This window comes from Halomonas citrativorans, assembly GCF_900163645.1.
GTDB classification, from domain to species: Bacteria; Pseudomonadota; Gammaproteobacteria; order Pseudomonadales; family Halomonadaceae; genus Vreelandella; species Vreelandella citrativorans.
Genome location: NZ_FUKM01000059.1, coordinates 1 through 56973, shown reverse-complemented (window position 1 = coordinate 56973; position 56973 = coordinate 1). Strand labels below are relative to the sequence as shown.

53 protein-coding genes (1 of these 53 only partly in view) are annotated in these 56973 nt (G+C 53.6%); 33 read left to right on the top strand and 20 right to left on the bottom strand.

All coding sequences use genetic code 11. The features are described 5' to 3' along the window. The 3 genes in view from rimK to CZ787_RS17440 are tightly spaced (at most 40 nt apart) and all read right to left on the bottom strand, a layout consistent with a single transcriptional unit that may run on beyond the window. A protein-coding gene (rimK, locus tag CZ787_RS17450; protein WP_087111618.1) for a 30S ribosomal protein S6--L-glutamate ligase crosses the window boundary here: on the bottom strand, positions 1-427 show its 5' end (the start). Its footprint begins 482 nt before the window's first position; 427 of the gene's 909 nt are visible here — the first part of the coding sequence; it begins with the start codon at positions 425-427; the stop codon falls past the left edge of the window. A gap of 40 nt (positions 428-467) precedes the next feature. Further along, entirely contained in the window at positions 468-908 is a 441-nt protein-coding gene (locus tag CZ787_RS17445; RefSeq protein WP_087111616.1) for an ATP-dependent zinc protease, read from the bottom strand. Between the two features lie 37 nt (positions 909-945). Beyond that, entirely contained in the window at positions 946-1980 is a 1035-nt protein-coding gene (locus tag CZ787_RS17440; protein WP_087111614.1) for a DUF3549 family protein, read from the bottom strand. A gap of 286 nt (positions 1981-2266) precedes the next feature. On the opposite strand from CZ787_RS17440, the gene CZ787_RS17435 reads away from it, so the two are divergent. After that, on the top strand, positions 2267-2599 hold the full coding sequence (locus CZ787_RS17435) for a YqcC family protein (protein ID WP_087111680.1): 333 nt from the start codon (positions 2267-2269) through the stop codon (positions 2597-2599). 66 nt (positions 2600-2665) lie between these two features. Here the strand turns inward: CZ787_RS17435 and CZ787_RS17430 are convergent, their stop codons facing one another. From CZ787_RS17430 to CZ787_RS17405, 6 genes are all read right to left on the bottom strand, one after another. Further along, the gene (locus CZ787_RS17430; protein WP_087111612.1) at positions 2666-3292 is read right to left on the bottom strand and encodes an OmpW/AlkL family protein; all 627 of its coding nucleotides are present in this window, start codon (positions 3290-3292) and stop codon (positions 2666-2668) included. 156 nt (positions 3293-3448) lie between these two features. Next, the gene (gene putP, locus CZ787_RS17425; protein ID WP_087111610.1) at positions 3449-4939 is read right to left on the bottom strand and encodes a sodium/proline symporter PutP; all 1491 of its coding nucleotides are present in this window, start codon (positions 4937-4939) and stop codon (positions 3449-3451) included. 294 nt (positions 4940-5233) lie between these two features. Further along, positions 5234-8425, bottom strand: coding sequence for a bifunctional proline dehydrogenase/L-glutamate gamma-semialdehyde dehydrogenase PutA (putA, locus tag CZ787_RS17420; RefSeq protein ID WP_087111608.1), 3192 nt, complete (start codon positions 8423-8425; stop codon positions 5234-5236). Between the two features lie 150 nt (positions 8426-8575). Continuing rightward, on the bottom strand, positions 8576-9409 hold the full coding sequence (locus CZ787_RS17415; protein ID WP_087111605.1) for an AraC family transcriptional regulator: 834 nt from the start codon (positions 9407-9409) through the stop codon (positions 8576-8578). Between the two features lie 31 nt (positions 9410-9440). Further along, the gene (locus tag CZ787_RS17410; protein WP_087111603.1) at positions 9441-9800 is read right to left on the bottom strand and encodes a hypothetical protein; all 360 of its coding nucleotides are present in this window, start codon (positions 9798-9800) and stop codon (positions 9441-9443) included. Positions 9801-10040: 240 nt separating this feature from the next. Next, the gene (locus tag CZ787_RS17405; RefSeq protein ID WP_087111601.1) at positions 10041-10448 is read right to left on the bottom strand and encodes a CBS domain-containing protein; all 408 of its coding nucleotides are present in this window, start codon (positions 10446-10448) and stop codon (positions 10041-10043) included. A 218-nt stretch (positions 10449-10666) separates the two neighbouring features. Here CZ787_RS17405 and CZ787_RS17400 point away from each other — a divergent pair, with 218 nt between their 5' ends. The 8 genes from CZ787_RS17400 to CZ787_RS17365 all read left to right on the top strand — a co-directional run bounded on the left by CZ787_RS17400 (position 10667) and on the right by CZ787_RS17365 (position 16934). Then, positions 10667-11251, top strand: a complete 585-nt coding sequence (locus CZ787_RS17400) for a YqaE/Pmp3 family membrane protein (protein ID WP_087111678.1) — start codon at positions 10667-10669, stop codon at positions 11249-11251. Between the two features lie 89 nt (positions 11252-11340). Continuing rightward, on the top strand, positions 11341-12210 hold the full coding sequence (locus CZ787_RS17395; protein ID WP_087111599.1) for a carboxylate/amino acid/amine transporter: 870 nt from the start codon (positions 11341-11343) through the stop codon (positions 12208-12210). An 85-nt stretch (positions 12211-12295) separates the two neighbouring features. Continuing rightward, positions 12296-13228, top strand: a complete 933-nt coding sequence (locus tag CZ787_RS17390; RefSeq protein WP_087111597.1) for an NAD(+) kinase — start codon at positions 12296-12298, stop codon at positions 13226-13228. 2 nt (positions 13229-13230) lie between these two features. Beyond that, positions 13231-14217 carry a metallophosphoesterase gene (locus tag CZ787_RS17385; RefSeq protein ID WP_087111595.1) on the top strand — a complete coding sequence of 329 codons (987 nt, stop codon included), beginning with the start codon at positions 13231-13233 and terminating at the stop codon, positions 14215-14217. Between the two features lie 232 nt (positions 14218-14449). Continuing rightward, positions 14450-15301, top strand: coding sequence for a rhomboid family intramembrane serine protease (locus CZ787_RS17380; protein WP_087111593.1), 852 nt, complete (start codon positions 14450-14452; stop codon positions 15299-15301). 10 nt (positions 15302-15311) lie between these two features. Further along, positions 15312-15596 carry a YeaC family protein gene (locus CZ787_RS17375; protein ID WP_087111591.1) on the top strand — a complete coding sequence of 95 codons (285 nt, stop codon included), beginning with the start codon at positions 15312-15314 and terminating at the stop codon, positions 15594-15596. Then, a complete protein-coding gene (locus CZ787_RS17370; protein WP_254908651.1) occupies positions 15580-16425 on the top strand; it encodes a DUF2797 domain-containing protein in 846 nt (281 codons plus the stop codon). Before CZ787_RS17375 ends, CZ787_RS17370 begins: the two co-directional genes overlap by 17 nt. Before the next feature lie 83 nt (positions 16426-16508). Then, positions 16509-16934, top strand: a complete 426-nt coding sequence (locus tag CZ787_RS17365) for a CopD family protein (RefSeq protein WP_087111587.1) — start codon at positions 16509-16511, stop codon at positions 16932-16934. Positions 16935-16955: 21 nt separating this feature from the next. Here the strand turns inward: CZ787_RS17365 and CZ787_RS17360 are convergent, their stop codons facing one another. Next, positions 16956-17417 carry a DUF2231 domain-containing protein gene (locus tag CZ787_RS17360; RefSeq protein ID WP_087111585.1) on the bottom strand — a complete coding sequence of 154 codons (462 nt, stop codon included), beginning with the start codon at positions 17415-17417 and terminating at the stop codon, positions 16956-16958. A gap of 35 nt (positions 17418-17452) precedes the next feature. On the opposite strand from CZ787_RS17360, the gene coxB reads away from it, so the two are divergent. The 4 genes from coxB to CZ787_RS17340 are packed head-to-tail and all read left to right on the top strand — an operon-like array spanning position 17453 to position 23603. Next, positions 17453-18523: a cytochrome c oxidase subunit II gene (gene coxB, locus CZ787_RS17355; protein ID WP_087111583.1), complete on the top strand. Its 1071-nt coding sequence runs from the start codon at positions 17453-17455 to the stop codon at positions 18521-18523. Beyond that, a complete protein-coding gene (gene ctaD / locus CZ787_RS17350) occupies positions 18520-21048 on the top strand; it encodes a cytochrome c oxidase subunit I (protein WP_087111581.1) in 2529 nt (842 codons plus the stop codon). Before coxB ends, ctaD begins: the two co-directional genes overlap by 4 nt. Positions 21049-21051: 3 nt before the next feature. Then, the gene (locus CZ787_RS17345; protein WP_087111579.1) at positions 21052-21408 is read left to right on the top strand and encodes a hypothetical protein; all 357 of its coding nucleotides are present in this window, start codon (positions 21052-21054) and stop codon (positions 21406-21408) included. A gap of 17 nt (positions 21409-21425) precedes the next feature. Beyond that, positions 21426-23603, top strand: coding sequence for a heavy metal translocating P-type ATPase (locus tag CZ787_RS17340; RefSeq protein ID WP_254908650.1), 2178 nt, complete (start codon positions 21426-21428; stop codon positions 23601-23603). 20 nt (positions 23604-23623) lie between these two features. Here CZ787_RS17340 and CZ787_RS17335 read toward each other — a convergent pair whose 3' ends face one another. Then, positions 23624-23935 carry a winged helix-turn-helix domain-containing protein gene (locus tag CZ787_RS17335; protein WP_087111577.1) on the bottom strand — a complete coding sequence of 104 codons (312 nt, stop codon included), beginning with the start codon at positions 23933-23935 and terminating at the stop codon, positions 23624-23626. A 343-nt stretch (positions 23936-24278) separates the two neighbouring features. Here CZ787_RS17335 and CZ787_RS17330 point away from each other — a divergent pair, with 343 nt between their 5' ends. The 6 genes from CZ787_RS17330 to gadC all read left to right on the top strand — a co-directional run bounded on the left by CZ787_RS17330 (position 24279) and on the right by gadC (position 30549). Further along, entirely contained in the window at positions 24279-24461 is a 183-nt protein-coding gene (locus CZ787_RS17330) for a hypothetical protein (RefSeq protein ID WP_140399007.1), read from the top strand. A gap of 110 nt (positions 24462-24571) precedes the next feature. Further along, a complete protein-coding gene (locus CZ787_RS17325; RefSeq protein ID WP_087111573.1) occupies positions 24572-25192 on the top strand; it encodes a histidine phosphatase family protein in 621 nt (206 codons plus the stop codon). Between the two features lie 181 nt (positions 25193-25373). Then, positions 25374-26558, top strand: coding sequence for a Na/Pi symporter (locus CZ787_RS17320; protein WP_087111571.1), 1185 nt, complete (start codon positions 25374-25376; stop codon positions 26556-26558). Positions 26559-26568: 10 nt separating this feature from the next. Beyond that, the gene (locus CZ787_RS17315) at positions 26569-26799 is read left to right on the top strand and encodes a hypothetical protein (protein ID WP_087111569.1); all 231 of its coding nucleotides are present in this window, start codon (positions 26569-26571) and stop codon (positions 26797-26799) included. A 715-nt stretch (positions 26800-27514) separates the two neighbouring features. Further along, positions 27515-28912: a glutamate decarboxylase gene (locus tag CZ787_RS17310; protein WP_087111567.1), complete on the top strand. Its 1398-nt coding sequence runs from the start codon at positions 27515-27517 to the stop codon at positions 28910-28912. A gap of 98 nt (positions 28913-29010) precedes the next feature. Next, positions 29011-30549 carry a glutamate:gamma-aminobutyrate antiporter gene (gene gadC / locus CZ787_RS17305; protein ID WP_087111565.1) on the top strand — a complete coding sequence of 513 codons (1539 nt, stop codon included), beginning with the start codon at positions 29011-29013 and terminating at the stop codon, positions 30547-30549. 153 nt (positions 30550-30702) lie between these two features. Here gadC and CZ787_RS17300 read toward each other — a convergent pair whose 3' ends face one another. Next, on the bottom strand, positions 30703-31788 hold the full coding sequence (locus CZ787_RS17300) for a PA0069 family radical SAM protein (protein ID WP_087111563.1): 1086 nt from the start codon (positions 31786-31788) through the stop codon (positions 30703-30705). Between the two features lie 235 nt (positions 31789-32023). Here CZ787_RS17300 and CZ787_RS17295 point away from each other — a divergent pair, with 235 nt between their 5' ends. The 4 genes from CZ787_RS17295 to CZ787_RS17280 all read left to right on the top strand — a co-directional run bounded on the left by CZ787_RS17295 (position 32024) and on the right by CZ787_RS17280 (position 35296). Next, positions 32024-33463 (top strand): alkaline phosphatase, encoded by a 1440-nt coding sequence (locus CZ787_RS17295; RefSeq protein WP_087111674.1) that lies wholly within the window; start codon positions 32024-32026, stop codon positions 33461-33463. A gap of 120 nt (positions 33464-33583) precedes the next feature. Next, entirely contained in the window at positions 33584-34045 is a 462-nt protein-coding gene (locus CZ787_RS17290; RefSeq protein ID WP_087111561.1) for a hypothetical protein, read from the top strand. A 149-nt stretch (positions 34046-34194) separates the two neighbouring features. Beyond that, a complete protein-coding gene (locus tag CZ787_RS17285; protein ID WP_087111559.1) occupies positions 34195-34641 on the top strand; it encodes a hypothetical protein in 447 nt (148 codons plus the stop codon). A gap of 91 nt (positions 34642-34732) precedes the next feature. After that, on the top strand, positions 34733-35296 hold the full coding sequence (locus tag CZ787_RS17280; protein ID WP_254908649.1) for a cysteine hydrolase family protein: 564 nt from the start codon (positions 34733-34735) through the stop codon (positions 35294-35296). Positions 35297-35440: 144 nt separating this feature from the next. On the opposite strand, the gene CZ787_RS17275 is transcribed toward CZ787_RS17280, so the two are convergent. Beyond that, positions 35441-36358 carry a hypothetical protein gene (locus tag CZ787_RS17275; protein WP_087111555.1) on the bottom strand — a complete coding sequence of 306 codons (918 nt, stop codon included), beginning with the start codon at positions 36356-36358 and terminating at the stop codon, positions 35441-35443. A gap of 123 nt (positions 36359-36481) precedes the next feature. Here CZ787_RS17275 and CZ787_RS17270 point away from each other — a divergent pair, with 123 nt between their 5' ends. Then, positions 36482-37051 carry a putative glycolipid-binding domain-containing protein gene (locus CZ787_RS17270; RefSeq protein ID WP_087111553.1) on the top strand — a complete coding sequence of 190 codons (570 nt, stop codon included), beginning with the start codon at positions 36482-36484 and terminating at the stop codon, positions 37049-37051. 237 nt (positions 37052-37288) lie between these two features. Here the strand turns inward: CZ787_RS17270 and CZ787_RS17260 are convergent, their stop codons facing one another. Continuing rightward, complete coding sequence (locus CZ787_RS17260) at positions 37289-37579, bottom strand: hypothetical protein (protein ID WP_087111549.1); 291 nt, start codon at positions 37577-37579, stop codon at positions 37289-37291. 70 nt (positions 37580-37649) lie between these two features. Here CZ787_RS17260 and CZ787_RS17255 point away from each other — a divergent pair, with 70 nt between their 5' ends. Then, positions 37650-38231 (top strand): class I SAM-dependent methyltransferase, encoded by a 582-nt coding sequence (locus tag CZ787_RS17255; protein WP_087111547.1) that lies wholly within the window; start codon positions 37650-37652, stop codon positions 38229-38231. A gap of 88 nt (positions 38232-38319) precedes the next feature. Beyond that, positions 38320-38754: a GNAT family N-acetyltransferase gene (locus tag CZ787_RS17250; RefSeq protein WP_087111545.1), complete on the top strand. Its 435-nt coding sequence runs from the start codon at positions 38320-38322 to the stop codon at positions 38752-38754. 104 nt (positions 38755-38858) lie between these two features. Here the strand turns inward: CZ787_RS17250 and pgi are convergent, their stop codons facing one another. The 4 genes from pgi to ptsP form a co-directional block, all read right to left on the bottom strand. Continuing rightward, positions 38859-40523: a glucose-6-phosphate isomerase gene (gene pgi / locus CZ787_RS17245; RefSeq protein WP_087111542.1), complete on the bottom strand. Its 1665-nt coding sequence runs from the start codon at positions 40521-40523 to the stop codon at positions 38859-38861. A gap of 214 nt (positions 40524-40737) precedes the next feature. Continuing rightward, entirely contained in the window at positions 40738-42477 is a 1740-nt protein-coding gene (locus tag CZ787_RS17240) for a PTS fructose-like transporter subunit IIB (RefSeq protein ID WP_087111540.1), read from the bottom strand. After that, a complete protein-coding gene (gene pfkB / locus CZ787_RS17235) occupies positions 42474-43442 on the bottom strand; it encodes a 1-phosphofructokinase (RefSeq protein ID WP_087111538.1) in 969 nt (322 codons plus the stop codon). Before pfkB ends, CZ787_RS17240 begins: the two co-directional genes overlap by 4 nt. Beyond that, complete coding sequence (ptsP, locus tag CZ787_RS17230; RefSeq protein ID WP_087111536.1) at positions 43442-46336, bottom strand: phosphoenolpyruvate--protein phosphotransferase; 2895 nt, start codon at positions 46334-46336, stop codon at positions 43442-43444. The genes pfkB and ptsP overlap by 1 nt, the downstream gene beginning before the upstream one ends. Positions 46337-46544: 208 nt before the next feature. On the opposite strand from ptsP, the gene cra reads away from it, so the two are divergent. Next, complete coding sequence (gene cra / locus CZ787_RS17225; RefSeq protein WP_087111533.1) at positions 46545-47525, top strand: catabolite repressor/activator; 981 nt, start codon at positions 46545-46547, stop codon at positions 47523-47525. A gap of 35 nt (positions 47526-47560) precedes the next feature. On the opposite strand, the gene CZ787_RS17220 is transcribed toward cra, so the two are convergent. Beyond that, positions 47561-48034 carry a methylglyoxal synthase gene (locus tag CZ787_RS17220; RefSeq protein ID WP_087111530.1) on the bottom strand — a complete coding sequence of 158 codons (474 nt, stop codon included), beginning with the start codon at positions 48032-48034 and terminating at the stop codon, positions 47561-47563. 3 nt (positions 48035-48037) lie between these two features. After that, positions 48038-49516: a pyruvate kinase gene (pyk, locus tag CZ787_RS17215; protein WP_087111528.1), complete on the bottom strand. Its 1479-nt coding sequence runs from the start codon at positions 49514-49516 to the stop codon at positions 48038-48040. A 258-nt stretch (positions 49517-49774) separates the two neighbouring features. Between pyk and gap the strand changes: the two genes are divergently transcribed. From gap to CZ787_RS17185, 6 genes are all read left to right on the top strand, one after another. Then, positions 49775-50779, top strand: a complete 1005-nt coding sequence (gene gap / locus CZ787_RS17210; protein WP_087111526.1) for a type I glyceraldehyde-3-phosphate dehydrogenase — start codon at positions 49775-49777, stop codon at positions 50777-50779. Between the two features lie 239 nt (positions 50780-51018). Further along, a complete protein-coding gene (gene kdpF, locus CZ787_RS19290) occupies positions 51019-51099 on the top strand; it encodes a K(+)-transporting ATPase subunit F (RefSeq protein WP_087111524.1) in 81 nt (26 codons plus the stop codon). Positions 51100-51108: 9 nt separating this feature from the next. Beyond that, entirely contained in the window at positions 51109-52800 is a 1692-nt protein-coding gene (gene kdpA, locus CZ787_RS17200) for a potassium-transporting ATPase subunit KdpA (RefSeq protein ID WP_087111523.1), read from the top strand. A 10-nt stretch (positions 52801-52810) separates the two neighbouring features. After that, complete coding sequence (kdpB, locus tag CZ787_RS17195) at positions 52811-54847, top strand: potassium-transporting ATPase subunit KdpB (protein ID WP_087111521.1); 2037 nt, start codon at positions 52811-52813, stop codon at positions 54845-54847. Positions 54848-54858: 11 nt separating this feature from the next. Further along, positions 54859-55536, top strand: coding sequence for a potassium-transporting ATPase subunit KdpC (gene kdpC, locus CZ787_RS17190; protein ID WP_087111519.1), 678 nt, complete (start codon positions 54859-54861; stop codon positions 55534-55536). 4 nt (positions 55537-55540) lie between these two features. Further along, positions 55541-56929 (top strand): DUF4118 domain-containing protein, encoded by a 1389-nt coding sequence (locus CZ787_RS17185; protein WP_254908648.1) that lies wholly within the window; start codon positions 55541-55543, stop codon positions 56927-56929. Positions 56930-56973 lie beyond the last annotated feature (44 nt).

Here is a 56973-nt window from a genome sequence, read left to right as displayed (position 1 = left end):
GCAGTTTGATGACCAGTGGGGCGCCTTTAACCATGGTAATCAGGTCCGGAATATCATCCGGAGAATGGGCAAAGCCGGTAATCGGCAGCCCAAGTCCCTTGCGCGAAAGCAGCTGGAGCGAACGCAGCTTGTCACGGGAACGAGTAATCGCAACGGAGTCATTAATAACGTAGGTACCCATCATTTCAAACTGACGCAGTACCGCACAGCCATAGAACGTTACTGAGGCGCCAATGCGCGGAATGACAGCATCGAACGGCTCAATTTCCTGGCCCTTGTAGTGAATAGAAGGGTGGTGAGATGCAATACTCATGTAGCAGCGCAACGTATCAACAACGCGGGCCGAGTGCCCACGCTGCTCAGCAGCCTCGATGAGGCGACGCGTAGAGTACAAGTTGCGATTACGTGACAGTAGAGCGATGTGCATTCAGGACTCCGGGCCAAATAAAGGGCTAATCGTCATTAATTTAAGGCTCGCCATGTAAAAATGCAGCGCCCGGGGCCACTAACAGGCGGCGCATGGCGCGGCGCCCTAATAGCATGGCGTGACGCATATTGCTGCGATCTGTCAGTGTCAATTCAACAGGAAAGTTCAGTTGGCCCATTTCCATCATCGTACGAACAACATATCGCCATTCGCTATGCCCATTTGAGCTAGTCACCCGGCGTCTATCATGCAGATGCATTTTAAGGCGATGGGCGGGCGTTTCTGGCCCACCGCTATGGGTGATAAAGCTAACCCATAGCTGCCCATGCTCATCTTCATGTGTTTCAATTTCCTCGGCATGCAGTGCTGATGTACGTGCCCCGGTATCTGCCTTACAGCATAGGTGAAGCCCCAGCTCAGGCAACGTCACCATCTCGCGGCGGCCAATAACCGCTTTAGCCTGGTAGGGTAGTTCCTTCACGGCTGACTCCTTGAAATTCGTTAATAGCGCTACCCATTTAACGGCTAGCCGCTGATGTCATGGCCGCCATACGACGCTGTATAGCCGAGCCTTTAGGGGCATCTCGTAACGCTACCATTATTGGTAGCCGTAAACGCGGTATTAAAGCAAGGTCTCGCACGACCGCGGAAAAGTTGGTCCGTTCATCCTCCGCCAGGCGGCTCAGGAAAAGCGGTAAACGATGCGCGTCTTCCAGCAAGAGCCAACCGCGGCCAGCCATCGCAGCCAGTACATCTGGTCCACACGCATGAGCGTCTTCCAGCAAGCTTGTATACCAGTCGCCTACGCTTGGCTGGCACGTGCTACCGACCGCACGAATACAGGCGCAGAGCGTTTCAACATCGCCTTCACTCGCCGCTTTTTCACCCATCTCATGCAGCGCCAACACTATCGACGCAGCGAGAGGCCGATGCTCTAAACAGTAGCAGAGTGAGTGCACAACGCTAGTGGGTAGGGTGGCGAGCCGGGAGGCCAGAGTGTTGGCCAGGGAATCATCCATACGTGCCGTGAAATCGGCTATTCCTTGAAGCCCCAGTGCTTGCCAGTCAATGGTTTGCTGGCCGGTCAGGTAGGCTTCAACAGGCTCGAAATGTTGGCTGGCGGGCAGTCCACGCTCTTGCGTTGCAAGGGCGTTGAGCACTGCCTGGAAGGTTACGTTAGGCGTAAAGGCGAGCGGATTATCCTTCATTAAATGATCCACGTCTTTAGCATTTTGGCCTACGTATGCAACATTTTTCCCCAGGGTTTCCATCAGGCGATTTAAAAATCCATCGCGCTGAGCGGGGGAGAGCAGCCCCTGCTCGTCAAGAGGAAGCGCTAAAAACCATATAGCCGGTTCGGGCATGTCGCCTAGCCGAAATACGGCCGCGAAGCGTGCCTGACCTTGCCAAGGCTCGGGCCAGGCACATTGGCCACGCTCAAAGCGACTAAACGTGTCACGCGAGCAGGCACTAACGCGTCGGCCCATATAATAGAGCGACACCTCGGCGCCACTACGTGTAAAAAAATCATCAATGGTCTGAATCGGTTGCATGATGTCCTTCCGCTTTGCAAGCCTGCACTCTACCTTGACCGCTGCACAGTGTCAGCCGTAACGGTCGATAAATCGGTGCTTTTTTATACGAATGATCAAAAAATGAGCAACTTCCTGTAAGCCTCTTGAGAGTAGCGTTAGCGAGACCTTTCCATAGTTTATCCACAGTCTCTTGCAGGTTTTCTGTGAATCGGTGAATAACCTAAGTTGGCGGGGGATAAAGTGGTAACTCGTGGACAGAGTTGGGATAATGGACATTAACCAAACTGATTTGACCAAGGTGTATATGAGCGTCCATCAACAGCTTCAAACCGCGCTTCTTGAGCTTGAAGCCGCCATGAAGGCCGCCAATTTATGGCGAGTCCCCACGCCGGATGCAACGGCGTTCGCAAGCCATGAACCCTTCTGTATTGATACGATGTCGCTGCCCCAATGGGTGCGTTTTGTATTCGTGGCACGGCTGAATGCGCTCGCTGAAGCGAAAGCGCCAATGCCTGCGAAATGCGAGGTAGCCCCGGCAATGGCCGCCTATCTTATCCAGGAAAAAGTACGCCCCAGCGACCAATGGCTGGTCGTGCGTGCTTTTGAGAAAGTTGACCAGCTCGTTACCGATAATTAGCCGTTATCGCTCGGCAAGCCTGCGTAAGGCGGGCTTGCCAGAATACAACAGCATTCGTGCGTCTATTTAAAAGCGATAGCTAAGCCCGCCCATAACGACCACCGGGTCGATATCCACAGATCCTGCCGCTTCGCCATTAATGGTGGCATCGGTACTAATGTCCAGATACCAGGCTGCCGCATTAAGTGCCCAGTGCTCGTCTATCAATAGATCAACGCCCACTTGACCTGCTGCACCCCATGAGTGCTTCAGGTTTAGCTCGCCAATGTCCAAGTGCTCTTTGGAGAAATGCGTATAGTTAATACCCGCACCCACGTAGGGCTGAACACGCGATTGTGTGCCGCCTAAAGGATAGTATTGAAGTGTTAGTGTGGGAGGTAGGTGCTTGGTTGATGCGAGGTTATCCCCATTAAGTGCAATCTCATGCTCAAACGGACGTGCGGCTAACAGCTCAATGCCTAGCTTGTCATGAAAACGATAGCCTAGTGTAAAAGCGACGTCTGTCTTGTCTTTTACATCTACCGCAATTGTTCCATCGGCAAGCGAGCCGTTGTTACTTTTAGGCGCTACTTTAGCGACCCCTACGCGGGTAAAGAAATCACCTGCGCCGTAGGCAAGCACCTGGGTGCTTGCCGTCAAGGCGGTGACGGCAAGCCCGGCCGCGAGCAGAGCAGGAAAAGATAAATGGCGCATAACGGTGCTCCTTGTCGTTCAGGTTACTCGATAAGTGGTTGTGAACCATGGATAAAGAGTACCGCTATGACAGGTTGCGGTTATTGACCCAAGGCAATGTGCCCATGAAAAAGGCCACCCGAAGGTGGCCTCAAGGCTTGCTTAAATGCGCGTCATTTAATGATCAATACGCTGATATTCACCGGCATCGGCTGTCATGCTGCTTACCACCAGGATGGCGATGAAAGAAGCGATGAAGCCAGGAATGATTTCATAGATGCCGGGGCCACCCATAAACTCGCCGTTCCAACCCAGTGCGATCCAGATAATAACGGTGAGAGCACCTACTACCATGCCTGCAATGGCGCCCGCTCCATTGGTGCGTGGCCACATTAGTGACAGAATGATTAAGGGACCGAAAGCAGCACCAAAACCTGCCCACGCGTTACTCACCAGACCGAGTACCTGAGATTCTGGATCAGAGGCGATAATGGCGGCTATCAGGCCTACCAGCACGACACAAATCCGGCCAACGGTAACGGTCTGCTTTTCCGATGCTTGTTTGTTCAGGAACAGCCGGTAGATATCCTCTGTCAGTGATGAAGATGCCACCAGAAGCTGGCTGGAAATGGTACTCATCACTGCCGCTAGAAGGGCTGCAAAAAGGAAGCCGGTAACTAGCGGATGGAATAAAAGCTCTGCCAGGACAATAAAGATAGTTTCGGGATCCTGAATTTCCAGACCATTACGAATAGCGTAAGCCCGGCCAAAAATACCGAGCGAGATGGCGCCAATCAGGGAAATGGCCATCCAACCCATACCAATATTACGGGCGGTAGGTACATCTTTCAGGTACCGGATAGCCATAAAGCGCACAATAATATGCGGCTGACCGAAATAACCCAGCCCCCAGGTCACCGCCGAGAGCCAGCCGATAAAGGTCAAGCCATCTGTCCACGACAGTAGCGTTGGATCGACTTCATTAAGGGTCTGGGTTGCCTGGCTGAAGCCCCCACCGCCTTCGCCAAAGAGCACCACTGCGGGCATGATAATTAGCGCCAGCATCATAATGCAGCCTTGTACAAAGTCCGTCAGGCTCACGGCCAAAAAGCCGCCCACTACGGTGTAGACAAGTACCACGCCCAGCGTGATGATGATGCCGGTTGCATAATCGCTTAGGCCACCCACATTCACCAAACCAGAAAACGCACTCTCGAATAGCTTGCCGCCAGCCACCAGGCCTGACGCGGTGTAGACCGCGAAGAAGATGACGATGACAATCGCCGAGACCGTTTTCAGTGACATGGCCCGGGTCGGGAATCGGTTAGCTAAAAAGGCCGGAATGGTGATCGCATTGCCATAATGAACGGTCTGTTCACGAAGACGGGGTGCGACCAGAAGCCAGTTGAAGAAGGCCCCGACGAAAAGGCCGATGCCGATCCAGGCAGAGCCCAGGCCCGATACAAACATCGCGCCAGGTAAACCCAGTAGCAGCCAGCCGCTCATGTCTGAGGCGCCCGCTGAAAGAGCGGCCACTTTAGGGCTTAAGGTACGACCGCCTAGCACGTAATCTTCAGAGGTTGATGTTGATGTTCGCATCGCATAAAGCCCGATGCCGATCATCAGCGCAAAGTAAGCAAAAAGGCTGATCCAAACGCCAATAGCCATTGAAGTTCTCCCGTTTATCAAGTCGGATAGCACCGACCGGTGAGTGCACTTACCGAGCCATGCTTGGTAATAGCACAGACTTATTGTTGTTAACCCTGCCTCTTGTTCACGCTGTAACCTGCAAACATTTGGCGAAGGTACCGTCAAAAAGAGGTTTCAGGCGTTTATTTGCTATGTTCCCTGTGCCTAATGCCCCCCTTCTGTAGAGGGGGCATGTAAAGGCCGTTACGCTTTTATTTTCAACCATGAGAGATCCTTTTTGAGGAGTTCAGGTTTTCCATTTAGATGAGCTATTTACTCATCGCCTAGCGCCAGCAAGGACGCATTACCGCCTAAAGCGGCCGTATTGTTAGTAACCGTCTTTTCAGTGATAAAGCGCTGTAGGTAATTCGGCCCGCCTGCTTTAGGGCCTGTACCTGAAAGCCCTTGTCCACCAAAGGGTTGAACGCCTACTACGGCCCCAATGATATTACGATTAATGTACACATTGCCCGCACGAATTTTCTGTGCGATGCCAGCGGCAAAGGATTCATTACGGCTATGGACACCAAACGTAAGTCCGTAACCCCGGCTATTGATATCGTTGATCACCTGGTCAAGCTCGCTAGCCTTATAGCGCACAATGTGCAGTACAGGGCCGAATTGTTCGCGGGTTAATGCATTGATACTGTCGATGGTAAAGGCCACAGGGGCCACGAAGGTACCGTTTTGGGTTTGCTCGGCTGACATGGGCGTTTCGGCGACCAAGCGATCTTCCCCTTTAAGCTTTTCGATATGCTCAAGCAGACCGTTACGCGCCTCCTCGTCGATCACCGGGCCAACGTCAGTACCCAAATCGCGCGGATCACCGATACGCAGCTCGTTCATTGCGCCTTTTAAAATCGTGATGACGCGGTCGGCAACGTCGTCTTGCAGGTAAAGAACCCGCAATGCCGAGCAGCGTTGGCCAGCGCTTTGGAACGCAGACTGGATAACATCCACCACGACCTGCTCGGGAAGCGCGGTAGAGTCGACGATCATGGCGTTCATGCCGCCGGTTTCAGCAATCAGCGTGGGCAGCGGCGCATTTTCACGCGCAGCCAAGGCACGGTTGATGATCTGCGCCGTGTCGGTGCCGCCGGTAAATACCACGCCAGTAATGCGCGGGTCAGAGGTCAGCACGCTGCCCACGGTCGGGCCGTCGCCCGGCAGCAACTGAACCACATCGCGTGGCAAGCCTGCTTCATAAAGCAGCTCGATCACCCGGTGGGCGACAATTGACGTTTGCTCGGCAGGCTTGGCAAGCACGGTATTGCCCGCAACCGCCGCCGCAACAATTTGACCGCAGAAAATCGCCACCGGGAAGTTCCACGGACTGATCGCGGCAAACACGCCCTTACCGCCCATGATTAGCTGGTTGGATTCACCGGTCGGACCAGGCAGCTCAATGGGCTCGCCGAAGGAGTCTTCCGCGCGCATGGCGTAATAGCGGCAGAAATCGACGGCTTCTTTGATCTCGTCCACACCGTCCGTTAAGAGCTTGCCGCCTTCGCGTGAGCAAAGGGTCATAAGCTCCGGCATATTCTCTTCCATCAGGTCAGCCAAACGGCGCAGTACGGCTGCACGTTCGGTAACCGGCGTGGTTTCCCAACGCGGGAAGGCATTCCAGGCAGCGTCAAGCGCCTTGGTGGCCTGTTCTTTGGTTGTCCACTGAACGCTGCCCACGCTTTGACGGCGATCAAAGGGGCAGGTCACGCTGTGGGTATTGGCAGCATCGTCCGCCACATCGAATGCCAGCAGTGGTTTGGCCAGGTACTGCTTATCCATAAAGACGGCCATCTTATCCATTAACGGATAGAAGTGGCTGCGGATATTCAGGTTTACGCCTCGCGAGTTGCGACGCTTGGACCCATAAATATCCTTGGGTAGCGGAATCTGCGTATTGGCTAAGGATTTCTGCTGACGCAGAGCCTCTATGGGGTGCTGGCAAAGCCATTCAACCGGCACTTCGGGGTCGACCAATTGGTGAACAAACGACGAATTCGCGCCGTTTTCCAGCAAGCGGCGAACCAGATAGGGCAGCAGGTCTTTGTGTGCGCCTACCGGCGCGTAGATGCGGCAGTACGTACCTTTGGGAGCGCGCTTCAGGGCAGCTTCATAAAGGGCTTCGCCCATGCCGTGCAAACGCTGGAACTCAAACGGACGACTATCGTGATTGGCTAATTCAAGAATAGTCGTAACCGTATGAGCATTATGGGTCGCAAACTGCGGAAAAATGCGCCCGAGGGTGTCGTTTGACAACAGGAACTGAGCACAGGCCAGGTAGGCAACATCCGTACACGCCTTGCGGGTATAGACCGGGTAGCCATCGACGCCCAACTGCTGAGACTCCTTGATTTCGCTATCCCAGTAAGCGCCTTTCACCAAACGCAGCGGAATTTCATCACCTTGCTCATCCGCTAAGCGGTTAATGTAGTGCAGTACCGGCAGGGCGCGCTTGGAGTACGCCTGCACGACCAGCCCAAAATGTCCCCAGCCTTTTACCGCATCGCTTGAATAAACGTCGCGGAAAACTTCCAACGACAGCTCCAAGCGGTCGACTTCTTCGGCATCAATGGTGACCGCCACATCCAGCTCGCGAGCATTGGATACCAGCTTGATAACTGTATCAACCAGCTCTGCCAGCACCTGTTCGCGGCGGCCAAACTCGTAGCGGGGATGCAGCGCTGAGAGCTTGATCGATACCGATGGTTTGGGCGTTTTATCGCTTAAGTGCTGGGATGTTTTACCCACTTGCTCAATAGCGCGGGCGTAGTCGTCAAAGTAGCGTTTGGCATCATCGCGGGTGCGTGCGGCTTCACCCAGCATGTCGTAGGAGTAGGTGTAACCTTTATTGAATAGCGGCTTGGAGCGTTTTAACGCTTCGTTAATATCACGGCCCAATACGAACTGCTTACCCATGATTTTCATCGCTTCAACCATCGCGCGACGAATCACAGGCTCACCCATACGATTAACCATGCGGTTAATAAACGTCGCAGGCTGGCCATCTTTGGGATGATCAAGCTTCAAAACACGGCCGGTCATTAACAGACCCCATGTGGAAGCGTTCACCATCCATGACTCACTTTTGCCCGTATAAGACTGCCAGTCAGCGGGGCCAAGCTTATCTTCAATCAGCGCATCGGCGGTGGCTTTGTCGGGAATACGCAGCATCGCTTCAGCCAGGCACATCAGCATCAGCCCTTCGTGGGTATCCAGGCTGTACTGCTGTAGGAGCTCATCAATGGTATCTACCGCCGTGTCCATTTCACGGACATCGTGGATGAGCGCTGCCGTATTGGCCTCAATGCGGGAGAAGCCTTCGTGATCCGTATCCAGCAACTTGATTAATTCGCCGACGTAGGTTTCTTCGTCCACAAGATAGTGGTCGCTCACCTGAGCCATCAGCACATCAAGGTCCGTTTGCCAGGTGGCAGAGTCACGCATGTTTTTAGCGTTAAGCATTGAGGCCCCCGTAAATTTACATAAAAACGAGTAGGTGGTAGGGCATTTCGCCCAAGCTGCGCTCGAATGTAGAGTGGTCTGTGATTTGGTGTATGTCGTTTTCTCGGTAAAACGTGTCAATTTCGCGGCAAGCAAGGCTGCTTTGAGACCTTAGTAGTATGTGCTTGATGCTGCTAGTGGTTTTTTGAGCATAGTGGAGGATGCTGTCGCTAGCGAAACTGGCGCCTCTTGGCGTAGAGCACGGGGCGATATGCCGTAGCTGCGCCGAAACGCATGAGAGAGTGCGCTTTGGTTGGCAAATCCTGTTTGAATGGCAATGTCGGTTAACGGCAACCGACTTTGCAAAATCAGCTGACGAGCCGCGTGAAGTCGTCGGCGCTTAACGTATTGCCAAGGCGAAAGTCCTGTCTGATTACGGAAGCACTCTGAAAAGTGGGCTTCACTTAGGCAGGCAAGCCTGGCCAAGTCAGCAACCCGCAGCTCATCGGCCAAGTGGCGGTTAATAAAGCGGTCGATAAGTGAGACATCAATTCTGCGCAGAGAAGCCGATGGGGTGTGCCCAAGGCGCGCTTTGAGCGAGCCCAGTAGTGTGGCGGCCAAGCGGTCTTGCTGAAACGAGACGGGAGAGGTATCAAACCCTTGGGCAAGCTCGCTTTCCATAAACGCCAGGTAGTGGCGTAAAGGGTTATCTAACGCAAAAAAGCGCGGCACATCAAACAGTGCGACCAACTCGCGGTGTTCACCTGTCAGGGCGGGCGCATTTTCTGGCAGATCAATAATCAACTGCCGGTTATGCCCATGGCCTGAGTAGTAGTGCTCGTGATTGGCAGGCACGATACAGCCTGAGAACGCATTTACACGCCCGCCGAGCCCCTCGATTTCAAACTCCGAGGAACCACACAACGTAATCACAATTTGGTGAAAGTCATGTGCGTGATGATGGGTTGCGCTCGCCAGCGGTATTTTGCGAATAGTACTGGGCATCAGGTTGTCTCCTCGGCGCTTTCAACCGCATCTACGTTTGACGCAAGGCGGTATGGGCCGCCAGATGATCTCGTAATACTTGTAGCTCCGCTTGCCCTTCCTGATTTAGTAGCGGTTTGCCTTGGGCGATTTGCCAGCGTCGCCCATGCAACTCCATTAAGCGCGACGCTCTGCGTCGAATGCCGTCCAGATAGTCATTATGGCGTATTGGATAGCCGATAATCGTATCCCACTCGGCTTCGCTCACTTGGCTATTCAGGGCCTTGTCAAACAGCGTCAGCAAATCCTTTGGTTCGGTACGGTAGCGCGGCGTACCTACCGTCATCAGGGCTAATAAAACAGCACCTATCACCAGCAGGCAGACGCCGAGTACCAGTAGGTACAGTGCCATGCATCCACTCCTGTGCTCTTTCATGAATTGAATGCTTAAGTATACGCGCGACCTCATAAAGACAAAAATTTTAAACGATGGCGAACTTTTCCGGCGCAAGGTGTCTGAAGTAGTACGACAACGTAGCGATAGCAGTCGCTAATAGTGTTGTCCTAGCTATTGTTTCTCGATCCCTTGCTTCCGCTGCCTTTTTGGGCAGCGGTTTTTTTATGCGTCATGGTTTTCATACGTACATCGCTATCAATGGCGGCGAATGGTTAGCAAGGCCATAAGAATATCGCGCCGGGTCACGATGCCGACGAGTCGCTGCTGTTCAACCACCGGGTAAACCTTGGGTTTGTCTCCGAGCATTTCCTGGGCAAGGTCTGTGATGCTTTTGTTAGGTGTTGTGGTAAGCACCTCTTCGCGCATCAGCTCACCCACCAGTGGCGTCTCATGGTCATGGTATAAGCAGTCAAGCACACGGCCTAGTACATCTTTCTCAGAAATATAGCCGATTAATCGATCTGCCATATCGACTACCGGCACACCAGGCAGGCGATGAAGTGCCAGCCCCTGTGCCAGCGTGGTAATTGAGGTAGATGGCGAGACGCGGTAACAATCCTTGGACATGATATCGCGGACAATATGCGGGCTTGGGTGTTTCATCTTGGCACTCCTTACGCACACTTTCATTTACCTTACTAGTGTGTGCAGCAATTGGCGAAGGCATCGTGGCTAAGTGCAACGTTTATGATGTTATTCGATAATAGGGCGAGTAACGTCTTAAACGTATTTACTCACTGTAGATGATTTAGGCGTAGTTGATGTGGGTGGACGCCACTCCTATTCAACGCTTTGCTGAACGTTACTCAAAGGAGCTTTACATGGATGCACGCGAATACCTGAACCGCAAAGGCGTCGGTGTCGAGCGGGAATCTGACCGCCCCAATACCCTTGAGGAAAAATCCTGGGAGCGAGCCCGCGGGGCAGGGGAGCAACGGCCCAAGTCGGGTACCCCTCATGATTGGGAGGATTGGGAGCGCTATCACGACGAGCTAGCGAAAGATGCCAGCGCACTAGAGCAAAAAATTGATAAGCAGGCACATCGAAAAGAGAAACTTGAGGCAACGCCTGGCGAGCAGGCGCACGTGGCGGTAGAGCACTTTACGCCTCCCACACCATCGTCGGCGCCCCATCCGCATGTCGCCAACCCTGATGCGCAAGTTGTAAGACCGGACATCACGCTTAGCGAACTTCACTCAAGTGCTGATCAACCTTCGGCCAAGCCTGCGGATAGCGAGCCTGGCGCACTCAAAGCAGCCTATCTCGCCTTGGCTGTTTTGTTCCCGCCGCTAGCACTGGGGCTCACCGGCGCCGGAGGCACGCGCCTGCTTGTTGGCATTGTATTAACGCTGCTGGGTTGGCTGCCTGGGGTTATCTATGCACTTGTGTGGCTCCAGCGTCGTTAACTTATTGCTTGGTTGATAGTTTACCTGTTGGCAGGCCATAAGAAATCCGTATAATTTGCGTAAACCATTTCTAAAAAATGAGGTTTACGGTGGGCTATCTAATTAGCGTGACAGCGCTTTGGGCGTTTTCCTTTTCTTTAATCGGGGTTTATCTAGCGGGGCAGGTCGATAGTTATTTCGCGGTGCTTGTGCGGGTAACCCTGGCGATGCTGGTTTTTTTACCCTTTTTGCGCCCCAGCCTGCTACGCGGCAAACAGCGTATTACGCTGATGGCGCTTGGCGCCATTCAACTTGGGGTGATGTACACCTTTCTTTATCAGTCGTTTTTGCTGCTTTCAGTGCCAGAAGTGCTGCTCTTCACCATTTTTACGCCGGTGTATATCGCTTTACTGGATGATCTGATGTTTGGCCGTTTCACTCCTATCTACTTACTTACCGCGCTATTGGCCGTTGTGGGGGCTGCTGTCATTCGCTATGACGGGATCGACAGCGGCTTCTGGCTCGGTTTTTTTGTGGTCCAGGGGGCCAATCTCTGCTTTGCGCTGGGCCAGGTCGGGTATCGTCGCTTGGCCGCAGACTTGCCGGCTGACCTTGCGTGGCATAACGTCTTTGGATGGTTTTTCATTGGCGCCATGGTCGTTGCACTACCGGCTTATTTATTGTTCGGCAATAATGCGGCGTTACCCAGCACACCGCTGCAGTGGGGAGTGCTTGCCTGGCTTGGTCTGGCCGCCTCTGGTGTGGGGTATTTTGCCTGGAACCAAGGCGCTACCCGCGTTGATGCAGGCACCTTGGCGGTCATGAATAATGCACTCATCCCAGCCGGGTTATTAGTTAATCTTGTCATCTGGAGCCGTGAGGCTGATATCGTTCGACTACTGCTGGGCGCACTGATCATGGCGGCCTCGCTCTGGTTGAATCACTGGTTACTCCAGCGACGCAAAGCAGCGACAGCCTAAGGGTTTCTCTTGATTTGGTTAGGCTTATTTGCCCGATACTCCCGGTATCCCCATAATGTCAGGCTGATGCTAGCGAGAGCCGCCCATGCCTAACACGTCACCACCCACTTCAGCGCCGTTAACCGGCCAAGGAAGCTCACGGCCCTTTAAAACGATTGGCTTAATTGGACGCTTGGGCAGCGAGAAAGTCGTCGACTCGTTGCAGCGGCTCATTAGCTACCTGGTCGAACATGATTACAGCGTTTTGATTGAAGACCGTACGGCAACGGTGCTTCCCCAGCACGGGCAGCCGGAAGCCAGCCGCCGTATGCTGGGCGAGCTTTGCGACCTTGTTATTGTGATCGGCGGGGACGGTAGTCTGTTAGGCGCCGCCCGCACATTGTGCCGCAGCGGGACACTGATGTTAGGCGTTAACCGTGGCCGCTTAGGGTTTCTTACCGATATCTCGCCTGACGAGCTCGAAAGCCGGGTGGGCGAAGTATTGGCGGGCGAATTTGAAATTGAGCAGCGCTTTTTGCTGGAAGCGGTGCTTTATCGTAACGGCGTTGCGGTCGGCAATGGTGATGCATTAAATGAAGTCGTCGTGCATCCGGGTAAAGCCGTCCGCATGATTGAATTTGAACTGTTTATTGATGGTCAGTTTGTTTACAGCCAGCGCAGCGATGGCTTGATTATCGCAACGCCTACCGGCTCTACCGCGTATGCACTTTCCGGCGGTGGCCCCATTATGCATCCCAAGCTTGATGTCGTGACGCTGGTGCCCATGTTTCCGCATACGCTTTCCAGCCGACCGATTGTGATTGACGCCGCCAGTGAGATTCGAATTCATATTGGTGAAACCAACCAAACCTACCCGCACATTAGCTGCGATGGACAAACCCGAGCGGTCGCTAAACCAGATGATGTACTCGTGATAAAGCGCAAAGCCGAGCGTGTGCAGCTTGTGCACCCTATCGGACATAACTTCTATGATGTGCTGCGCAGTAAATTGGGTTGGAGTCACCGGTTAGGGGATTAAGCATGGCAGGCTACGACCTGATTGGTGATGTTCACGGCTGCGGTGCCACACTAATCACCTTGTTAGAAACGCTGGGTTACCGCGAACAGCGTGGCGTTTATCGCCATCCGCAGCGTAAAGTTATCTTTTTAGGTGACCTGATTGACCGTGGCCCACGTATTCGCCTTGCCGTCACCGTTGCGCGACGCATGGTCGAGGAGGGCGAAGCCTATATTGTGATGGGCAATCACGAACACAGTGCACTCGCCTATATGCACCCGGCGCCACCCGGTAGCCATAAGCGTTGGCTGCGTGAACATACGCCCCGCCATAATCGCATCATGGAAAACACGTTGGCGCAGTATCAGGACTACACCAATGAGTGGGATGACACGCTGGCCTGGTTTAAAACGCTGCCGCTTTTTTTAGAAATCGACGGTATTCGCGTGGTACATGCCTGTTGGGACGATGGGTTGATTGAGCAGTTAAAAAAGCGCCTGCCTGATGGCCGTATGGATACGCGCTTTTTGATCGAATCTACTGATCCTGGTACGCAAGCCTATCGCATCATTGACCGATTAACCCGTGGGGCCAATATTCCCTTGCCTGGCGGTATCGCGATTCATTCAGGCGATGGCTATACACGGCAAAGCTTTCGGGCGCATTTTTGGGCCGCTAATCCAACCCGTTGGGGTGATGTGGTTTTTCAACCCGATAACTTGCCTGGCGACCTGGAAACACGTCTATTAACCGAAAACGAGCGCCAGCGTTTGAGTTACTATGGGCCGGAACAGCCGCCTCTGTTTATCGGCCATTACTGGTGTGAAGGTATTCCTGCGTTACCTGCTCCCAATATTGCGTGTTTGGATTATAGTGCCGTCAAGTATGGCTGTTTGGTCGCCTATCGATGGGACGGCGAAACACAGCTGAATGCAGATAATTTCGTTTGGGTACAAGTGATTAAAGAAGAACGTTCCAATGCCAATTTATATGGGAACGATTGTTGTTAACCTGTGTTGTCTTAATATACAAGGCCTTACATTTTTTTTATAAAACTGCTGAACTAACTGTGCGGTCGGCCATCAGAGTAGGTGTTCCCTTGAATGATCCCTTGCTTTATCCGGCGGCCCCCTCCGCCGGTTTTTTTTGGCCATGATTTTTTGTTTATAGTGTTTGTCTTCATGCAGAAATAGTCGATGAAGAGGTTGGTTTTAAAGGCGAGGGCCTTAATAGGGAGAATTTATGCACCCCGTAATGCACTTACCAAGTGATGCTGATACGCAGGAATTGCGTAAAGCACTTTGGCACTACCGAATTGGGCATCGCATTACAGAAGAAGCCGAGGGGCCTCTGCTTTGGATAGCCGACCCACGCCAGCATGCAGAGCTCAAGAGCCTGGTAGCGCGCTGGGAGCGTGGCGAAGCACTTATTGTTGATCAGCCAGCCAATCGCCGCTACGCCTCGGGCAGCATACTAACCACCCTGCGTCATGTTCCTGTGACCGCCACTGCGATGGCTATTAGCCTTGTGATATTCGCTTTAACAGGGTGGTTAGGTAATGGTGTAGTGATGGCGTTAACCATCGTGCCGATAGAAATTTCAGGCAATCAGTTTGTATATCGCAGCTTAACCGATGGGCTAATAAACGGGCAGGTATGGCGGCTGCTCTCACCGGCATTTCTGCACTTTGGCTGGATGCACCTGATCTTCAACCTTATGTGGTTATGGTACTTTGGGCGCCAAGTGGAGGTGCTACAAGGCAGCCGTACCATGCTGCTTCTGCTTTTAGTTGCGGGTATCGGCGCTAATCTTGCTCAATATTTTACCGGAACCGTGCTGTTTGGCGGCATGTCGGGCGTGGTTTATGCCCTACTAGGGCATGTTTGGGTGATGTCGCGACGTGCGCCACAACGTGGTTTTTTCGTTCCTCAAATGCTGGTTGTGTTTATGTTGGGGTGGATGGTGTTCACCATGACCGATATGGCCAGTTGGGTAGGTTTTGGCAATGTCGCTAACGAAGCACATTTAGGTGGGCTCCTCGTAGGACTTATTACCGGCGTGTATTATTCGTCTCGCCGTTTGAAAACAGATTAAGAGATCCGTAATGAGCGATATGACGTTCGATAAAATGATCAACCAAATGACACCTGCGATTTATGAAAGCCTTAAGCAAGCGGTGTCGCTGCGTAAGTGGCCCGACGGTCGCTTTCTTACCGCTGAGCAAACAGAGCTGTGTCTGGAAGCGGTAATGCGCTTTGAGGCTGAAAATAACGTGCCTGAAGAGAAGCGCGTGGGTTATCTGGAACAGCGTACCTGTGGAGCGGCGTCTTCTGGCGCAGGCGTTACGCCTGAAATGGCAGGTTTGGGACGGGATGCAACGCGTGGTTGAACAGGCAGTGCAAGGATGTTTACGCAAGATGTCGGTCGTATTGCCTGACCGGCCGGGCGACCAGGTGAGTTACCATTTGCGTGCTGGGGATCAACACATCCCCCTCAATTCGCGCGTAGGCAAGCCGATATCGCTTCATTGGAGCGGCGCCATTGCTTGTACTCACTGCGGTCGAGCGACTAAAAAAAGCTTTGCTCAAGGGCATTGTTATCCGTGCTTCAAGCGCTTGGCGCAGTGCGATACCTGCATCATGAAGCCTGAGACGTGCCACTTTTTTCAAGGCACTTGCCGCGAGCCTGAGTGGGGCGAAACGCATTGTTTCCAACCGCATATCGTTTATTTGGCGAACTCATCGGGTTTAAAAGTTGGCATCACCCGTAAAACACAGATGCCGACTCGTTGGATGGACCAAGGCGCTATCCAGGCGCTCCCCATACTTGAGGTCGACACGCGTCAGCAATCAGGGTTCGTCGAGATGCTTTTCAAAGAGCAGGTAAGCGACCGAACCAATTGGCGGGCTATGTTGAAAGGGGAGGTGGAGACGCTTGATTTAATTGCCGAACGTGATCGCCTGTTGGAAACGCTTGATGGCGGTTTGAATCAGCTGCGCGACCAACATGGCAGTGACGCGATTCGGGTGTTGGATGAAACGCCCTACACGTTTGATTACCCGGTGGAGACATTCCCACGCAAAGTGGTTTCCCATAATTTTGACAAACAACCCTTGGTCGAAGGCGTGTTACAAGGCATTAAAGGACAGTATCTCATCCTTGATAGTGGAGTGATTAATCTCCGTAAATTCACGGGTTACGAAATCACCCTAAGGTAAATCGGCTAGCCAGAGTGGCGAGCGTTGACTAAGGTTAGTGGAGTGTTCTTTCACTAAGCCTAACGCAATGCAAGGAAGCCTCAATGCCTTGGCTAAAACTTCTTCATATAGCCTCGCTTGTTGTCTGGTGCGGCTCGCTGCTGTATCTGCCTGCGTTGCTCAGCTATACGTTGCAACTGCGTAAAGACGCAGGCTTTGCGCAGGGCTCTCCTCCCATGCCACGGTTTTTTTATATTTCTGTGGCAACACCGGCAGCGCTAATTGCCATATTTTCCGGCACGCTTCTCTTTATCTTGCATGGTTTGGTGGGCGGCTGGCTGGTGCTCAAGTTGGGCGCTGTCGTTGCCATGGTGGTTGCCCACGGCGCCTATGGCTGGCTAATTTTACGTCTGGAACTGGGGATTTATAAAGGCGTAAAGACGGCTTCAATACTCGCGTTTTTAGTGGCCCTGGCGGGCATTCTTTGTGTGCTTTGGCTGGTATTAGCCAAGCCGCTGGATTGGAGCTAGCCCGCCATGACCGCTATCGCCTCACTCTTCAACTTCCACACCGACTGCGTGTTCATACACGAGTTGGCCGCCCAGCCAGCCAGCCAGCGCTACCAGTCCGGCGGTTACCACAGAAACCGCAATGCCCCAGGGCAGCACCAACTCCGGTTCGCTAAAGCGGATCAGCCAGTTAAGCGAAGCAAGCGAGAGCATGACAACAGCGACAATAGCGTGGCTCCAGCCGGTAATAAGACGGCGAATTTGGCCTACGCTCACCAGGTCAATGGTGCCCGCGATACTCGCCAGCCAGCCCCCAAGTGCCCCTATACCCGCCAGCCACAAACCTACGCGCAGCCAGAAAGGATCATCGGTATACCAGTATCCCAAATCGCAGGCTACCAGGGCCATCAGTGCAGCAACGGGAAAGTGAACCATCAGCGGATGCAACGGGTGGCCAGAAATAGAAGCGCGACTTTTGATATTACGCCTATTGGAGTTTGCCATTATCACTTCCTGTGGGCAGAAAAAAGGAATAAACAATGAGGGAACGCTACTTATATCACGTCGCCTTGCTGTGTATTCAACGTGCTGTGCCGCAGCGGGTCAACCGGTTCATGCTCACCCTGCTGGGCACTCTGACGTTAGGTCTTACAGGCTGCGCGGGTGATCTATCTATTCTAGACCCCGCTGGGCAAGCTGCACGCGATGTGGTCCTAATCTGGTGGATAATGCTGACATTTGCCACGGTGGTGCTGATTGGCGTGGTGGCGTTATGGCTTTATACCTTCAAACGTAAATACCAAGAACGTACGCCTCAAGAGGAGCGCAAAATTGCTCGCCGTTGGATTATTGGTGGGGGCATTTTACTTCCTGTTTTGAGCGTTACAGCGTTACTTATTTTTGGGGTGCCGACTGGCAAGCGAATGTTGCCGCTACCGTTGAGCCAGCCCCCGGAAGTAATTGAGGTGATCGGCCACCAATGGTGGTGGGAAGTTCGCTACCCGGGAGCAGAAGGCGGAGAAGTCATTACCGCGAACCAGCTCATCATGCCTGCGGGGGAACCTGTAGATTTTCACGTTACCTCCGCCGATGTTATTCACTCCTTTTGGATACCCAGGCTAGGTGGCAAGATCGATATGTTACCCGGGCGTACCAATGTTATTCGCCTTGAGGCCGATGCGCCGGGCGTCTTTGGTGGTCAGTGCGCGGAGTTTTGCGGTACTCAGCATGCGAATATGGAGTTTTACGTTGAAGCCGTAGAACGTGAAGCGTATGACGCGTGGCTCGCTGAACGGCAGGAAGAGCGCTTGGCCGAACGTGCACTTGCAAATGATGACTTTGCCCAAGCGCGGGATGAGTTTGCATCTACCTGTGCCAACTGCCATAGCGTTGCTGGACTCTCTGCCTCCACTATTGGGCCTGATCTTTCTGATATTGGTGCGCGCTATACCTTGGGCGCGGGCACGCTCCCCATGGAGGAGGGGGCTATTCACTACTGGTTGGAAAATCACCAAACGCTTAAGCCGAGTAACAAAATGCCATCTCATAACTATATGGATACTGCCACCTTGGAGTCCCTGGGTGCTTGGCTGGAGACCTTGACCCCATGACAACGATTGATCGCGACGCAAGTGGCCCTGAAGACCTTCAAAAGTTACACAATGACCTTGCAGAGGTATGGGCAAACCCTGCTGGTTTAAAAGCATTAACCATTGTTAACCACACCACGCTTGGCCTTAGATTTATGGTCACCGGGATGGCCTTTTTTCTGATTGGCGGCATTTTGGCGATGCTGATTCGCACGCAGATTGCGACACCCGATCAAGGCTTTTTAACGCCCGAAATCTATAGTCAAGTCACCACCATGCACGGCACGGTGATGATGTTTTTGTTCGCCATCCCCATTTTGGAAGGCTTGGCGATCTATATGATCCCCAAGATGATTGGCGCGCGTGACCTGGTGTGCCCGCGGTTAACCGCGCTGGGCTACTGGTGTTATCTATTTGGCGGCATCATTCTTTCTTTCAGCATGGTGCTGGAAATGGCGCCGGATAGCGGCTGGTTTATGTACACGCCGCTTAGCAGTAGCGAGTATTCGCCAGGCCTCGGCTCCGATTTCTGGCTGTTGGGGATCACCTTCGTTGAGATTTCGGCGCTTTCAGCCGGGGTAGAGTTGGTGGTTTCCATTCTACGAACCCGTACTCAAGGGATGGCGCTGAACAAGATGCCGCTGTTTGCGTGGTACATTTTGGCCATGGCGCTGATGATTGTGGTGGGTTTTCCACCCCTTATTCTGGGCAGTATCTTGCTGGAGCTTGAGCGTGCTGTAGGCATGCCATTTTTCGACATCGCAGGCGGCGGCGACCCGGTACTCTGGCAGCACCTGTTCTGGCTATTTGGCCACCCAGAGGTTTACATCATCTTTCTGCCGGCTGCCGGCATCGTCTCGACGCTGATTCCCGTCTTCGCCGGTCGGCCTATCGTAGGCTATGGCTGGGTTGTATTCGCCATTACCGTGATGGGATTTATTAGCTTTGGGCTATGGGTTCACCACATGTTTACGGTGGGGATCCCCCAACTGGCTCAGGCATTTTTCTCAGCCGCCAGTATGCTGGTGGCAATACCTACCGGTATTCAAATCTTTGCCTGGTTGGCCACACTATGGCTTGGTAAACCCAAAATGAAACTCCCGATGTTATGGATCGTCGGATTTTTGGTCATTTTTGTGTGCGGTGGTTTAACCGGCGTTATGTTGGCGCTAGTGCCCTTTAACTGGCAGGTGCATGACACACACTTTGTCGTGGCGCATATGCACTATGTACTGGTAGGCGGCATGCTTTTCCCGTTAATGGCCGGGCTTTACTACTGGTTGCCGCTCTTTTCAGGGCGGATGCCCTCTGAAACGATTGGCAAGTGGGGCTTCTGGCTGGTGTTTATTGGCTTCAATGCCACCTTTTTGATTATGCACTGGACGGGTCTTTTGGGAATGCCCCGGCGGGTTTATACCTATGACACGGGATTGGGCTGGGATATTTTTAACTTGTTGTCTTCCATTGGCGGGTTTGTGATGTCGGCAGGGTTCGCCATGGTGCTGATTGATATCGCGCTGCACTTTCGCTACGGCAAACCCGCCAAAACCAATCCATGGAATGCGGATACGCTGGAGTGGGCCAATAAACTGCCACCGACTCCCTATAACTTTGTCAGCTTGCCTACTATTGAAACACGTCACCCGCTTTGGGAGCATCCTGAGTTGCCGCAGGAGATGGAAGAAGGCAAGCACGGCCTGGCCTCAGCAGACCACGGCCGCCGTGAGATGTGGGGCACCGATCCGCTAACCGGCAAAGTGCGTGAAATTATTCATGTGCCCAGTAACTCCTGGTGGCCGCTTTTTGCTGCTATGGCGCTTGCGATAGTGTGTATCAGCCTGTTGTTGCGCTGGTACCCGTTAGCCGGTTTGGGGGCAGCGGTGGCGGTCGTTTTCCTGCTGCGCTGGTCGTGGGAGAACGGGGTCCATCCTAAAGCGGCGCCTAACGCTAATGTTACGCCTGGCGACCCACCGCTGCACTCCCGAACAATGGATGGCCCCGGCGTTTGGGCCATGACAACCGCAATGATCGCCAATGGATCTTTTTTTCTATCTTATCTATTTGGCTGGTTCTATCTATGGACGATATCGCCTGAATGGCGGATGCCCGAGACATCGCCGCTTTCCTTAATAGCGCTTGTCATCGCGGGTGGCGCATTAATGGGTGGTGCGGCGTTAATGGAGAAAAGCGTACGGGGACTGCGTAAGCAACAAGAGCGTGGCTTGGCGTTTAACTTTTACGGCGCCGCGCTATTGGGCGGCATTCAGTTTGCGCTGATTTTATGGGTAATGGTGCGTGCTAATCTGGCGGTTACTGAAACGTCGCATGATGCAATTCTGATGGTAGGCCTCTACTACGCGCTGTTGCATAGCGCCTTGGGGGCCGTACTTTCTCTGCTCCAGGGCTTACGTGTTGGTTACCGCTATGTGGGATTGCATGCGCCGTTTGAACCGGTAGTCGTCGCTTATTTCTGGCGCTATAACGTGGTGGTGTTCTGGATATTGGTTGTTGCGCTGGCCGTGCTACCGCGCGTGATTGGAGGCTAAGCGATGAAAGCAATCGTGCAGCGATTAAATCTTACTCATCCGGGCCATTTTGTAGGTGGGTTGACGCTTTGGAGCATCTGGTTTGTCGCCATTTACGGCGGGCTATCGGTTGCCTGCGCAGTGGTGCCGCCTGAGCCTGACCAGGGTGCATTTAACCATATCAATATCACTCTGTTGTTGCTGAGCCTGGTAACCGCCGTGCTATTGGCCGGGCTTGCCTGGGGGTGTTTTCAGGAAGCTAAACAGCATAAAGGGCGGCAGCACTTTAATGCCTTTGTATCCGCATGGCTATACGTGTTTTCCGCCTTGGGCGTGGTGTTTGTCGCCGGGCCGATGGTTGGCTTACCGCCTTGCCTATAAGCGGTAAAGAGCCACCGATGCAGGCGCAGGGGGAGCCAAGCGCCAAAGAAGCGCTGTACACGCTAAACGGCATGTGGTGCACCAGTTGTGCGCTCGCCGTAGAGGGCGTGCTTAACCACCGTAAAGGGGTTGATAGCATCAGCGTTCACTACCCAACCGCCACGCTATGGGTAAAAGGCGCCGCTGAGGCTATCTCGCTCGACACGTTGGCCCCTAAAGTAAAACGCCTAGGCTACCGGTTAACCGAGCTGGAACCCAGTGCGGACGCGCATGCGCGCCTTGAGCAGGAAAGCCGCTATTTGAGTTTACGCCTGCTGGTGGGGGCCGTGTTTGGCATGTGGACCATGCTGGCATCCCTGTTGATTTACGCAGGAGCGTTGCCCAACTCAACGGTTGAGTGGGTCGTCGCTTGGGTGTCGGGGGCGTTTTCTATCCCCGTTGTGACCTTTGCCGGGTGGCCGTTTTATCGGGCGGGCCTGCGCACGCTGCGTGCCAAACGTCCGGGCATGGACGTGCTGGTTACTCTCGGCGTTTGGTCTGCGGTCATGGTGTCATTCGGGCTTTTGTGGCGCGGCTCTGCCGAGGTGTATTTTGATACGGCCGTCATGCTCATTGTGCTTTTGCTGGGCGGGCGGCTAGTGGAAACGCTGTGCCGTCATCGCGGGTTAAAAGCCCTTGATGTCTTGTCCCAACCCAATGATGAGGTGCTGGTGTGGGAGGGCGCCAAGTGGCAGGTGAAACCCTTGGTGGAGATTCAGCCGAGTGCCAGCGTAATGCTAACGCCAGGTGAGCTTATTGCGCTGGACGGCATTTTGGAAGAAGCCGCATGGGTGGATACCGCATCGCTGACGGGGGAGAGCACGCCTCGTCACTTTCCTAAAGGCGAGCCGGTTTATGCCGGCTGTCGGTTACTAGGCAGCGCTGATGTCAGTATGACGGTCACCCATGCTTTGGGCGAGCGGCGTCTGGATCGTCTTCGCGACCAAATGCGCCATTACCAGACGCAAAAGGGCGAACTGCAAAAACTCGCCGACCGCTTTGCTGCCTGGTTAAGCCCTGTGGCGTTAATACTGGGAATAGCTATTCTGCCGGTGGGGCTAATGTTAGGGCTTGGCCTTGAAGATGCCGCCGTTCGAGCGCTTTCAGTACTGGTAGTTGCATGCCCCTGTGCCGTAGGTTTGGCCGTGCCATTGGCAAGCCTAGCGGGGAGCGGACGACTGTTAAACCAGGGGATCGCCTTGCGCGACCCAGCAGCGCTTGAAACGCTGGCGAGAGTTAAAACCATTGCCCTGGATAAAACCGGCACGTTAACGCAGGGCGAACCGGTGCTAGTAAACTGGGTAGGCCGTGAAGGGGTGACCGAGCAAGCGGTTAAAGCCACGTTGTATCAAGTGGCAGCCAATAGCCAGCATCCCTTGGCCCAAGCGCTCAAGCGTTGGGCGGACTCTGACCAGACATACGTGCCGCGGCAAGCCCAGGTGGTAGAAGAGGTGCCTGGGCAAGGGGTGCACCTTTACTTGCCAGAACATGGCGATATTTGGCTCGGCAGCCAGCGCTTTTTAAGTAGCCAGGGTATTGAGCTGCCTGAATATGAAACGGATACCTCACTTGCCGCCTCTGAAGTGGTACTTGCGGACGCCTTGGGCTGGCTAGGCAGCTTCTATCTTGAAGATACGCCGTATGAGGATGCCGCGTCGAGTATTCAATCACTGCAAGCCGATTACTGGGTGGTCATGCTGAGTGGAGATAGGCCTAGCGCCGTTGAGGCGGTGGCTGAGCGCCTTGGGCTGGCGCCGAATGCATGTTTTGCAGAACGTTCGCCAGAGGCGAAAGCCCGACTGGTTCAGGTGCTGCCTGGGCCTACGATGTTTGTGGGCGATGGGGTTAATGACACCTTAAGCCTAGCGGCCGCCGATATTGGGACAGCTCCTTTCAACGCCAGTGAGGCCGCCCGTGAAGGCGCAGCTGCACATTTACTCAAACCGGGTGTTTCTAGCCTGGTTGAGGGGCTTGCCACTGCTCAGGCAACTCGGCGTGTCATGTTGCAGAATTTAACCCTGTCGGCCGTCTATAACACGCTAGCACTTGGCTTGGTGATCGTGATGGCCATTCCCCCGCTGGTGGCGGTACTGGCCATGGTCGCCAGTTCATTAAGCGTTACGCTGAATGCCGCCCGGCTTGCCTGGCGTGATTGAGCATCTGAACCAGTAGGCAATCAAAACGAGAGCGAGGGATAACCCAGTTCCTCGGCCAGCCGTTTTGCCTGGTTTTTGACCCAGGAAGGGTCAATTGGCCCCCAACTGATAATCCGGTATTCACCACTGTTATGGCGCTCGCCTTGGGTCGGCTGAAACTGGCATTCAATGTCCAGTTCGGCAAGCGACGCGATAGTATCCTGGGCCGTACGACGCGGCATGCCGCAGGAGCTCACGAGCGCAGGTACGCTAGCGACGCCCTGGTCGATCAGGTAAGCCACGTAAAGACGTCGATAAAAGCTGGATTTTGTCTTGCTGAGAGAGTCGGTCATAAAATCTACTGTGTGAGTGTCTTATAAATGAGCGCGGACTAAAGCATACGGAACGTCCTCTGCCACAGCCACCGTTTAATACGTATGCCTACTCTCTTTAAAGACGCCATGTCGCATGCGTTAACGCAGACGATTGATGCGCTTCACCTCACGGCTGAAGGCACTGCTCATGTAGGGTGATCATTGGTCATCGGCCTGGCAAACATTCTACCTACCTGTTCGATTCTATTCACGAGCGCCGTAAACTGCTTTTTCAGCGCGACCTATTGGAGGGCAGGGCTGTCAGCAGTAGTACCCGTTTTTAGTGGCGCTTGGCAGTGCCCTGCGGCAAGGCGTGCTGCATATGGCCGATGTGGTACCGCCTGCCGGGTATAACGAGTCTGCCAGCAACTTCTATCAGCGAACCGGCTGGCAGGATGAACTTTGCCTCGCCATTTGTCTGGATGATGCCCGCTGGATAGTTATCTGTCTGGAATTACCATACAAACAGGTAAAAAAGCACTTTCGCCTGCTTAATCGCGAGTAGCCGTAAGTAGAATGCCCTTTCTGGGGTGCAACTTTTTTTGGGTCAATTAATCATTTTGTCATTCTAAGGTGCTGTAGTAGTCGGCTTTTGTAAAAATAAGCAGGATTACAATGACACCCATACATAAAGTGCTCTACCTGGTTCGCCATGGTCAAACCACCGGCGATATCGAAGACCGTTTCGGTGGCTCCTATGACGATCACCTGACGCCGCACGGGCGAGAACAAAGTAAAGAGGTTGCAAGGGCGCTTCAATTAATAGGCGCTGAATCATTATATGCAAGCCCACTTATCAGGGCGCAAGAAACCGCCGCTGCTATTAGCGAAGCCACGAACATTACGTGCCGAACGCTTCCTGATTTTCAGGAGCGAAATCGCTATGGAGTGTTAAGCGGATTGCTTAGATCTGAAGCAGCACGCTGTTTTCCAGAAGAAGTTAAAAAAATTAACGATGAAGAAAGTAACGTCGAAGGATCAGAAACATATTCGGCTTTTAAGAAAAGGGTTTTATCCACACTTGATAAGCTAAAGCACGACCTTACGGAGTCGTCTTCCATCCTTGTGGCTCATGGCGGCATTATCCGCCTTCTACTTAATGAATTGTTTGATATTCAGCATGTTAAAGTAGGAGATTGTGCTTATTTTAAGCTAACAGTTTTAGATGATATTTACGAAATCAGCGATGTGCAGGGAATAACCTTTCGGTCAGCTTCTAAAGCTTACTATAAATAATTAGCCTGATTGAAAAAGCTGGTGGGATAGCTTATTAAATAATATTTATTAAATTTTTATAAAAGCAAAACAAGGCTCTAACATCATAATGCCACGCTGTTGTCACACCGGTGTCACCAATAACCGTCATTCTTCGAGTAAGTGAGTATCTGGCGTTCTTCATGCGAGGAGGGTGCGGCAAATGGCTGAGAATATTAATAGTGCTGTGCAAGAGGTCTTACCAAGCCAGGGTCGCAGAATAAAAGTCCGACGCAAGGGCACGCTAAGGCAGTGGCTCACGCTTGCATTGCTGGTGTATTTCCTGATCTGTGCCGTATCCATCATAGGTAATGGCTTTAAGATTGCCGCGGGCGGCCATGCCGCTCAGTTGTTTGAAGTTGCCACCAACCCCTTTGTTGGTTTGATGATAGGGATTGTCGCGACGGCCCTGATACAGTCATCTTCAACCGTTACTTCCGTTATCGTGGCGTTTGTGGCGGGTGGCCTGCCTGTCGCTATGGCGGTGCCCATGATTATGGGCGCCAATATTGGTACTACTGTCACCAATACATTGGTAAGTCTGGGCCACGTACGTGATAAAGCCGAGTTTAGGCGCGCGTTCTCTGCCGCAACGGTGCATGACTTTTTTAACTTGCTGGCCGTGGCGATTTTTCTGCCCATTGAGCTTATTTTTCATCCGCTTGAAAAGCTGGCGAACGCTACGGCGTTTCTGTTTTACGGCGATGCCGATCTTTCCATGGGCAGTATTAATATTGTCGGGATGGCAACAAAGCCGATTACCTCTTCGGTTGAAAGTGTCGCCATGAACCTGCCCACGATTGCTGGTGGCGTTGCCATGATTATTTTTGGCATTGCCGTGATCTTCTTAGCGATTCGTTATATCGGCGCACTGCTGAGAGTACTGATGGTAGGGCAGGCAAAAAATATTATGCATAACGCCATTGGACGTGGCCCCGTCGCCGGTATTGCTTCTGGTGCTGTGGTGACGTTTTTAGTCCAGTCTTCCTCTACCACCACAAGCTTAATGGTGCCGTTAGCTGGGTCAGGCGCGTTCTCTTTACGTCAGATTTACCCTTTCACATTAGGCACCAACATTGGCACGACGTTTACCGCGCTACTTGCTGCCACCGCAATTACTGGGGCAACTGCCATACTGGCGCTGGAAATCGCACTGGTTCATCTCTTCTTTAATCTATTTGCGGTTGTGGTGATTTTTGGCCTACCTTTTTTAAGACCACTGCCTGTTAAGGGTGCCGAGTGGCTAGGTCGTGTCGCCTCAGAAAGAAAAGCACTCGCCGCTGCTTGGGTATTAGGCGTATTTATTGCCGTGCCAGCCATCCTGATTGCGCTCACCACGCTGTTTTGAGGAAACGTCCATGACCAATCAACACGAGCTAGTGTCAACATCGACCGCTGAACTCAAGGCCATGCTGGATGACTCTTCCGAGCTCATTGAAGAAATAAGAGAGGAGATAGCGCAAAGAGAAGCGCAAGAGCGAGAACTGGAACCTTTCGACACGTTGATTAAAGAAGCACGACCCAAAATGAACGAAATTCGTAGTTTCTTTACGTTAGTGCTCAATGAGCTACGCCACCGGCCTAAATAAGCGTTACGAATAGCGAAAACAACAGGATTACTCATTTAGGCATTTGTTTGGCACTTTCAGTAAGCTGAGAGTATGTTAGGCAAATGCTTTTTGTATGGGATCAGTTAGGTCATGCCATCCTGTGAATCTCATGTCTTAACTTGTTTCCAACAGAGCATTGTTGTTTGTTCGTTGGTACAAATGGTTGCTTGTTGAATATTTCTTTTTCTAATTCTTGATCGAGTCACCCAGTATTCATTGAATGATGGCTGGATAAAATACCTTTTTACTCATGATGTCTTATTGTAAAACAGTGGCTTAAGTTGTTTTTATTGGATGGTCATATCGTGCTATGGCCTTGAAGATAATCCTATACCGTTGTGTAGATTAATGTGGGAGCCATTGTTTTGATGTTTGTAGAGTCAAGGTTTTTAATCTATTGATAAGTTGGTTGTTTTCTTATGCTCGTTATTAAACCACTTTTCTACCCGTTGGGTACTACGAGAAAGAAATGTTACGCCTTGGTTGGTAATATTTTTAGCAGTTTCAAGTGGATAGGCGTTTTTTGGCGAAATAATTTTTTAAATTATACTTACGATGTTTCATTTTTAAGATTTTGTCATAGACTAAAAGCACCACCCATGTAGATATAGTAAATTTTGATGGTTTGATAGGGTGGTCTTAGCTGATCTTTGAGCAGTAAACGTGATCCATATAAAAAACTGGGGGTAGTACGATGGATGTCAAAGGGTTAAATGCACGTAATGATAATGACGATGTATATGCATCAATTGACTTGGCGACATCGTTGCCGAAATCCGGGTTTCCCGATGAAGAACGTAATCCTCACAATGTATTTAGCGCCATTCGTGACGAATTAATGCTTGATGGAAATTCCCGCCAGAACTTGGCAACATTTTGCCAAACATGGGTAGATGATGAAATTCGTAATTTGATGGATCTTTCAATCGATAAAAATATGATCGATAAAGATGAATATCCACAAACTGCGGAAATCGAAGCACGCTGCGTTAGGATGTTAGCAGATCTCTGGAACTCACCCTCGCCAGAAACAACCATGGGATGCTCGACGATTGGCTCTTCAGAAGCCGCAATGCTTGGTGGGTTAGCGCTTAAGTGGCAATGGCGGAAAAAACGTGCGGCAAAAGGGCTGCCCACTGATAAACCAAATATGATTTGTGGGCCGGTACAAATTTGCTGGCACAAATTTGCCCGTTATTTTGATGTTGAACTGCGTGAAATTCCGCTGGAAGGCGATCGCTTGATTATGAGCCCAGAGGAAGTTATCAAACGCGTTGATGAGAATACGATTGGTGTCGTACCAACGCTGGGCGTTACCTTTACCTGCCAATACGAGCCAGTAAAAGCCGTAAGCGATGCACTGGATCAATTACAACAAAAAACCGGCTTGGATATTCCTATACACGTTGACGGTGCTAGCGGGGGCTTTTTGGCTCCGTTCTGCGCGCCAGATCTAGTGTGGGACTTCCAACTCCCGAGAGTGAAGTCAATTAACACGTCTGGCCACAAATTTGGGCTTGCACCTTTGGGAGCTGGCTGGGTGATCTGGCGTGAAGCAATAGACTTGCCCGAAGAGCTCATTTTTAACGTTAACTATCTCGGCGGTGATATGCCGACATTCGCGCTCAATTTTTCGCGCCCCGGTGGGCAAATCATTGCGCAGTACTACAACTTCCTGCGACTTGGGCGTGAAGGTTACGCCAAAATCCATAATGCCTGTTACGCTACTGCGCAACATATTGCGGACGAGATTGGTAAGCTAGGTCCCTTCGAAATCCTCTTTGATGGGAACAGCAATGAAGGTATTCCTGCGTTGGCATGGAAGCTGAAAGAAGGCGCAAATATTGGCGGTTATACGCTCTATGACCTGGCCGACAAATTACGTTCGCGCGGCTGGCAAGTCCCCGCTTATTCTATGCCAGCTCACCGTGAAGACTTGGTTGTCCAGCGTATCCTTGTTCGTCATGGGGTGAGCTACGATCTAGGCTGCTTGTTAATTGAAGATATGAAGCGATCGCTTCAGCATTTTGAAAATCATCCCGTGGTTAATCCATTGTCAGAAGATGAAGCCAGCGGCTTTAATCATTCCTGATTTGAGACTTTTTGGTTGTTAGAGCGGCTAGACATCGCCGCTCTAAATAGCGAATAAAAGAATGACGGATTAATAATTCGTTTCTTCGGGGAATAAATATGGATAATACACAATCGACAGCCGCGCCAAAGCAGCTTTCGTTATTGGGTTTCTTCGCGATAACGGCTTCAATGGTAATGGCGGTATATGAATATCCTACCTTTGCAACATCGGGTTTCTCTCTGGTCTTCTTTCTTATTCTTGGTGGGGTTCTGTGGTTTATTCCGGTAGGACTTTGCGCAGCAGAAATGGCGACAGTTAAAGGCTGGGAAGAGGGTGGGGTTTTTACGTGGGTATCCAAAACGCTAGGTGAACGATGGGGGTTTGCGGCAATCTCCTTTGGATATTTGCAAATTGCTGTTGGCTTTATTCCTATGCTTTATTTTGTGCTAGGCGCACTCTCTTACATTCTTAATTGGCCTGCACTGAATAGCGACCCGATAGTCAAGACGATTGCGGCGTTGATTATATTGTGGGGGTTAGCGTTAACTCAGTTTGGCGGTACCAAGAATACGGCGCGGATTGCAAAGCTAGGCTTTTTTGCAGGTATTCTACTGCCCGCTTTTATCTTAATTGGGCTTGCCATTTTATATCTTCATTCAGGTGCGCCGGTCGCTATTGAAATGAGTGCACAGACGTTTTTTCCCACCTTCGGTAGTATGAGCACCCTGGTGGTGTTTGTCGCTTTTATACTGAGTTATATGGGGGTTGAAGCGTCGGCTACCCATGTCAATGAGATGAAAAACCCCGGTCGTGATTATCCTCTCGCCATGTTGTTTCTTATGGTTTCTGCCATTCTCTTAAGTTCACTCGGTGGGTTGACAATTGCGTCTGTTATTCCTCACGAGCAAATCAACTTATCTGCGGGCGTGATGCAAACGTTCAGTGTGTTGATTAACCACTTTGGCAGCCATTTTGAATGGGCTATTCGGATTATTGCTGCGCTGCTGTTGCTGGGTGTGCTGGCTGAAATAGCCGCATGGATTGTTGGACCATCACGCGGTATGTTGGTAACCGCGCAGCAGGGTATCTTGCCGGCGCGTTTTGCTAAAGTAAACAAGAACGGAGTGCCGGTGGCGTTGGTTATTTCTCAGTTAATCATTACAACTATCGCATTGATTGTTTTGACGAATACGGGGGGAGGAAATAATATGTCCTTCCTGATTGCGCTAGCGCTAACAGTCGTTATCTATCTGTGCAGCTACTTTATGCTATTCCTGGCTTACATTACCCTTGTTCGAAAACAGCCTGAAAATCAACGTACCTTCAATATCCCAGGCGGTAACAAAATAAAAATTGCTGTTGCAGTGGTGGGGTTACTTACTTCTTTAGTTGCTTTTGTCGTCTCCTTCTTTCCTCCCACGGGGTTGCCAGGAAAAGAGTCTAACGAAGTTTATACCGGTTTGCTGATCGGCTGTTTCCTTGTAGTGCTAGCGATTCCGTTTATTATTTATGGAGTGCATAATAAAAGCGCTGCGCCAAAAAACCTTAAACTACACCACATCAAGCCCCATACAGCGCCCGAAGGTCACTACTTTATTCATCCCAAAGCCCGCAGTACGCATCACATCGTTGTTGATGGAGAAAAACTGCATTGATGAACCATGAAAGGATGTTTAGAAATGTGGTCCATTAGATTTTAAGCAGAGCTATGACGAATAGCGAAAAACAACAGTATTAATCACTCAGGCATTTGTTTGGCACTTTCAGTAAGCTGAGAGTATGTCAGGCAAATGCCTTTTTCATGGGCTTTAATAAAAAAGATCGCCCTGAGCGTTGGGCGGGCGAAAGTCTCGGGTATTCAGCCCTTGCTCGGAACGAGATTGAAAGTTCCACTGGCGGCTGGCGCGATTAAAGCGTTGTGCAATCATATCGGCAAAAATACCTTCGCCGCGAAAGCGCTTACCGAACTGAGCGTCGTAGGCCTTGCCGCCCCGGCATTGGCGAATCAGGCTCATTACCTTGGCCGCACGCTCTGGGTAATGGGCTTCCAGCCAGGCTTCAAAGAGTGGAGCGACTTCATGGGGCAAGCGCAGCAGCATCCAGGACGCCGTTCGTGCGCCAGCACGGCTGGCGGCCTCAAGAATCCGCTCTATTTCATGATCCGTTAATCCGGGTATGACCGGAGAAACAAGTGTCCCGACGGGAATGCCTGCAGTATTAAGCTCACGGATAACTTTTAAACGCGCTTGAGGAGAGGCCGCACGAGGTTCAAGCGTGCGTTTCATATTGGCGTCCAGGCTGGTCAGGCTAATAAATACGCGCACCAGGCGGTGTTCGGCCATCTCAGCCAGCATATCCATATCCCGTAACACTAACGTGCTTTTGGTCACAATAGTGACTGGATGGCGGCAAGCCAATAATAGCTCAAGCAACTGGCGCGTTAATTGGCGCTTGGCTTCTAGTGGCTGGTAACAATCGGTATTACCAGAGAGATTGATTGGTCGGCAGACGTATCCAGGCTTGCAAAACTCCTCACTTAATCGCTCAACCAGGCCATTTCTTGCAATCAGCCTGGTTTCAAAATCAAGCCCCGGCGACTGATCCCAATAGGCATGAGAAGGGCGGGCATAGCAGTAAACACAGCCATGTTCACAACCTCGGTAAGGGTTCAATGAGCGATCAAAAGGTAAGTCTGGCGACCGGTTCCAGGAAAGCGCACTCTTACTGGTTTCTTCGCGTACTTCAGTTGCCCGTGTGGGGGAAGTCTCTTCGCGCCACCATCCGTCGTCTTCTGCCACGCTATGGGTTGGGGCAAAGCGGTTGTGCGGGTCATAGGTTGCCCCGCGGCCTTTGTGCACGGTGGTCCGTATTGGTGATTTGCCGAGAGACGCCATACGCCTGCCTCTTTCTAGATTGGTGTATATATATACAGTATATGTGTTGTGACCAAGCGTGCAAGCGTTACTCAGGCGAAACCCACAATGAACAGTTTTACGGATCGGCTGCTGATTGCGATTCATGTTTATTAGAAATAATTGACTTACCTTCATTGGTGTTCATGAAAATGACATTTTTAGGCGCTACGATTTGTTGGATATCGAATTAGCTAAATTTATTTTAGGGATGAAAATGAAGAACTTTACGCGCAATGCACTCACGTTGGCACTGGCATCGGTCATGGTTACGCCGGTATTAGCGCAGGAAAACACAGCTAAGAACGTTATTTTGATGATCACCGATGGTACCGGTATCGAGACGTTCCGTGCGGCAAGTTACTTCCGTCACGGCGCGCTGGGCCATGAAGTTTATGATGAGTTTGACACACAGCTTTTCATGGCAATGCATCCGTTAAACACCTCTACCACACCCACCAAGAGTGATGACGGTACGGTTACGTTTGAACCAGCCGAGCTCTGGAACGATGAGGCGGTAGACACCGTTTACGAAGGTAGCCTGGGTAACTACAAGGGCTACTTTGCCGGTTACGACTACGCTCGGGCTGATTACACCGACAGCGCTGCAGCGGCAACGGCGCTGGCTTCAGGCCATAAGTCCTATAACAGCGCCATCAACTGGTCCAACGATGATGAGCCGCTTAAGCATATTGGCGAATACACTGTTGATAGCGGCCGCGCTCTGGGTGTTGTCTCATCGGTGCAGGTCTCCCACGCGACGCCTGCCGGTTTCATGGCCCATAACGTAAGCCGCAACGACTATAGAGCAATTGGCCGCGAAATTGTCGATTCTGGCCTTGCCACTGTCGCCATCGGTACCGGGCACCCCTATTACGATGCAGCCGGCGAGCATGTCGATAACCCCGGTGAGAGCGATTTCCGCTTTATCGGTGGCGAAGAGACCTACCAGCGCTTGGTAGGCGGCGAAACGGATTACGCCTTTATCGAAAGCAAGGACGATTTTGAAGCTCTGGCTGCTGGTGAGTTGGATCTTCCCAAGGACAAAGTACTGGGCCTGGTGCAGAACATTCAGACGCTGCAATACAGCCGCCCCGGCGTAACCGGCGGTAATCTACTGGATACGTCACCAAGCCTTGCCACACTGACGGGCGGCGCTTTGAACGTGCTCAACGCCAGTGAAAACGGCAACGAAAATGGCTTTTTCCTGATGGTTGAAGGTGGCGCTGTGGATTGGGCTGCTCACGCTAACAACCTGCCGCGTATTATCGAAGAGCAAATCGACTTCAACGAAGCTGTGGAGGCGGCCGTTGAGTGGGTAGAAAACAACAGTTCCTGGGACGATACCTTGATCATTGTAACGACTGATCACGGTAACGGTTTGCTTCAAGGTCCTGACTCTGATGTGAATGCCTATAGCCCGATCGTTAATCAGGGTGCTGGCGCGCTACCCTTGGTACGTTGGCATTCCGATACCCACACGCGTGAGCTGGTACCGTTGTATGCCCACGGCGCGGGCGCTGAGTTCTTCTTCGACATCGCTCAGGCAGAAGGCGGTCTTTCCCGCTATGAAGTAGACGAAGACAGCCACTACTGGATCGACAACACCGACGTATTCCGCGCGGGCCTGAACGCTTTCGGTATCGAAGCTGAGTAAATACCCACGTATTGCAAGTACAACAGAGCCGCCTTCGGGTGGCTCTGTTCCGTTGGTAACCACTGCCTGATATCACTTCGCCAACTATCAATCCACTCACTACCCCGAAAAGAGTCAGATATGAAGCTTCGTAACACTCTTTCACTGCTGTTATTGACAACACTAGCCAGCACGCCAGCATTTGCACTTAATGCTGAACGCGCGCCCACCGCCAGTGGTCACGCCTACGCTGAGCCTTATAAAGCTGTTCGCAAAGAGGGCGTTTTACATATTGAAGTACGTTTCGTGACGGACTACCCTGGTTACTCTGGCGAGATCATTTATGAAGATATCCCGCTAGATCGAATTGACGGGCAGATCTACGCCGAGTTCGGCGACCAGTCGTTCTCGCTGCTGCGTGAAGATGGAGGTGTGGTCGCGCCAGACAACTTGCGGCTGAGCTTTAACTACGAACCAGACAAGAACCCACGCGTAGGTACCTGGAAAGCCGATTTTGTCGCCCCCATGCACGACGTTAACGAAGTCATGCTATTCATGCCTAACGTTGCGCCCATTGGTCCGATTGTCATTCGGGATCGTTAAACAACCGGTTCTACATTCGTCCGTTATACAGAGTGTAGCCGTACTGCTTCATTGCCTTGGTAAGAAATTACCAAGGCAATGTTGTATCGGGTGCCAGGTTTTTGGGCCAAATTTGGCTTATGCTGGAGGTTTAAATGTAAGGTAAGCCCGTGAAACCTTTCTCCATTCTTTTGATTCGATTACTCGCTATTTACCTCGCCATTACGCCTTTGCTACGCGCATCTCCGCTGCTGTTTAGTCCAGGCTACGATGCGGAGCTAGCCCAGTGGCTGCCATGGCTCGCAGCCACTGCTGTTCTTCCTTTCATCGCGGGTATCGTACTGTGGTTTTCTGCGGTAACGCTGGCCAATAAATTTCTTGGAGAAGAGCGTGCTGAGCCTGCTTTAACGATTGCCGAGGAGGGCTTGGTACGCGCAGGCAGCTTCTTGATCGGTGTGTATCTTTTCGTTCAGCATTTGAGCACAGCGATTGGCCAATGGGCGTGGGGAGGCATAGTGGCCTACGGCTCGCTAGCAGTGGTTGTACTCAGCATCGGATTAATACTCGGTACCCGCTTTTTAGGCAAGCTGTATAGGTGGTTGAAGTATTTCGAGTAATTTTGAGAAGGGGCGGCTAGTAACGCACAGTTTTCACGTAAGTACTTGGATTTACGCCTGATCCAAGAAGCCTATAAAAGAGGATGTTGAATTGGTAACGAGTAATCAACCTGTCGCTCTGATGATCATCGATATGCAGCGGGGTATGAGCGACCCTGCCGCTGGCGAGCGCAATAACCCTAATGTGGAAGAAAATATCCAGCGCCTGCTTACAAAGTGGCGTAGTACATGCTGGCCGGTGGTGCATGTACGGCATATCTCTCGGACCCCCGGCTCGCCGTTCTGGCCGGGACAGCCAGGCGCAGAGTTCCAGCCCGCACTAGTCCCGCAACCTAAAGAGCACGTAGTGGAAAAGAACATACCCTGTGCATTTACCCACTCAGGCTTAGAGCGCTGGCTTCACGCTCGCGAGATCAAGCGGCTGGTTATCGTCGGTGTGAGTACCAGCAATTCGGTTGAAGCCACCGCTCGCACGGCCGGTAATCTTGGCTTTGATACCCACGTCGTCGCCGATGCCACGTTTACCTTTGCTAAGCAGGATTACGCAGGCACTTATCGCACGGCGGATGAAGTGCATGCTATGTCACTGGCGAATCTGGAAGGGGAGTATGCGGTGATTACACGCACTGATGAAGTGCTGTTAATAGTTAGTTAACTCAAATAAAGTTCATGACTTTGTACACTGCAACAGCGCCCATAACCTGTGCTCATGCTAGTACATATTCAAAGTAACATTGCACTGCGTGCCTTTTCAGCAACGGTGCTGTGAACGGATGACCGTAGGGCAACGAGTGAATAGTCAAACTTCCACACTAATGCTACCCGTGACTACGCTGGCACTGTTCACGGTAGTAGATAGTATTTGGCCTAGCGAAGAGTAGAGTGCATTGGAGGTTGACTGGGCCAGTATACGGTCAAGTTTGCTCATATCTTCTTCCGCCTTTTTAAGCTCTCGGCGGGCTTCTTTATCCTCTTGACGTAGGCGAATCTTTAGCTCGTTCATCGCTTCCTGAAGCTCTTTTTTTGTGTCGATCAAAATACTGCGTAGAGCGTGTTCGCTGGCGCTAATTCCTTGAGAACGGCGATCATCCTGCGGTTGCAAAGAGGTGATTACGGCCTTTGGCGCGTCATTGGTCGTGGTGGCTGCACCCTGCGCTTGCTCGCTCTGTTCATCATCCTGGTTCGCCATGGTCGCCTCCGCACTGGCGAGCATCGCGTTGGCGGCTTGAGCGTCAGCTTGTGTATCGGCGCTGCCGTTTTCAGCACTGTCAGAAGAAGCGGTAGGGGTGACACTGCTTGTTGGCTGGGCGCTCGTTACCGTAGGCGTGACAGAAGGACCAGCGCTACCACCGCCGCTATCATTTAATTGCCGCGCTGCCACACCTAGCTCGCGTGCGATGCTTTTAAGCTCTTTAGCCATGGATTTGAGCTGTTCTGGTGATGCGAAGCGCATCATCGCTTTAAGTGTTTCTAGCCGCTGCTTTAAAAAGCCGACTTTCTGCGAAGCATTTTGCATCGCTGACTCTTTTGGGCTGGGCAGGGCCGCCAGTTGCTCAAACGCCTCTTTCTGCTTTTTAAGGCGTTTAGTCAGTGCATCGTCAGCATCCGGTGCTGCCACCATCGGGCTCTTTTGGCTTGCGACCCGAGACACCTTCAAAGCGGACGAAGATTCGTGACGGGTACCTATCAACATAAAATTGGAAAATCCGATCTTCATGGTCGATCCTTCGTTGTTATTAATAGACGTTATCGGCCATTTATAAGCTAACTTTAGTAAGGTTGAACTGGCTTGAGTGATTCCGCCGCATAGGGTGATTGATAGGAGTAAGGTTCGGAATTTATGACGATGCCAACCAAAGATACGATTGTCTGGCAGCGGTTGGACCTGCCAGGACACGAGTTATGCAACGTGAGCAGCGGCGAAAGAGGCCACCTGCTGACAGGAACTTCCATCTTCGTAGCCGAGGGCAACAAGTGCTTGCTCTCCTACAGAGTCGTGTGCGATGCGGCTTGGAAAACGCAAGAAGTGCATGTGGCCGGTAACATTAATGATGAGCCGATTGACGTGGTACTTATGGTCGAGCCTGGCAATGTGTGGACGTTGAACGGGGTTGAGCAACCTCAGGTTGAAGGGTGTATTGACGTTGATCTCGCCTTTTCACCAGCGACTAATTTGCTGCCTATCAGGCGATGCGATATGGCTATAGGAGACTCCGAGCAGGCAGTCGCTGCTTGGTTAACATTTCCAGAGCTGACGTTAGAAAAGCTACCTCAACGTTACACCCGGCAATCAGAGTCAATATTTCACTACTCATCCAGTGGCGGAGCATTTGAAACGGAATTAACAGTAAAATCATCGGGTTTTGTATCTAACTATCCGCTCTTGTGGCGAGAAGAGCGTGTTGAATAACCATTTTTTGTCGTTACCACTCGATATAAGTGAAGTTGATGGTAATAGTGTCGATACGCTCGATAACTTCAACGGTAATGCGCTTGCCGTGTTATTTGTTCCATGTGTTAAAAGGGTTGATATTTCAGGACGTGGCTTGCGTGAATACGTTGTGCTTGTAAAGCGAAAATAGCATTTCGAGGGCGTTATCTTGTTAAATTAAAACAATGAGCTAATAGGGTTGGCAAATAGCTGGCCTTATCTTTGCTCACAGTATTTATCGGTAGAGATTGGGCTAAGCGCTTTCCAAACACGTTCCTGAAAGACAGCACTTTGAATATCCTGAGGCAGTTTAATTTTATTTTCAGATGCTTCAATGAGCGTAATCACTTGTTCAATGATGGCAGAGAAATCCACGCCAGCATTTTCGGGATGCGCGCTAGGAAAGCGCTCCTGGATCAGGGTAGGTAAAACGCTGGGATCATCGCCCAGCACAATAGCGGATACACGCGCTCTGTGCCGGCCACTAACATCCAGCCTAGGGAACATGGTGCGGTATCTCGACTTCGCACTCTACAAAAAAAGCGCCGGTGTCACTCACAGGAGGGTTTCAAATACTATGCTTACAGATCCTTGGCTTAATCGATGGTTACCGTTGGTGCGCGAGCGCGCAGGTAAAGATAGTGTTCTTGAAATTGGGTGTGGCCACGGCGATGACACGGCCGTCCTCTCAAATGCCGGCTTGAGCGTTTACGCTTTCGATTTGTCTCGTACGGCGGCAGGGCTCGCCAAAATCAGAGTGCCCAAGGCCGTAGTGGAATGTAGAGACGTACGTGATCCTTTCCCTGAACAGTGCTGCGAGCCAGGTGTTGTGGTGGCGAGCTTATCGCTGCACTACTTCGCTTGGGATGAAACGCAAGCACTTATCCGAAAAATACGATCTACGTTACGTCCTGGTGGCATTCTGCTTTGCCGTCTTAATTCCACTCAGGATCGCAACTTTGGAGCCAGCGGTCACCCGCAACTCGAATCAAACTTCTTTCTTGTGGACGGTGTGCCCAAGCGCTTTTTTGACGAAGCTTCTATTGAATCACTGTTCGCTGTTGGCTGGAAAAGGATTTCAGTGGAACACTATTTCACCGGCAAATATGTTAAGTCGAAGGCGCTATGGGAAGTCGTGTTGGAGAAAGAGGGTGCATAGTGAGTATCTGCCCGGCGAAGGTGCTGGATACGATAATCAACTTTGTATGTCATTAAGCTTCCATTAACCGGTTTAGGCGGTATAAACAGTGCACATTGCCAGGTTAAAAGCGGCACAGAGTGATCGCGATTTTATTTGGAGTGCTTATGAAAGCGCCTACCAGAACGTTGTCGAGCATCAGTTCGGCGCTTGGGAGATTAAGCTTCAAAAGTCAGCCTTTGATGAAAAATGGCGCCAGGGTGGTTTTGAAGTCTTGGAGTTAAACGGTAGGTGTGTCGGTGCAGTATGGGCAACCAATGAAGGGGGATTTCTACAACTTCGAGACCTGTTTCTTTTAGCTAAATATCAAGGCCGAGGAGTTGGTTCGCACGTTGTGCTCCAGGAGCTGGAGAAGGCAAGAGCGCTAGGCGTGCCTTTACGGCTGCGTGTTTTAAAGCAGAGCCAGGCCATCGCCCTATACGAGCGGTTGGGTTTTACAATATGCGGTGAGACATTAACGCAGTACTGGATGGAAGTGAACTAACACGCTGTTTTCGTCGATACAGCATCAATACAGATTACTTATAAAAAGTCCCGGCTATTACGCCAGGACTTTGAATAAACGCTTTTCTCTGTTTCTTAAACTCGCTAACTCTTTTTCCTCGTCGCTTTTTTGGCGTTTTCAGCTTGTTGGCTGTTGGTGCTGGCGCCGTCACCTGGAAAATGCGCGCGCACCAACTCCAACAACCCTTGGGTCGAGGCATCAAAGTCGGCTGCGTTAGTGTCGATACGTTCGCTGATTTCACCGGCAATACGCTTGCCGAGCTGAACACCCCATTGATCAAACGAGTTGATGTTCCAGATCACGCCTTGAACAAAGACCTTGTGCTCATACAGCGCGATTAGCGCGCCCAGGTTTTTGGGCGTTAGCTCATCCAGCAGTAGAGTGCTGGAAGGGCGGTTGCCGGGGCAGCTGTAGGGGTCGTGCTGGCTTAACTCTTTACCGTCGCCCTGGCTGCCTTCCATAAAAGCGTTGGCCTGGGCGAGCATGTTGGTTAATAGCGCAAAGTGGTGGTCTTCCATGCCAGGCTCCGGCTTGAGCGAGGCGATAAAGTCGATAGGTACGTAGCGCGTGCCCTGGTGCAGTAGCTGGAAGAAGGCGTGTTGACCATTGGAGCCGGTTTGCCCCCATACAATCGGGCCGGTTTTATAGTTGACCGGGTGGCCGAAAATATCCACCGATTTGCCGTTGGACTCCATATCCAGCTGTTGCAGGAAGGAGGGCAACTGGTTAAGCGCCTGGTCGTAAGGCACGATGGCTTGGGTTTCTGCGCCAATAAAATTGATATACCAGATGCCGATAAGCGCCATGAGCACCGGCATATTCTCGGAGAAAGGCGCCTCAATAAAGTGGCGGTCCATCTCGTGGGCACCTTCCAGCAGCTCAATAAACCCTTCAAAACCGATAGATAACGCGATCGGTAAGCCGATTGAGGACCACATGGAGTAGCGTCCACCCACCCACGCCCAGAACTCGAACACATTCTCTTCACGAATGCCGAATTCCATGGCCGCTTTGCGGTTGGTAGAAGCGGCGACAAAGTGGGCACCTACATCCGCGTCGCTTCCGGCGTTCTCCAGGAACCAGCGCCGCGCTGTTTTTGCATTGAGCAGCGTTTCCTGGGTGGAGAACGTTTTGGTCGAGACGATAAACAGCGTGGTGGCCGGGTCCAGGCGCGAAAGCACCTTCTGGATATGCGTGCCGTCCACGTTGGATACAAAGTGAAAGTGCATCTCCGGATGACGATATTTAAGCAGCGCGCGCACCGCCATATTAGGGCCAAGGTCCGAGCCGCCAATCCCGATATTAACGACATCCTTGATCGACTGGCCGCTGTAGCCTTTCCATTCTCCGCTGCGTACCGTTTCAGAAAACTGTTGGATCTGTTCGCGGGTGCGGGTAATTTCCGGCATGACGTCTTCGCCGTCGACATACACCGGTTCGTCACTCAGGTTACGCAGTGCGGTATGCAGTACCGGACGGTTTTCGGTAACGTTGATAATATCGCCAGAAAACATTTGTGCCCGGCGCTGCACCAGCGCGGAGTGGTCAGCAAGCTCTATCAGTTTGGTGAGCACTTCGTCGGAAACATGGTGCTTTGAATAGTCCAGAAACAGACCGCCGACCTTGAGGTTCATCTTCTCAAAGCGTTTCGGGTCGTTAGTGAAGTAGTCTCGGATGCGGTCGTTATGGGTGTTGTCGCGCAGGCGTTCAAGCGCCTGCCACGTAACGCTACGGGTGAGTTGAAACATAGAGCGCGTGTCCGTTGTTGTTGAGTGGCAAATGTTAACTGGGGTAAATGGCGGTGATATCGATTATGTAAAAATACTACATAAAAAAGTGATAAGGGCAACTATCCATTGAGCGTGGCGATAAAACAGGTAATAAAACAGCAATGACGTCAGCAGCTTTTTATACAGGGCTAACCACGAGCAGGCATTGCGCCTGCTCGTGTTGAGATAACACTTAGCTGGCGACGGCCACTTGAGCGGCGCCGCGTTTAATAAAGGCGTAGCTCAGGCCAGTGATGAGCGAGCCTGCCACAATGGCGCCCAGGTAGAGCAGCGGCGGGGTGATTGCATTAGGAATCAGCAGGACGAAAATGCCCCCGTGCGGGGCCATTAATTGGGCACCCACCAGCATCGAAAGCGCGCCCGTAACGGCGCCCCCAGCGATACAAGCGGGAATCACGCGCAGCGGATCTTTTGCCGCGAACGGAATCGCGCCTTCACTAATAAAGCACAGCCCCAGTACGAACGAAGCCTTGCCGGCTTCACGTTCCGGCTCGGAGAACTTGTTGCGAGCCACGAAGCTTGCGATACCCATGCCAATGGCCGGCACCATGCCTGCCGCCATAATCGCGGCCATGGGGCCGTAGGTGCCTGAGGCCAAGAGGCCCACGCCAAAGGTGTAGGCCGCTTTGTTAACCGGGCCGCCCAAATCAAAGCACATCATGGAGCCCAGCAAAATACCCAGCAATACAGCATTGGTGGAGTCCATCGACGCGAGGAAGTTGGTTAACGCGTTAAGCAGCGCGGCAACCGGTTCGCCCACGATGTAAATCATGACCAGGCCTGTCACAAGGCTCGCGATCAGCGGAATAATCAAGATGGGCTTAAGTGACTCGATGCTCGAAGGCAGCTTCACATGGCGAGTGACAGCAAGGGCTACGTAACCGGCTAGAAAGCCCGCCAGGATACCGCCAATAAATCCGGAGCCGATGTTCGCCGCCAGCATGCCGCCAATCATACCCGGCGCAATACCTGGGCGGTCGGCAATTGAGTAAGCGATATAGCCTGCTAATACCGGAATCATCAACGCAAACGCGGTGCCGCCGCCAATCTGCATCAACGCAGCGGCCAGGGTGCCTTCCTGCTCGAACGCCTCAATGCCGAACATAAACGACAGGGCGATCAGCAGCCCGCCCGCCACCACCATGGGCAGCATAAACGACACGCCGGTGAGCAGGTGCTTATACACGCCTTTCTCTTTCAGGCTTTTGCCATCGTTTGAAGCCGTATTATCCGTGTCTGCACTTTCCACGCTGGCTTGGGCCAAGGCGTTTTCAATCGTTGCCTGAGATTTTTTAAGCGCCGTACCGGTCGAGGTGCGGTACACCCGCTTACCGGAAAAGCGCGTAGCATCAACTTCAATATCGCAGGCCAGAATAACAACGTCGGCGGCGGCGATTTCGTCTTCCGTTAGCTTGTCCTGGGCGCCTACTGAGCCTTGGGTTTCCACACGCATTGAGTGGCCCATGGCGTTGCCCGCCTCAGTCAGCGCTTCTGCGGCCATGAAGGTATGAGCAACACCGGTGGGGCAGGCGGTAACGGCCACAATGGTTTGGCCGCCGGCAGTGGCTGGCGCTTTTGTTTGAGAGGTAATGGCTGGGGCGCTATACAGAGGTGCTTCGCGTTTAGCGGTGGCTAAAAATGCGTCCGGATCAGGCAACGCTTGAGCAATCGGCGCCTGGTAAAGGCGTTTGCCCTCAAAACGCTCCGGTGCGGGCACATGCTCGGCAGCTACGACAATTAAATCGGCATGGGCAATTTGTTCGGCATTGGCGGCCTCGACCGGTGCCAGTTCTCCGTGCATTTCTACATGCACTTTCCAACCCAAGCGCTGAGCGGCTTGTTCAAGGCGTCGGGCGGCCAAAAAAGTCGTCGCCATGCCGCTGGGGCAGGCAGTAATAAGAATAATATTCATTGTGACGTTCCCTCGGTGCGGCTGGCGTGCAGGCGCTGGACCTGAGTATGTTGTAGGAGTACGGCAAAGTCGTCCGCGTGGGCATTGCCCACGCCAACATGGCGAACAGATTCGGCGGAAAGCGCCGTGGCAAAACGCAGTGTTTCCTCGTCACTTTGCTGGCTGAGCACGCCGTGGAGCATGCCAGCCACAAAGGTATCGCCTGCACCCACGGTATTGGCTGCCTGAACGCGGGGCGGCGTTGACTGCCAGGTGCTCTTGGCGTTCACCCAAATAACGCCGTCGGCCCCGGCAGAAAGTAGCGCTTGGCCGATACCTGCCTGATAAAGGCGGCGGGTGGCGCTTACTCGCTTGGCGTGATTATCCAGTACCTCACCGGCCCAGCTGGCAAGTTCCAATTCATTGGGTTTAACGGCTTCGGGGGCTGCTTCAATAGCGCACAGCAGGGCTTCGCCACTGGTATCCACCCATAACGGCACCCCGGTGGCTTTTAGTTCAGTCAGCAACGTGGCAAAGCTTGTCAGGCTTAAGCCAGGGGGTAGGCTACCTGCCACAAGAATGGCATCGGCCGGCTCGTTGTTTAGCTGCTGTTTAATGCTGTTCAGAAGCGCGGCGACTTGCGTGGCATCTACGCCGATACCGGGGCCGTTAATGTCGGTCACCCGGCCGCTTTTTTCCGCCAGCTTGGCATTAATACGGGTTTCCCCCGGCACGCGGACAAAGGCATCCGTAACGCCTAGCTGCGTAAACGCCCGTTGGAAGGGGCCATCGTTATCGCACCCGAGAAATCCGCTCACCACCACGTGATGGCCCAGCGAGGCCAGCACTCGTGCAACGTTAACGCCTTTGCCCGCGGCTTCCAGCTGCGCGTTCCTGGGGCGGTTAACGGTGCCCAGCGTTAACTCTTCAAGATCAAACGCTAAATCCAGCGCCGGGTTAAGCGTAACGGTAATAACCCGGGCCATTAGTGTGCCTCCAGCGCGTCGCGCACAGCGGCACTGGTCGCCTGGCTTAGGGCTAGTTGCGCACTGGCCTGGGCATCGGCCAAATCGAACTCGCGCAGGCGAGCTTTCACCAGCGGAATTTGCCGGGCGCTAACCGAAAGTTCATCAACGCCTAATCCAACCAATACAGGAATGGCCGCCGTATCCGAGGCCAGTTCACCGCAAATGCCGACCCATTTGCCTTGGGCATGAGCGGCGTCAACGGTCATCTGGATCAAACGCAGAACCGCTGGGTGCAGGCCATCTGCTTGGGCAGAGAGCTCTGGATGACCGCGGTCAATCGCCAGCGTGTACTGGGTTAGATCGTTGGTGCCAACCGAGAAGAAGTCCACCTCGGCGGCAAGCGTTGGTGCCAACAGTGCACTGGAGGGAATCTCAATCATCACGCCTAGCTGCACGTCGTTTGCTCGCTCATCCGCGGGAATTTCCGCAAGCAAACGGTCAAAAATGGCTTTGGCGGCGCGAAATTCAGCCACGTCCTTGACCATTGGCAGCATAATCCGCAGCGGCCTAGGCGCCTCTTCTGAACCCGCTACCGGGGCGGCTGCCATTAGTAGCGCGCGCAGTTGAGTTTCGAGTACATCGGGCTCGGTTAACGCCAGGCGAATGCCACGCAGGCCCAAAAACGGGTTGTCTTCCTGGGGGACTGGCCAGTAGGGCAGAGGCTTGTCGCCACCCACATCCAGGGTGCGCGCCACTAACGGGCGGCCGTTCAGGGCGTCGATGGCCTGCCGGTACTCGGCGGTCTGAGCGGCAAGGTCGGGGGCGCTTGAGTGGGCCATAAACAGGAACTCGGTGCGCAGCAGGCCAACGCCCTCGGCACCACGCTCAACCGCATCTTCTGCATGAGCGGTGTTGCCCAGGTTAGCAGCCACCTCCACGAAGTGGCCATCGCGGGTTTGGGCGCGTTCATAACGCCGTTCCCAGGCATCGGCTTCGCGGGCCTGTAAATCAAGCAAGTGCTGCTCGGCGCGGCGTAAGCGCTGCTCAGAAGGCGAAGGAATGACGCGGCCTCGTTCACCGTCCAGAATCATCATGCTGGCATTGGCTAAGGCCATTACCGCTTTGCCCGCGCCCACCACCGCGGGTATGCCCAGCGCACGAGCCAGAATAGCGCTGTGGGCAGTGGCGCCGCCACGTTCGGTCAAAAGTCCGCGCACGCGGGAGGTATCGAGGCGCGCTACGTCGGAAGGACCGATATCGTCCATCACCAGGATGTAGGGGTGGTTGGGTGGCTCGGGGAGTTGGGTGTCGCACAAAACACTCAGTACGCGGCGACCCACATCACGCAGGTCGGCGGCACGCTCAGCAAGCAGGCGGTCGGCGAGCATTTCTTGCGCGTGGGCGGCGGTTTCAATCGCTTCCCACCAGGCCGCCTCTGCTGAACGGCCTTCACGAATGGCATCTTCGGCGGCGCGGTGCAGCTCGGGGTCATCCAGCATCTCTTCATGCATGGAGAGAATATCGGCCACTTCGCCACCCGGCGCATTGCGCACCAGGGCTTCCAGTTGGGCAATGCCCTCCTGGATGGCATTGTGTAGCCGGGTCAGTTCTCGGTCGGGATTATCAGCCTGTTCCGGGTAATCAAAGTGCTGAGGGCGAATAACAAACACCGGCGCAATCGCAAGCCCAGGGGAGGCCGCAATCGCCGTATGCGGTGTATCGGCCGTCAAAGGTTTAACGGTTTCCTTGTGAGCAGGGTGGGGCGCCAGCTGCTCTCGGCCACTGTCAAAAGGCGCTACCTTTTCACCCAAGCCGCCTTCAATCGCATCCGTGACGTTGGCCAGTGCCTGTGGCGCTTCACTGCCTTCGCCAGAAAGCACCAGCCACTGGCCACGGCGTGCGCCCAAGCCGATGACTTTGGTCAGACTCGCTGCGGAAACGCTGGCGGGGCTGCCTTCTTCCAAGCGAACGTTAATCGCAACGGCCTGTGCTCGAGCTACCTGTACAAGCTGTTTAGCCGGACGAGCGTGCAGGCCGTGGGGGTTTAATACACGCACGCGTTGGGTATGCGTATTGGCCGTTTCACCTGCAAGCTGAGCCAGCACCTGGGCGGCATCTGCCTTTAGTAACGCGTGGCTTGGGGTGTTTTCGAGCACCTTCTGAAGTTGCTCCAACAGGGAGGTGTGCGCGCTTCCCTGTGCTGCCAGGCAAAACAGGCCGTGAACAGCATGGCCGCTCTCTTCCATGCGTGCTTCGACCGGTGTCGCCACGCTCAGGGCAGGCTGTTGGACGCCGCTGGCGCTGCTGGCAAGCCAAAAACCATCGCCCAGCCAAACCGGCGGTTTCGCCGCAATATCGGCAATAAAGTGGTTATCCACGCAGCCACTTTGGCGTAAGCGGGCGGCCGCTGCCAGGGCCAGTTCCTGAACACTCTGTGCGGGAAACTGTAGGCAAAGCGTGTCGCTATCCAGTTTGGGCGTTGGGGCAGATTTAGACAGCAGGCGAGCGACGTCCTCGGTGGAGCGGGCTGCGGCAAGCGCTTCAGCAACGCCGTCACGGTCCAGCACGTGTGTTAGGGCGCGCAAAATATCCAAATGTTCATCATTTTGTGCGGCAATCGTCACCAGTACATAGACGCGGTTGCCATCGTGCCATTCGATACCTTCTGGAAATTGCAGTACTCGAACGCCAGTCCGCTTAACATGCTGGCGGCTTTCGGGCGTGCCGTGGGGAATGGCGATAGCATTACCCAGATAGGTAGATGACTGCGCCTCACGGGCATGCAGGCCCTCGCGATAGGCAGGATCAACCAGCCCCGCGTCAGCCAATACCCGGGCGGCCTCATCCAGCGCCGCTTGCCAATTGTTGGCATGGCGGTCAAGCAAGATGTCATTAGGACCGAGTGTGAGCATGCAATTCTCCTGTAAGGACGAGTCCGGTAACGGCTCGACAGCGACGTAAAGGACACAAATGTCGAGTGGCGGTATTGATTGATGCCTACCGTCTATGATGATAATGCTGAAACGATTCAGCTAAAGGCGCAAGGGGTGTGTTTTTAGACTTTGGTGGGGGGCTCGTCAAGGCGCTGTTACACTTTGCAGGCTTATAAGGAGAAAAAACATGACATTAGCCGATATTGCGCGGCTTGCAGGTGTTTCACGCACCACGGCCAGTTATGTCATTAATGGGCAGGCTGAACAGCGTCGTATTAGTGTCGCCACGATTGAGAAGGTCATGACCGTTGTTCGTGAGCATCAATATCAGATTGATCCACAGGCGGCGGCGCTGCGCCGAGGTGCCAGCCGGCTGATTGGTTTAATCGTGCCTGACCTTGAAAACATCAGCTATGCACGCTTGGCGAAGCGCTTGGAGCGTGGTGCGCGCGAGCAAGGGTATCGGCTGCTGATTGTAAGCTCGGATGACTGTGCCGAAAGTGAGCGCGCCTTGGCGCTTGCCCTGCGTGCTCAGCGCTGTGAAGTACTGATTACTGCCAGCTGCCTGGCCGATATTGACCCGTTTTACAGGGAGTTGGTTAACGACGGCTGGGCCGTGGTGGGCATGGATCGAGGGCTGGATAGCCACTACTTTTCCAGTGTCGTTAGTGATGATCACGATGCCGCTGAGCGTTTAACGCTCTCGGTACTTAACCAAAAGACGCGGCGAGTTGCCTGGCTTGATGCCATGCCTGAGCTGTCTATCAGCCGTGAGCGCCGGGCCGGTTTTGAGGCCGCGTTAAAAGATCGTGATATCGAGGAAGTGTATTTGAGCGCTGAGCGCTACGAGCGTAGTGAGGCGATGGGACTTGCCCAACAGCTGCTTAGCGAGCCCAAGGGGCTGGATGCACTGGTTACCGCATCGTATACCTTGATGGAGGGCGTTTTAGATGCGTTTTTAGAACGTGGAGGGCTTTCCAGGCATATCCGGCTTGCCACTTTTGGTGATCACCGCCTGCTGGATTTTTTGCCTCAGCCGATTAATTCGGTGCACCAGGATTATGATCGGATAGCGGAATTGACGCTTGACAGTGCGCTGAAAGCTGCCCGAGGCCAGGGTGGCGTCGGGCAGCAGATCGTTAAGCGGCATCTTTTTCAGCGTGGGTAATGCCTGATGCTGGACGTTGCAACTAACTCTTGGAGCTAGACCCTGGCGCTGGCCCAAGCGTTAGCATCGGGTATCGACATATCGTAGCGCTCACTTAGATAGGGCGATGAAAGCAGGAAGTCCGCACTGGCCGCGTTGTTGGCGACAGGTACATTCCACAGCGTGGCAAGACGTAGCAGTGCTTTGACATCGGGGTCGTGCGGCTGTGGAGCAAACGGGTCCCAGAAGAACACCAATATATCGAGCTTTTGCTCGGCGATGCGTGCGCCTATCTGCTGGTCGCCGCCTAGCGGCCCGCTCATTAACCCTTCAACGGTCAAACCCAGCTGCTGATTTAACCGGCCTGCGGTGGTGCCCGTACCCATTAAGTGATGCTGGCGCAGCGTCTCTTGCCAGCGTTCCGCCCACTCCAGTAGTTCACTCTTTTTGCCATCGTGGGCGATAAGCGCAATACGCTTTTGAGCGGGCAAGGTACGTAGCGCCTGGCGAGGCGGTCGGGCATCATTCATTGTTTATTCTCCTGATTTTTCCTGCTCAATAGCGATAATCTTCATGGTGTTGGTGCCGCCATGAGCGTTCATATGGTCGCCGCGAGTCAGAATAATATGCCCGCCTGGGCGCGCCAGGCCATAGGCTTTAAGCAATTTCAGGGCCTGCTGGTTTACTTCGGTGGGCTCCATTTGGGTGGTGTCGAAGGGTAGCGATACCACGCCGCGGTAAAGTGCCATGCGGCGCTGGGCAACGGGACTATGCGCCAGGCCAACAATTGGCAGGCCAGAACGAATGCGTGAGGCAATCAGCGGTGTGTAACCGGTGGAGGTCATGCAGGCAATCGCGCTAACGCCAGTTAAATGGTTCGCGGCGTACATGGCCGAAAGGGCGATGGTTTCATCCATGCGCTCAAAGCCTTCATGCATGCGGTGGCCAGACGACTGCGCCAGCCGCTCGCGCTCGGCCCCTAAGCAAACGCGGTCCATGGCTTCAACGGTTTCTACCGGAAATTCACCGGCTGCCGTTTCTGCTGACAGCATAACGGCGTCGGTCGCATCCAGCACCGCATTGGCCACGTCGAAGACCTCGGCGCGTGTGGGCAGCGGGGATTCGATCATCGACTCCATCATTTGCGTGGCGGTAATCACTGCGCGGTTAAGCGAGCGCGCATGTTTGATGATGCGCTTTTGGGTGCCAATGAGTGCTTCATCACCAATTTCCACGCCTAGGTCGCCACGCGCCACCATAACGGCTTCAGAAGCAATAATGATGCCGTCCAGCGTTTCATCATCCGCTACTGCCTCGGCACGCTCCAGCTTGGCGACCAGGCCAATCTCTTTGCCTGCTTCGCCCAGCAGTGCGCGTGCTTCCTGCATATCTTCTGCTGAGCGCGGAAAGGAGACCGCCAGGTAATCCACGCCGATTTCCACTGCCGTTTTTAAATCGGCCTTGTCTTTGTCGGTTAAGGCGGGAGCAGAAAGGCCACCGCCCTGTTTGTTGATGCCCTTGTTGTTGGAGAGCTTGCCACCCACATGAACATTCGTGTGTATTTCCTGGCCCGCAATGGAGGCCACATCCAGGACAACGCGGCCGTCATCCAGCAGCAGCCGGTCGCCGGGGGCTACATCATCAATAAGTGAAGGGTAGTCACAACCAACGCGTTCACTGTTGCCAGCATTGGTATCCAGCGCCATGTCCAGAATAAACGCTTCGCCTACTGATAAATGAATAGGGCCTTCAGCAAAACGAGCGATGCGAATTTTAGGACCTTGTAAATCGCCTAGTGCGGCAACACATTTACCTAAGCGCTGGGCGATATCGCGAACATCCTGTAGGCGTCGGCGATGATCATCGGCAGAACCGTGGGAGAAGTTAAGGCGAACGACATCGACGCCTGCCTTGATCATCGCCTCAAGAATACCTGGCCGGTCGCTGGCAGGGCCTAATGTGGCAACAATTTTGGTACGACGAAGCGGCAAAGGTGAATTTGATAGGCTCATGAGCAGGCTCTCCTTGAATATTGAAAAAAATAGCAACAAAACCAGCACTGTCTGAATGCAAGTGACCGCTTAATTGTCCGCGTTAAGGTGTAGACGACCATAGTGATAATATAGTAATTTTACTACAAATAGGTTGTTTGATAGCCAGTAGAAGCCGCTTTAAGAGCGATTTTGTTCTTTTTAAAACGCTTTTGTGTGTCTTTTTGGTAATTTTTTTACTGGAATGAAGCCATCCACCACCGAGCATGAGGTGTCAGCATGACGATCAGAGTTGCTATTAACGGGTTTGGCCGGATCGGCCGTAACGTACTACGCGCCCTGTATGAAAACGATTACCGTGAAAAAATTCAGGTAGTGGCGATTAATGACCTTGGTGATCCGTCGCTAAATTCGCATTTACTGCGCCACGATACGGTGCATGGGCATTTCCCCTTCACTGTAGAACATGATGTGGAAAGTATCAGCGTTGACGGTGACCGTATTGCGATCTCTTCCGAGCGCGACCCTGCTAACCTCCCTTGGGCGTCCATGAATATCGATTTGGTCATGGAGTGCACGGGGCTATTTACCAAGCGTGAAGCCGCTGCCAAGCATTTGGAAGCGGGCGCTAAACGAGTACTGATTTCGGCACCCAGCCCGGATGCGGATGCAACAATTGTTTTCGGTGTTAATGATGACGTACTGACTGCTGAGCATAAGGTCGTCTCCAATGCCTCTTGCACGACTAACTGCCTGGCACCTGTCGCCAAAGCGCTGAACGACACCGTAGGTATCGAAAACGGCCTGATGACGACCGTTCACGCCTATACCAATGACCAGAATCTTTCGGATGTTTATCATACCGACCCGTACCGCGCACGCAGCGCCACTCACTCCATGATCCCGACCAAAACCGGAGCCGCAGCTGCGGTGGGTTTGGTGCTGCCTGAGCTGGAAGGTAAACTGGATGGGCTGGCCGTGCGCGTACCGGTGATTAACGTGTCGCTGGTGGATCTAACCTTTAACGCAGGGCGCGATACCAGTAAGGAAGAGATCAACCAGATTCTCGAAAAGGCCGCTGCCAATTCGAGCGTACTGGCTGTCAATGCTCAACCGCTGGTATCCATCGACTTTAACCATGATGCGCATTCATCAACGTTTGATGCCAATCACACCCGTGTGAATGGCCGTTTGGTGAAAGTAATGGCGTGGTACGACAACGAGTGGGGTTTCTCCAACCGCATGCTGGATACGGCTATCGCCATGCAGGCAACCGTTCAGTAGGCGTTTTATCGTTCAATTGGCTTTGTTATGTGTGCTATTAGAGGGGCCGTTTCCAACGGCCCTTCGATTTTTTTAACGTATTGAAAAAATTAAAGAGACTGCATCCACCTGCCAGCCCTGCCCTAAACGCCTTAAGTGGCGTTTTTTTACGCCTTTTTAACGGATAGCGACTCAAACGGCATCGATTTTTTACGCCTGCTCTTCTTATTCTCAATGGGTCAATCACAGGAGGCGTATTGATGAATATTGTACTGCTGATCATCGCGATAGTTACGGCGACGTATCTGTTCTACGCGTTAATTTGCCCCGAGCGTTTTTAGGAGATCGCCATGAATGACATGATCGCCATTTACGCGCTGGTGGCACTGCTGAGCGCGCCGCTGGGGCTCTATATTGGCCGTGCGCTGGGAAGTAAGCGAACTCGGGTGGATGCGCTGTTTGGCATTATTGAAAGACCCATCTACCACTTGGCGGGGATAAGCTGCCACCAGAGCATGACATGGCGTGTCTATGCGCTGGCAATTTTGAAGCTGCATGTGGGCTTGATCTTGCTGGCTTGGCTGGTATTTATGTTTCAAGGTGTGCTGCCGCTGAACCCGGATGGTGTCACCGGCATGTCTTGGGATACTGCGCTCCATACGGCCGTATCGTTTGCTACCAACACAAACCAGCAGCACTACTCGGGCCAAGCGCAGCTTTCGCATTTAAGCCAAACGCTGGCAATTGTCACGCTGCAATTTCTGACTCCCGCTACGGGGCTTGCGGTGCTGGTGGCAATTGCGCGCACATTGCTGGCCACCAGGTCCGCTAATGTAGTGAAAGGAGTGGGCAACTACTATCAAGACCTGACCCGCAGCGTGATACGCGTGCTACTGCCCTTGGCGGTCATAGTGGCGCTGTTACTCACGTGGCAGGGTGTACCGGCGAGCTATCAGGCGGCCCATCAGATAGAAATGCTGGATACCCAAGTCGAGGAGGTGCAGTCCATCCCCCTCGGGCCGGTGGCCTCCATGGTAGCCATCAAGCAGCTGGGCACTAATGGCGGCGGCTGGTATGGGCCCAACTCCAGCGTGCCGCTTGAGAACCCCACGTCGTTGGCCAACGTCATTGAAACCGCTTCACTTACGCTGATTCCGGTAGCCCTGCTATTTGCCATTGCTCTTATCAGCGGCCGGAGGCGGCTCATGCTGGGTGTAGGAGCGGTGATGGTGGCATTCTCGCTTGTTTCCACCTCGGTGGTGGTCTACTCCGAGCGGATGCCCAACGTTGCGCTTACCGAACTTTCCCTGCCGGGGGCCAACCTGGAGGGCAAGGAGCTGCGATTCGGTACGGACCTTTCCGCGCTGTGGGGCAGCTGGACCACCCAAACCTCCAACGGCTCGGTCAATGCCATGCACGACAGCTTCAACCCCATGGGCGGCATGATGCTGCTGATGGACATGTTCGTGAACGTTACCTTTGGTGGCGTGGGGGTAGGGCTGATCGGATTCTTTCTCTATCTGATGTTAGCCGCCTTTGTCGGTTCGCTGATGGTCGGCCGAGCGCCGGAGCTTTTTGGCAAGCCGCTTGAGACCCGCGAGATGCGCTGGATTTCCTTGGCGATTCTGGCCCAACCGCTGATCATCCTGGGGCTTTCGGCGCTCACCGTGGCGATGCCGCAAACCGCACAGAACTCAAACCCCGGTTTCCATGGTTTGTCCCAAGTGCTTTATGAATTTACCTCGGCATTTGCCAACAATGGTTCCGGTTTCGAGGGGCTGAGTGACGGCACGCCGTGGTGGAACCTTGCTTGCGTCGTCGCCCTGCTAATCGGTCGTTTTCTGCCCATGCTGGTGCCACTGGCCGTTGCCGGGTGGCTGGCGGGCAAGCGCACGGCACCTGCTGGCCGGGGTACGTTGCCCATGGACAGCCTAGCGTTCATGGGCCTGACCGCCGGGGTGATCGTGATTGTCAATCTGCTGGGGTTTTTACCGGCGCTGGTGCTTGGCCCCATTGCCGAAGCCGTCGTGCAGGGCTTCTAGGAGAAATGAGATGTTAGATACACAGTTAGCCAACAAACCGCACCGTTCACCGCCCGTGGGCCAGATCGTCACTGGCGCGATCAAAGGGCTTGCGCCGCAGCTTCTGGCGCGAAATCCCGTCATGGCGGTAGTTGCCATTGGCGCCGTGGTGTGCTTTTCGCTGACTCCCGTGGCCTTTACCCAGAGTGAAAACGGTGGCTTTGCATTGGCCATTGCGCTGCTGCTGATGGCCACGGTGTTGTTCGCTACCGGCGCGGAGTCGCTGGCAGAGTCACGGGGCAAGGCGCACGCCGGGGCGCTTCGCAAGACCAAAGGAGAGCTCACGGCGCAGAAGCTGAATGCCGATGGCTCTACTCAAAGCGTAGCCGCCGATTCCCTGCGCCGCGGCGATAGGGTCAAGGTGGTGGCAGGTGAGTTGGTTCCGGCCGATGGAGATATCGTGAAGGGCGCGGCATCCATCAACGAATCGGCGGTGACCGGCGAGTCTGCTCCGGTGCTGCGTGAAGCCGGTACCGATAACAGCGGCGTCAGCGCAGGTACCAAGGTACTGTCGGATCAGCTAATCATAGAAGTGAGCGCCAATCCCGGTGAGTCGCTGCTGGATCGCATGATTGCCTTAGTGGAAGGCGCCAACCGCCAGAAGACGCCCTCTGAGCTGGCGCTTTCCGTCCTGCTGGCAATGCTCACTCTGGTGTTTCTGATTGTCGTGGTCACCCTGGTGCCCATGGCCGCCTTTGTCGGTGTGGAAACTTCCACTGTGATGCTAGTGGCGCTGTTGGTATGTCTGGTTCCCACCACCATTGGTGGCCTGCTGCCAGCTATCGGCATTGCTGGCATGGAGCGTGCTCTGCGGGCCAATCTAGTGGCTAAGTCGGGCAAGGCCGTCGAGATCGCTGGCAGTATCGACACGCTGCTGCTGGACAAGACCGGTACCATTACCCTTGGTGACCGCCGCGCCACGGAGTTTGCACCCTGCCAGCAGGTGGCGCGCCAGCGCCTGCGCGACGTGGCGTTTCTGACCTCTCTACAAGACCCTACTCCGGAAGGCCGCTCGATTGTCGTGCTTGCCACAGAGCAAGGCGTGGATAGTCAGCTCAGTGAAGAGGCTGATGGCGGCACATTTGAAGCCTTCAGCGCGCAAACCCGGCTATCCGGCGTTGACCTGACGAGTGGACGCAAGTTGCGCAAAGGGGCGCCCAATGCCATCGCCGCCTGGGTTACGGAGCAGGGCGGCGAGATACCCGGCGACTATGAGCAGGTGATTGCGCGTATTTCCAGAGACGGCGCCACGCCCATCGCCGTGGCCGAAGGCAAGCAACTTCTGGGCGTGGTGGCGCTTTCTGATGTGATCAAGAGCGGCATCGCGGAGAAGTTTGCCGAACTGCGCGCCATGGGTATCAAGACGGTCATGATCACTGGCGACAACCCGATCACCGCCTCGGCAATTGCCGCCACGGCAGGCGTGGACGACTACATTGCCGAGGCGACCCCGGAGCGCAAACTGGCGCTTATTCGTGAAGAGCAGGCCAGCGGCCGTCTGGTGGCCATGGTGGGAGACGGTACCAACGATGCCCCCGCGCTTGCCCAGGCCGATCTTGGCCTGGCGATGAACTCGGGAACTCAGGCTGCCCGCGAAGCCGCCAACATGGTGGACTTGGATTCTGATCCCGGCAAGCTGATCAGCGCTGTGGAAATCGGCAAGCAGCTGCTGGTGACCCGAGGAGCGCTGACCACATTTTCGCTGGCCAACGATGTAGCCAAGTACTTCGTCATTCTCCCTGCACTGTTTACTGCCAGCATTCCCGCCCTTGGCGTGCTGGATGTGATGAGCCTGCACTCACCTACCTCCGCCGTGCTGGCCGCGGTGCTGTTCAATGCGCTGGTCATTCCTGCGCTGATTCCCTTTGCCTTGCGGGGGGTATCGGTCAAAGCCGCCTCTGCCACTGAGCTGTTGCGTCGCAATCTGCTTATCTATGGGGTCGGCGGGCTACTGCTGCCGTTTCCCGCGATCAAGTTGCTGGACATGCTGATTGCCTTGTTCCTTTAGGAGAAACCCTGATGAAAAACGTCGAACAAAAAGCGTTACAAGTGGCAGAGGATGAGGTGCTTCAGGCCCCTACCTCATGGAGCTGCACGCTACGCTTCATGGTCGTGATGGCGGTGCTCTTGGGGCTTGTCTACCCCCTGATAACCACGGCCGTCGGCGGCTGGCTGTTTCCCGAACAGGCTGGCGGCAGCATGATACGTGACAGCTCGGGCAGGGTAATCGGCTCCAATCTGGTCGCCCAGATCTTTGTTAGTGATGGCTACTTTATTGGCCGCCCATCCGCAGCGGGTAACGATGCCGGCAGCGTTTCCGGCTCCAATCTGGCGCCTAGCAACGGGGCACTGCGCGAGCGAGCCGAGACAGATGCTCAGGCCATTGCTCAAAGGGAAGGTGTCAGCGTCGATCAGATACCGATTGATCTGATTACCGCATCCGGTTCGGGAATTGACCCGCATATATCGCCGGAGGCTGCCAGACTGCAGGTGACAAGGGTAGCGCAGGCGCGCCAAATCGACGAAGCTAGCGTGACCGCACTGCTTGATCCAGCTCTTGATAATGTCGGCTGGCTAGGCTCGCCGGTTATCAACGTGCTGCGTCTGAACGCAAGCCTTGATGAGCGCTACCCGGTTACACCTGGTGCTGACTCGGCAGCGGGAACGGGCGATATCCCTTTAAATACCGTGGAGTGAGACAATGTATTCAGCGGATCAGCGGCCCGATCCCGATGCATTACTGAAAGCCGCGCGCCGGGAGGCGCGCGGTTGTTTGCGTGTATTTTTGGGAGCCGCTCCTGGCGTGGGGAAAACCTACACCATGCTGCGCACCGCGCGCGAGCGCATGGAGGAAGGCGAGGACATCGTTATCGGCGTGGTGGAGTCGCATGGGCGTGCTGACACCGAGGCTCTGTGCGAGGGCTTGGCGCGCATTCCGCTGGCTCTCCTGCAGTATCATGGCCGAACATTTCACGAGTTTGATCTTGATGCTGCCCTAGCGCGGCGCCCTTGTATTCTACTGGTGGATGAGCTTGCCCATCGCAATATCCCCGGCAGCCGCCACGCCAGACGCTATCAGGATATTGAAGAGCTTCTGGAAGTGGGCATAGACGTGTGGACCACGGTCAACGTCCAGCATCTGGAGAGTCTCAATGATGACGTCGCCCGGATTACCGGCATTCGCATGCGCGAAACCGTACCCGATACGCTACTGGAACGCGCCCGCGATGTATCGCTGGTTGATCTCCCCCCCGAAGAGTTACTTGAGCGCCTGAGGCGTGGCAAGGTGTACATCCCCGAGCAGGCCCGGGCCGCCATGGAGGGATACTTTAACGAGTCGAACCTTAACGCACTGCGCGAGCTGGCTATTCAGACCATGGCCGAGCGGGTCGATGCCGATGTAAAGGTGGCCATGGACGCGGGGGGGCGTGTGGGGCCTTGGCCGGTCAGACCGCATCTAATCGTGGTCATCAGAGGCGGCGATGAGGATATATCGCTGGTGCGCGCGGCCCACCGGATGGCCGAACGGCGCCTAGCGGTATGGCGCGCGGTGTATGTAGATAAGGGAGCTGACAGCGCCGAGCAACAACTGGCCGTCGAGCAGACCTTCAGCTTGGTGACCCGGTTGGGCGGTGATTCGCTACGCCTGCAGGGGCAAAGCCAGGTGGGTGAAGTGGTCAATTACGCTCGCACCGTCAATGCCACGACTATCGTGGTGGGGCGCGAGACCAAGCGCCGCAGGTGGCCATGGTCGCGATCGTTGGCTCAGCGGCTGATGGCCCGTGCTGACGCATTCGATATCGTCGTGGTGGCTCAAGGTAGACGCAAGCGTCACCGGATGCCGCGCCGCATCGGTTTTCACCTCCACCCTTCGCAGCTGGTCGCTGCCAGTCTGGGCGTTGTGGTGTCGCTTGGCGTGGCACTTTTGTTGGAACCCTGGCTTGAACTTGCCAATCTGTCGCTGGTTTTTCTGGCCGCCGTTCTGTTCAGTGCCGTATGGGCAGGCACAACCATGGCTATGTTCAGCGCCGTGGCCGGTTTTCTGGTGTTCAATTTCTTCTTTACCCAGCCGCGCCTAAGGAAGGTCTGAATAACTGCCGATATTCATCACCGCTCACTTGAGCCGAGAAAAAA

What these genes read in the sequence shown, in the direction of transcription:
- CZ787_RS17300 (WP_087111563.1), bottom strand. Translation starts at nt 31,788, where the DNA reads ATGGCGTCTCTCGGCAAATCACCAATACGGACCACCGTGCACAAAGGC.
- CZ787_RS17380 (WP_087111593.1), top strand. Translation starts at nt 14,450, where the DNA reads ATGCACCCCGTAATGCACTTACCAAGTGATGCTGATACGCAGGAATTG.
- CZ787_RS17270 (WP_087111553.1), top strand. Translation starts at nt 36,482, where the DNA reads ATGACGATGCCAACCAAAGATACGATTGTCTGGCAGCGGTTGGACCTG.
- CZ787_RS17390 (WP_087111597.1), top strand. Translation starts at nt 12,296, where the DNA reads ATGCCTAACACGTCACCACCCACTTCAGCGCCGTTAACCGGCCAAGGA.
- kdpA (WP_087111523.1), top strand. Translation starts at nt 51,109, where the DNA reads ATGAATGACATGATCGCCATTTACGCGCTGGTGGCACTGCTGAGCGCG.
- CZ787_RS17345 (WP_087111579.1), top strand. Translation starts at nt 21,052, where the DNA reads ATGAAAGCAATCGTGCAGCGATTAAATCTTACTCATCCGGGCCATTTT.
- pgi (WP_087111542.1), bottom strand. Translation starts at nt 40,523, where the DNA reads ATGTTTCAACTCACCCGTAGCGTTACGTGGCAGGCGCTTGAACGCCTG.
- CZ787_RS17400 (WP_087111678.1), top strand. Translation starts at nt 10,667, where the DNA reads ATGGATGCACGCGAATACCTGAACCGCAAAGGCGTCGGTGTCGAGCGG.
- ptsP (WP_087111536.1), bottom strand. Translation starts at nt 46,336, where the DNA reads ATGCTCACACTCGGTCCTAATGACATCTTGCTTGACCGCCATGCCAAC.
- CZ787_RS17415 (WP_087111605.1), bottom strand. Translation starts at nt 9,409, where the DNA reads ATGCCCAGTACTATTCGCAAAATACCGCTGGCGAGCGCAACCCATCAT.
- kdpF (WP_087111524.1), top strand. Translation starts at nt 51,019, where the DNA reads ATGAATATTGTACTGCTGATCATCGCGATAGTTACGGCGACGTATCTG.
- CZ787_RS17385 (WP_087111595.1), top strand. Translation starts at nt 13,231, where the DNA reads ATGGCAGGCTACGACCTGATTGGTGATGTTCACGGCTGCGGTGCCACA.
- CZ787_RS17310 (WP_087111567.1), top strand. Translation starts at nt 27,515, where the DNA reads ATGGATGTCAAAGGGTTAAATGCACGTAATGATAATGACGATGTATAT.
- CZ787_RS17185 (WP_254908648.1), top strand. Translation starts at nt 55,541, where the DNA reads ATGTATTCAGCGGATCAGCGGCCCGATCCCGATGCATTACTGAAAGCC.
- CZ787_RS17340 (WP_254908650.1), top strand. Translation starts at nt 21,426, where the DNA reads ATGCAGGCGCAGGGGGAGCCAAGCGCCAAAGAAGCGCTGTACACGCTA.
- CZ787_RS17435 (WP_087111680.1), top strand. Translation starts at nt 2,267, where the DNA reads ATGAGCGTCCATCAACAGCTTCAAACCGCGCTTCTTGAGCTTGAAGCC.
- cra (WP_087111533.1), top strand. Translation starts at nt 46,545, where the DNA reads ATGACATTAGCCGATATTGCGCGGCTTGCAGGTGTTTCACGCACCACG.
- gap (WP_087111526.1), top strand. Translation starts at nt 49,775, where the DNA reads ATGACGATCAGAGTTGCTATTAACGGGTTTGGCCGGATCGGCCGTAAC.
- CZ787_RS17405 (WP_087111601.1), bottom strand. Translation starts at nt 10,448, where the DNA reads ATGAAACACCCAAGCCCGCATATTGTCCGCGATATCATGTCCAAGGAT.
- CZ787_RS17220 (WP_087111530.1), bottom strand. Translation starts at nt 48,034, where the DNA reads ATGAATGATGCCCGACCGCCTCGCCAGGCGCTACGTACCTTGCCCGCT.
- CZ787_RS17360 (WP_087111585.1), bottom strand. Translation starts at nt 17,417, where the DNA reads ATGGCAAACTCCAATAGGCGTAATATCAAAAGTCGCGCTTCTATTTCT.
- CZ787_RS17330 (WP_140399007.1), top strand. Translation starts at nt 24,279, where the DNA reads ATGGCCGATGTGGTACCGCCTGCCGGGTATAACGAGTCTGCCAGCAAC.
- CZ787_RS17290 (WP_087111561.1), top strand. Translation starts at nt 33,584, where the DNA reads ATGAAGCTTCGTAACACTCTTTCACTGCTGTTATTGACAACACTAGCC.
- putP (WP_087111610.1), bottom strand. Translation starts at nt 4,939, where the DNA reads ATGGCTATTGGCGTTTGGATCAGCCTTTTTGCTTACTTTGCGCTGATG.
- CZ787_RS17375 (WP_087111591.1), top strand. Translation starts at nt 15,312, where the DNA reads ATGAGCGATATGACGTTCGATAAAATGATCAACCAAATGACACCTGCG.
- coxB (WP_087111583.1), top strand. Translation starts at nt 17,453, where the DNA reads ATGAGGGAACGCTACTTATATCACGTCGCCTTGCTGTGTATTCAACGT.
- CZ787_RS17325 (WP_087111573.1), top strand. Translation starts at nt 24,572, where the DNA reads ATGACACCCATACATAAAGTGCTCTACCTGGTTCGCCATGGTCAAACC.
- CZ787_RS17430 (WP_087111612.1), bottom strand. Translation starts at nt 3,292, where the DNA reads ATGCGCCATTTATCTTTTCCTGCTCTGCTCGCGGCCGGGCTTGCCGTC.
- CZ787_RS17255 (WP_087111547.1), top strand. Translation starts at nt 37,650, where the DNA reads ATGCTTACAGATCCTTGGCTTAATCGATGGTTACCGTTGGTGCGCGAG.
- CZ787_RS17440 (WP_087111614.1), bottom strand. Translation starts at nt 1,980, where the DNA reads ATGCAACCGATTCAGACCATTGATGATTTTTTTACACGTAGTGGCGCC.
- CZ787_RS17365 (WP_087111587.1), top strand. Translation starts at nt 16,509, where the DNA reads ATGCCTTGGCTAAAACTTCTTCATATAGCCTCGCTTGTTGTCTGGTGC.
- kdpC (WP_087111519.1), top strand. Translation starts at nt 54,859, where the DNA reads ATGAAAAACGTCGAACAAAAAGCGTTACAAGTGGCAGAGGATGAGGTG.
- CZ787_RS17370 (WP_254908651.1), top strand. Translation starts at nt 15,580, where the DNA reads ATGCAACGCGTGGTTGAACAGGCAGTGCAAGGATGTTTACGCAAGATG.
- CZ787_RS17275 (WP_087111555.1), bottom strand. Translation starts at nt 36,358, where the DNA reads ATGAAGATCGGATTTTCCAATTTTATGTTGATAGGTACCCGTCACGAA.
- gadC (WP_087111565.1), top strand. Translation starts at nt 29,011, where the DNA reads ATGGATAATACACAATCGACAGCCGCGCCAAAGCAGCTTTCGTTATTG.
- CZ787_RS17315 (WP_087111569.1), top strand. Translation starts at nt 26,569, where the DNA reads ATGACCAATCAACACGAGCTAGTGTCAACATCGACCGCTGAACTCAAG.
- CZ787_RS17335 (WP_087111577.1), bottom strand. Translation starts at nt 23,935, where the DNA reads ATGACCGACTCTCTCAGCAAGACAAAATCCAGCTTTTATCGACGTCTT.
- CZ787_RS17410 (WP_087111603.1), bottom strand. Translation starts at nt 9,800, where the DNA reads ATGGCACTGTACCTACTGGTACTCGGCGTCTGCCTGCTGGTGATAGGT.
- CZ787_RS17240 (WP_087111540.1), bottom strand. Translation starts at nt 42,477, where the DNA reads ATGAATATTATTCTTATTACTGCCTGCCCCAGCGGCATGGCGACGACT.
- CZ787_RS17295 (WP_087111674.1), top strand. Translation starts at nt 32,024, where the DNA reads ATGAAGAACTTTACGCGCAATGCACTCACGTTGGCACTGGCATCGGTC.
- CZ787_RS17260 (WP_087111549.1), bottom strand. Translation starts at nt 37,579, where the DNA reads ATGTTCCCTAGGCTGGATGTTAGTGGCCGGCACAGAGCGCGTGTATCC.
- CZ787_RS17320 (WP_087111571.1), top strand. Translation starts at nt 25,374, where the DNA reads ATGGCTGAGAATATTAATAGTGCTGTGCAAGAGGTCTTACCAAGCCAG.
- pyk (WP_087111528.1), bottom strand. Translation starts at nt 49,516, where the DNA reads ATGAGCCTATCAAATTCACCTTTGCCGCTTCGTCGTACCAAAATTGTT.
- pfkB (WP_087111538.1), bottom strand. Translation starts at nt 43,442, where the DNA reads ATGGCCCGGGTTATTACCGTTACGCTTAACCCGGCGCTGGATTTAGCG.
- ctaD (WP_087111581.1), top strand. Translation starts at nt 18,520, where the DNA reads ATGACAACGATTGATCGCGACGCAAGTGGCCCTGAAGACCTTCAAAAG.
- kdpB (WP_087111521.1), top strand. Translation starts at nt 52,811, where the DNA reads ATGTTAGATACACAGTTAGCCAACAAACCGCACCGTTCACCGCCCGTG.
- putA (WP_087111608.1), bottom strand. Translation starts at nt 8,425, where the DNA reads ATGCTTAACGCTAAAAACATGCGTGACTCTGCCACCTGGCAAACGGAC.